We start from the raw sequence: 57,671 nt of genomic DNA, 5'->3' as shown, positions 1-57,671 counted from the left end.
GCGCAGGCGTCACGCAGGCGCCGGTCTATTACGATTACCAGGTCCTCCTCGAGACCGAGCCCACGCCCTCGGCGCGGCTCCGCCTCACGTTCTTCGGCTCCGACGACGCCCTCGAGCTGCTGCTCAGCGACCCGGCGCCCAACGAGCCGGCCCTCTCCGGCAACGTCGGGCTGCACACGGCGTTTCAGCGGCTTCAGCTCCGCTACGATCACGAGCTCACCGACAAGGACCGGCTCGACGGCGTGCTCGCGCTCGCGCGCGACGACGCCGATTTTGGGATCGGGCCGATCTACTTTCAGCTCGATCTCAAGACGATCTCCGGCCGCCTCGAGTACGCGCGGCGTATCTCGAAGGGCACGGTCTTCAACGCGGGGCTCGACGTCTTCGCCGGCCTCTACGCCGTCAACCTCCGCGCGCCCGGGCCGAACCGACCTGGCGAGCCGCCGAACCAGCCGTTCTCGACGCGCACCCTCCAGGAGGTCTCACGCGACGGCGACTTCTTCTACCCCGCGGCGTACGCCGAGCTCGAGCTCGCCCCGACCCCTCGGGCGAAGATCGTCCCGGGCCTGCGCGTCGACTACCAGGACCTGAACCAGCAGGTCACCGTGAGCCCGCGCGTGAACGGGCGCTTCGACGTCGTCCCCGGGTTCCCGCGGACCACGGTGAAGGGTGGCCTCGGGGTGTTCCATCAGCCGCCGCAGTTCCAGGAGGTGATCCCGCCGCTCGGCAACCCCAGCCTGAAGTCGACGCGAGCGCTGCACTACGCGGCCGGCGTCGAGCAGGAGCTGACCCGGCACATCGAGGCGTCGGCCGAGGGGTTCTACAAGCAGCTGGACGAGCTCGTCGTCGGCGTGAACCGACCCGGGTCGATCCAGCTCGACTACCAGAACGTCGGATCGGGCAGGGTCATCGGCGGCGAGTTCCTGCTCAAGTACAAGCCCGACGATCGCTTCTTCGGCTGGGCCGCCTACACGCTGTCCCGCAGCACGCGGGTGCCCGAGCCCGGCGAGCCGGAGCGGCTCGTCTCGTTCGATCAGACCCACATCCTGACGGTGCTCGGCAGCTACCGCCTGGGCGACGGCTGGGAGTTCGGCGCCCGGTTCCGCCTCGTCTCCGGCAACCTGGTCACGCCCAACGTGTGCAACGTCAACGAGCAGAGCTGCGACCCGTACCGCACCAACGCGCTCTTCTACGCGCCCACCGGGACCTATACCCCCATCCCGTTCTCCGGCCCGAACAGCGAGCGGCTCCCGGCGTTCCACCAGCTCGATCTGCGCCTGGACAAGACGTGGAGGTTCAAGACCTGGCGGCTCTCGGCCTACCTCGACGTGCAGAACGTCTACAACAACGCGAACAGCGAGGCGATTCAGTACAATTACAACTACACAGCCCGTCAATACGTCACGGGGTTGCCCATCCTGCCGAGCTTCGGCATGCGAGGAGAGTTCTGAGATGCGCGGGGCGCAGGCGATGGACGGCGCATCGAAGCGCGACGGCGCGGGGCGCGGGCGCCGGTGGCAGCGCGCGGTGCTGGGGACGCTCGCGCTCGCGGCGATCGCATCGCCGGCGATCGCGTCGGGGTGCGTCGCGGGCTTCGATCCGCCGAGCCTCGTGAGCGGGCTCCGCGTCCTCGCGGTGGTCGCCGACAAGTCTTACGCCAACCCAGGAGACCGGGTCACCTTCCGGATCCACTACCAGGACGGGCTGGGCGGCCCCGAGGACGGGTCGCGCCCGGTCTCGGTCTACTGGTTCGGCGGGTGCGAGAACCCCGTCGGGGACGACTACTACGGCTGCTACGCGCAGCTCGAAGGCATCACCTCGGAGATCGAGGCGTGGGTGGAGCAAGGTGACCCGACGGTCCCGCTGCCCGACCTCAACGGCGTGCGTCCCGGCTTCGGGGACACGTACACGATCACGATCAGCGACGACATCCTCGCCGGCCGCAAGGCGCCCACCACGGGGGGTCCGGCCTCCGGGAGCGCGTACGTCTTCTTCGTCGCCTGCACCGGGGAGCTCGGCCTCGTGGAGGACCAGGGCACCGGCCGCGCCGGGACGTTCCCCGTCGCCTGCTTCAAGGACGGGCGCCGGCTCGGTCCGGACAGCTTCGTGCCCGGCTACACGCAGATCTACGCCTTCGAGGGCGGTCGCGCGAACGCGAACCCGGAGATGCAGGGGCTCACGCTCGACGGCGAGCCCTTGCCAGAGGACTTCGCCGACATCCCCACCGTCTCGCGCTGCCGCGTGAGCGCGGAGGCGCGGCGCGAGGCCGGATGCAGCGCAGAGGATCCGTTCGTCGAGTGCGACGCCTACGAGCTCAACGCGCTCGTCGACCCCGACACGGTCGCGGAGGACGATCCCAGCGCGCAGCAGCAGGCGCTGAAGGAGATCGTCTGGGTCGACTACTTCGCCGATCTGGGCGACCTCGACGGGAGCATCAAGCTCGTGAGCGACGCGAACGAGGGGTACATCGGCGATCACGCCGTGAAGTGGATCCCGCCGGCCGAGCCGGGCGTCGCCACGATCACCGCGGTGCTGCGCGACGCGCGCGGCGGCTCGTCCGTGGTGCAGCGCCGCGTCCGCGTCGAGTGACAGCGACCCCCCGGTCGCCTGCGGCGGGGGCCGCCACGATCAGCCGCAGCCCGCTTCGATCTGCGAGAGCTGCTCGATGAGCTGCGCGGGGTCGCGGGCAGCGCACAGCGCGTCGGCGGCGCCGAGGCTTGCGAGCCTGGCCGCCTGGGCGAGCAGCTCGAGGTGCGCGCGGCCCCCCTCGCCGCAGACGAGGACGACGAACAGCCGGAGCGGGGCGCCGCCCGGCGTCGGCACCGCGAGCGGCTGGGCCAGCGTCGCGAACACGGCCGCCAGGCACGCGCCGGGGACGATCGCGTGCGGGACCGCGACGCCGTTGCCGAGCGCCGTGGGCGACTCGAGCTCGCGCCGCAGGATCTCCTGGGCGAGCGCGCTCGCCGCGAGCGCGCCGCCGGGGGGCGCGAGCCGGGACGCCGCGACGTCGATGACGTCCTCGATGTCCGCGCACGAGAGGTGCAGCACGACGCGCTCGGGCGTGAGCAGCTCGCTGAGCCGCCGCGCGGGCGCCCCCCCGAAGGCCGCGCTCGCCGGGAACTCGGCGTCGATGAACGCCTTGACGCGCGCGAGCTGCGGGCCGGTGAGGTTGCGCCGCGCGAGCTCCATGCAGAGCGCCTTCGCTGACGGGACGCGATCGAGGTAGCGCGAGACGAGCGGCTCGACCTGGTGGCCGAGCTCGAGGAGCACCGCCGGCGGGAGCTCGAGCGCGCCCGCGATCGCCGTGAGCCGGTCGGGCGTGGGGATGGCGTCGTGCCCATGCTCGACGCGGCTCAGGTAGGCGCTGGAGACGCCGATGCGCTGCGCGAGCGCCCGCAGGCTCAGGCCCGCCTCTACGCGGAGGAGCCGCAGCGCGGCCCCGAACTCGGCGACCGCGCGCGCGCGCGCGGCGCCGTCAGCATCGGACATCGCTGGCATAATCAGGTGCGATCGGGCTCGGCCGCGAGGGCGGTCGAGAGGATCTGCGGGGCGGGCGCCGTTGCCGGCGCGCGCGCGGTGGCGGGCTCATGGTGACGCACGACGAGCAGCGAGGTCGGGCACCCCTGGATGATGTGCTCGGCGCGGATGCCGAACCTGCGCTGCGCGAGGCCCCACTCGGGCCCGACGCCGACGAGGACGAGGTCGTAGCCGCGCGCCGCCTCTTCGAGCGCCGCGTCGGCGGGAGAGTCGTGCTCCACCACCTTGAGCAGCACCTTGGACTTCTGCAGGGCGCCGCCCTCCTCGCCCTCGAACACCTCGTCGACCGCCTGCTGCGCGCCGAGCGTGTCGTCGGACCTGCGCTTCGGCTTGACCACGTGGAGGATGGTGACATCCGCGCCAACCTGCTGCGCGAGCCGGCGGGCCAGCGAGAGCGCCGCCTTGTCGTGCAACGTGCCGTGGAACGGCACGAGCAGCTTGCGGACCGCGGCGAGCCCGCGATCGATGAGCACGCCGACGTCGGTGTGGGCGCCGCGCATGACCTCGTAGACGGTGCCGCCGAGCACGGTCTGGCTAAGGAGCGGCTTGTGCCAGCCGACCAGCACGAGGTCTGCCTGCTTCACGTCGGCGACGTTGCAGATGTCGTGGCTCGGCTTGGGCGAGACGAAGGAGAGCGGCCGGACCTCGGCGCCCAGCTCCTTGGCCCGCGACAGGAGCGGCGCGAGCGCGGCCGCCCCTTGCCGCTCGGGCCCCTGGTCGAGGTAGAACGAGCCGCGATCGGTCGGCGGGATGAGGCGCAGGGCGTAGAGGCGCCTCGCCTCGGGACCGGGGCCGGCGAGGGCGCTCGCGAGCGTCACCATGCCGGGGCCGGAGCGCTCGTAGGAGACGCACATGAGCACGGTGAACACCTCTGCTGCAGTGGGCAGAGGCGTCCGCTCCGGCACGTCGGCGAGCTCCTTGGCGAGCTCCTCCGGCGGGTAGATCCAGCGCAGGAGCGGCGAGGTCATGAAGGTGGTGACCAGCGCCATGAGCACCATCATCGTGAACAGCTTGGGCGAGATGATGCCCAGATCGAAGCCCAGGTTCAGGACGATCAGCTCCATCAGGCCGCGGGTGTTCATGAGGATGCCGACCGCGCTGGCCTCCCGCCAGCTCTGGCCAGTGAAGCGGGCGGCCACGGCGCTGCCGCCGAACTTGCCGAGGCAGGCGATCAGGATGATGAGGCCGCACATCATCCAGCCATCGGCCGAGTTGAGCAGCCCGATGTGCGTGCGCAGGCCGCTGTAGGCGAAGAACAGCGGGAGCATGAAGACCACCGCGAAGTCCTCGAGCTTCTCGGCGAGGCTCTGCGCGAAGCCGGTGCCCTTCGGCATGATCGCGCCGAGCATGAAGGCCCCGAACAGCGGGTGGATGCCGATCATCTCGGTCAGCCAGCTCGACACGATGAGCAGGAGGAGCGTGATCGCGACGAGGTCCTGCGAGAGCCCTTCCTTGCTGGAGCCGCGCTCGCCGAGCCGGACGAGGAAGGGGCGGACCAGGAACAGCATGCCGACGATGTAGACGACGGCGAAGACCGTGGTCCAGACGGCGCCCACGAGCCCCGTTGCGCGCGCGATCGAGACGACGAACGCGAGGATGCACCAGGCGGTCACGTCGTCGACGGCGGCGCAAGTGATGGTGAGAGCGCCGACCTTCGTGCCCAGCAGGCGCCGCTCGGTGAGGATGCGCGCGAGCACGGGGAACGCCGTGATGCTCATGGCCACGCCCATGAACAGCGTGAACGACGAGAACGGGACGGAGCTGTCGGAGAGCCGGGGGTACAGGTAGAGCGCGAGGAGCCCGCCCAGCGCGAACGGCACGACGATGCTCGTGTGGCTGATGATGACCGAGGCGTGGCCACGCCCGCGCAAGAGCTTCGGATCGAGCTCCAGCCCGATGAGGAACATGAAGACGATGAGGCCGACCTCGCTCACCAGCTTCAGGAGCGGCAGCGAATCCTTTGCGAACAGGACCGCCGACGTATCGGGAAAGAGCCAGCCGAACAGCGACGGGCCGAGCAGGATGCCCGCCGTGACCTCGGCGATGACCATCGGCTGCTCCATCCGGCGGGCCACCAGGCCCACGAGCCGCGAGCAGGCGATGATCAAGAACGCCTGGATGAGGAAGCGGGTCAGCGAGTTGTGGATCAGAATCTCCATTGGGAGCGCTCCCTCCTGGTGGTAAGTGTTAAGTTATCGCTTATCAGCGGGCTGTCTCGACTGTCAAGGCAGGGATGCGTAGCGTCAAGCGGCCTCAACAGGCCGTCGGAGGCGCGCAGACGGCGCGTCAGCCAGGCCGAGCGAGCGAGCGGAAGCCCCGGGCGAGCGGACGGGCGGATCCAGCTCGACCCATTCGTCGCTGAGCACCTCTCGCGGGCGGTTGTCGGGCGAAGGAGGAGCGGCGCCCTGGGCGGGCGGCGCCTACCAGTCGGTCGGCATGTAATCTTTGAAGAACTGGCCGGACGCGTGCTGGCCGCTGAGCAGCCCGAAGAAGATGGGGTCGCAGATGCGGGCGGCGCCGTCGACGATATCGAGCGGCGGGTGAAAGCCGTGCTCCTCGAGCTTGCGGGCGGCGAGCGCCGCGGGGTCCTCGTCGGTGACCCACCCGGTATCAACGCTGTTCATGAAGATGCCGTCCTTCGCATAATCGGGCGCGGACGTGCGCGTCATCATGTTGAGCGCGGCTTTCGCCATGTTGGTGTGAGGGTGCCTGTCCGTCTTGTAACGGCGGTAGAACTGCCCCTCCATCGCCGAGACGTTGACGATGTGCCTGTCGAACGTGGGCCGTCGCATCATGAGCGGCTTCAGCCGGGAGTTCAGGACGAAGGGGGCGACCGCGTTGACCAGCTGCACCTCGAGCATCTCGACGGTCGGGACCTCGGCGAGGGTGAGCCGCCAGCTGTTCAGCGTCCGGAGATCGACCTGCTGGAGATCGGCGTCGTAGCGCCCCTTGGGGAAGAGCAGCTCGCCGAGGCGCTCATCACCCGGAGCCGGGATCTGGGAGAGCAAGGCGGGCTCGCGCAGGCCCGCGGTGGGGTCGGCGCCGGCGACGAGGGGGAGTGTGCCGCACGCGCGGAGCGCGTCGTACTCGCGGAGCGGGGGCTGAGCCCCCTGCGGGAGGGCGTGGACTGGCGCGGTCTCACCCTCGATGAGGTGGCCGTAGAAGCCCGGCGGTCGCCGCACGGTCTGACAGGCGTTGTTGATGATGAAATCGAGCCGGTCGAGCGTGTGGAGGAGGTGGCGCGTGAAGAGCTCGACGCTCGGCGTGTGGCGGAGATCGAGGCCGTAGATCGCGAGCCGTGATCCCCAGGCGTCGAAGTCGCGCTCTGCCGAGAAGCGGCGAGCGGCGTCGTGCGGGAAGCGGGTCGTGACGATCACCCGCGCGCCGGCGCGGAGGAGCATGATCGCCGCCTGATAACCGATCTTGACGCGGGCGCCCGTCACGAGCGCGACGCGGCCGTCGAGCGGAGCGGTCTGGCTGCGTTTGCTGTAATTGAAGTCGCCGCACGCCGCGCACATCGCGTCGTAGAAGAAGTGGACTTTGCGGAACTCGGCCTTGCAGACGTAGCACTTGCGCGGCCGCGCGAGCTCCGGCGCGCCGGGCTCGGGCGGCGGCGCGGGCTCCTCGGTGGGCTCGGGCTGCGACGCGGGCTCCTCGGCGGGGTCGGTCCACGACAGCGGGGGCGCGACCGGGGCGAGCGCGTCCGGCGTGCGGAACACCGGCTCTCGGCGGGCGACGCGGATGCCGACCGCATCGAGCAGGGCGGCGTCGGCGGACTTCTGCGCGTGCCGGTCTCGCTTGCGGAACGCCCTGGCGAGCTCTCGCTGCTCGGCGCGCTCGGGGCGCGAGACGCGGCCGGCGGCCAGGAGAAGCCGGCGGCGGTCCTCCGAGCTGATGGAGGCGAGCTGCGCACGATCGAGGGCCAAGGCCTCCAGCACCTTGAGGCAAGCGTCGAGATCGGCGGCAGTGAACGGCCGGCCTGCGCCGGCGGCTTCGCGGTCGGGACTCATCGAAGCGTGCGTGCATAGCACGCGGGAGACCGCGCGCGAACCGCAGCGGCGCTTCGGGCCCTGCCGGCGCCACCCCTGGCCGCGCCGCGCGCTCCACCCCGCGCTCCGCCCCCGCGGACGAGTCGCGCGAGCCACGTCCTGTTCGCCAGCTAAGGATTGTACACTACGTCCGCGCGTCGTCCTGGGCCCTCGGAAACTCCAGCAGAGGATCTTATGCTCGAGTCGCCAAGCAATCTGTTCGCGACGGAATTCATGCCTCATGGCCATTGCTACTTCTGGCAGCCGGGCATGGTCTGGCTGCAGGTCATTACCAACCTGGCGATCGGCTTCGCCTATCTCTCGATCTCCCTGACCCTCGCCCATCTGGTCCGGCGCATCCGGGACATCCCCTTCCAGCGGGTGTACCTCGCGTTCGGCACCTTCATCGTTGCCTGTGGATTCACGCACTTCATGGATGTGTGGGTCATCTGGCAGCCATTGTACTGGCTGGACGGGGCCCTCCGGGCCATCACGGCGATCGCCTCCGTCGGCACCGCGATCCTGCTCTTTCCGCTGCTCCCCAAGGTGGTCGCGATGGCGGGCGCGGCGCGCGTCGCGCGCCAGCACGATCTCCGGAGGGATGAGCTGAACCGCCAGCTCTCGGCGCTCTACGAGAACACGCGGGAGACGCTCGCCGAGGCCATCCCCCAGCTGGTATGGACCGCGACGCCGGACGGAGAGCTCGACTACTTCAACCGGCGCTTCACGGAGTACCTCGGCGAGCGGCCGCCCAGCGGCGCAGCCTGGACGGCCGCCATCCACCCCGAGGACGTCGATCGGGTCGAGGCGCGCTGGAAAGAGAGCTTCGTCAGCGGAGACGCCTACGAGATCGAGTACCGCATACGGCGCAGCGACGGGGTCTACCGCTGGTTCCTCGTGCGCGGGTTGCCCCTGCACGACACGACCAGGCGGATCGTGAAGTGGTTCGGCACCTGCACCGATATCCAGGAGCAGAAGATCGCGGCCGAGGAGCGCGAGGCGATGCTCCAGCAGGCGCGAGAGGCCGTGAGGGCACGAGAGATCTTCCTCGCCGTCGCGGCCCATGAGCTCAAGACGCCGATCACGCCGCTACGCGCCGAGGTGGAGAGCGTGCTGCGCGCGGCGCGCGCCGCGCGAGCAGAGCGCCTCACGCCCGAGCGCCTGGTCATCAAGCTATCGGTCGTGGAGCGGCAGATCGATCGCCTGGAGCGGCTCGTCTCCGACCTTCTCGACGTCTCGCGCATCGCCGCTGGACGGATCGAGCTTCAGATACAGGAGGTCGACCTCGCGGAGGTCGTGTGCGACGTGGTCGAGCAGCACAAATACGACCTCGCCAGGAACTCGATGTCGCTCCAGCTCGCCGCCGACGCCACGGGCGGCTGGGATCGCAGGCGGCTCGACCAGGTGGTGAACAACCTCCTCACCAACGCGCTCAAGTACGGCCGCGGGCGTCCGATCACGATCACCGTGTGGTCAAACGATGTGCGCGCCTGGCTCACGGTCACGGACCAGGGCATCGGCATCGCGCCCCACCAGCAGGCCATCATCTTCAACCAGTTCGAGCGCGCGGTCTCGGAGCGGCACTACGGCGGGCTTGGCCTCGGACTATGGATCGTGCGGCAGGTCGTCGGGGCCATGGGTGGGACGGTGTCCGTCGCGAGTGAACCTGACGTCGGCTCGACCTTTACTGTGGAGTTGCCTCGACAACGTGGGAACCTCGATGACACCGAGATAAAATCTCCTTAAACTGGCATGATGAAGCACATCCTGCTGGTGGAGGACAACGAGGATATTCAGACCTCGCTCCGCGATGCGCTCGAGGAAGACGGTGCTTACAGCGTCATGACGGCCGGAAACGGAGCGGAGGCGCTCGCGCTGCTCGAGCGCGGCGAGCGGCCGAATATGATGCTCGTCGACCTGTTGATGCCCGTCATGGACGGTGTGGAGTTGATCGACCGGATGCGGCGCGACGCGCGGTTCGCAGGCATCCCGGTCGTTGTCCTGTCGGCCGCATCGATCACGTCCCCGCCGCCCGGAACACCGTTGCTCAGGAAGCCGATCCGCTACGAGGCGCTCCTTGGAGCGGTCCAGAAGGCGTGCGGGTGCTGAGCGCGGTGCGCTCGCGGCACAGAGAGCGCTACTTGCCGGCGGGCTCGTAGGGGCAGGAAGCGCCGCCTTCGCCGGTCTCGGCGATGGCGCCCGTCGAAGGATCGATGGTGAGTGTGGTCGGGAAAGGGTGAGCGCCCGGTCCCTGCGACCCTTCGGAGACCGAGAGCAGGAGCGTCCTGTCGGCGCGCTTGAACGCCCCCTTGCGATGGACGATGCCCGACCAGACGCACACCACATTCGGCGGGCAGGGAGAGACGCGATCCTCGGCGACGAAGCTGCCGTCTTTCGCGAGGGAGAGCCGGCGCTCGTACTTGCGCGGGGCGCACGCGGCGGAGCTCCACGTGCCGAACAGCGCTTCCTCGCCGGACGTGGTCCGCGCTGTCGTGGCCGGCGCTTGGGTCGTCGGGGCGACCGTGGCCGAAGCTTGCGGCGCGGGTGTGCCCGGCGCCGCGGTGGACAACGGCTCCGCGGGTGATGACGGCTCGGGCGCCGGCTCGCGCGGACCGTTGACGGTGCACGCAGCGAGCGGCGCCAGCAGCGCCGCGAGAGGGAGAATGAAGGTTCGCATCACACCCGCTCATCCCATGGCGGCTCAACGCGCGCAACGCGTGCGCCGCCAGAGGCCGCGGCGATGCGCCCGCCCCGCGGGCGACGACACGACGGGGAGCGCCTCGCGGAAGGCCGCGATCGATGTGCGCTACCCCAGCAGCGCGAGCAGATCCTCCCGCGTCAGCGAGGCCGCCCTGTCCGCCTCGCCCAGCGCGGCGCCCGCGATCGCGCGCTTCCGCTCCTGCAGCGCGAGGATCCCCTCCTCCACCGTGTCCTTCGCGACGAGCCGGTGGACCATCACCGGCCGGTGCTGTCCGATGCGGTGGGCCCGATCGGCCGCCTGATCTTCGACCGCCGGGTTCCACCAGGGATCGAGCAGGAAGACGTGATCCGCCGCGGTCAGGTTCAGGCCGGTGCCGCCCGCCTTGAGCGAGATGAGCATCACCGGCGGGCCACCCGGCGACTGGAACTCGTTGACCACCCCGGCGCGGTCGCGCGTCCCGCCGTCGAGGCGGCTCCACGGGATCCCCGCCGCGCCGAGGTGCGGCTCGACGAGGTCGAGCAGCGAGGTCCACTGCGAGAACACGAGCGCCTTGTGGCCGTCCGCGACGCACTCCTCGAGCGCCTCGATCAGCCGCGTCACCTTGGAGGAGGGCGCGGTCCGCGCCGCCGGCGCCGCGCCGCCGGCGCTTGATCCCGGGATCAGCGCCGGATGGCAGGCCGCCTGGCGCAGGCGGAGCAGCGCCTCCAGCGCCGCCATGACGCTCGCCCCCTCCGCGAGCTTCTCCACCACGTCCTTGCGGGTGGCCGCGCGCACCGCGTCGTAGAGCTCGCGCTCGGCCTCCTCGAGCTCGCAGTAGAGCACCATCTCCGACCGCGGCGGCAGCTCCGGCGCCACCTCGCCCTTCAGCCGCCGCAGCACGAAGGGGCGGATCTTCTGCCGCAGCTCGGCCGCGGCGCCCTGCACGCCCTCGGCGATCGGCCGGCCGTAGCGCTCCTGGAAGGCGCTCCGCCCGCCGAGCAGGCCGCGGTTCGCGAAGTGGAGCAGGCTCCAGAGCTCCTCGAGCCGGTTCTCGACCGGCGTGCCGCTCAGCGCCACGCGCAGCTCGGCGCGGAGCGCGAACGCCGCCCGCGCCGCCTGGCTGTCGGGGTTCTTGATCGCCTGCGCCTCGTCGAGCACCACCGCCTCCCAGGCCTGCGCCGCGAGCAGCTCGGCGTCGTTGCGGAGCACTGCGTACGTCGTCAGCGTGATGTCGGCCGCAGGATCGAGCGCGCGCCGCGTGCCGTGGTAGACCGCGAACCGGAGGCCCGGGCGGAAGCGCCGGATCTCGTCGGCCCAGTTGTGGACGACGCTGCGCGGGCACACGACGAGCGTCCGCCCGCGCAGCGCGCAGAGCGTCTGCAGCGTCTTGCCGAGCCCCATGTCGTCGGCGAGCACCGCGCCTAGGCCGGCGTCGCGCAGGAACGACAGCCAGTCGACGCCGCGCCGCTGGTAGGGGCGCAGCGTCGCGGTCAGGTCGGCGGGCAGCGGCGCCTCCGGGAGCGACGCGAAGCCGTCGAGCAGCGGCATGAGCTTGTCGAAGCCCGACGGGCGCGGGTACTCGATCTCGTCGCACAGCGCGGCCAGCGCCGGGAGCGCCGCGGGCGGCACCTCCTTGTCGTCGCGCCGCGCCGCGAGCAGATCGGCGACGCGCGCGCCGTATTTCTCGAGCCACGCCGAGGGCAGCGGCGCCCACCCGCCGCCGAGGAGCGGCACGAGCGGCAGGCCGTCCTGCCACGCCCGGATCACGGCCGTCGCGTCCGCGCGCTTCGGGGGCGCGCCGGCGCCGTCGCCTTCGTCGCCCGCGCCGTCGTCGCGCCCCGCCGAGAGCTCGAACTCGACGTCGAAGGCCCGGTCCTGGATGACGAAGCGCGGCACGAGCGCGGCCTTGCCAAAGATCTCGCCGCGCGCGTCGGCGAACGCGCGGGCGTCCCACGACTCGAGGCGCGAGGCGAAGCGGATCGCCTCGACGCCGTCGAAGTCGACACGGCGGCCCGGGATGAGGTGGAGCTCGTCGCGCAGCCGGATGAGCAACACGCGCTCCGCAGGCTCGTCGCGGACGGGCACGGCGCCGGACAGGTGCACGAGCCGGCCGTTCTCGATGCGCGCCTCCGGCGGGTCGCCGTACACGAGGCTGGGCACGACGGAGAGCGTGTGCTCCTTCTGGCTGAGCTCCAGGAGGATCCGCGGCCGGGACGCGCCCCCCGCGCGGGGCAAGCGCTGGCTCTGGACCGTAACCGGGACGCGCTTGGTCAGCTCCGGCAGGACGTCGGTCACCAGCTTGCCGAGGTCCCCCCGCGAGAACACCCGCCGGAGCGGCAGCCGATCGAGCTTCGGCCCCGTGAGGTCCATCTCCCGGAGCAGGTGCAGCGTGCCGCCGCACCGCACGACGCCCGACGCGATCACCTCGTCGATGCGCGGGTCCCGCTCCACGACAAGCGCCGCGCCGTCGTCGTGATCGCGCACCGTCGCGCGAGGGCCGATCGCCTCGCTGGAGACGCGCACGGGCGCGCCATCGAGCTCCACGTCCGCGACGCCTGCCAGCGCCGCGAAGAGCTCGGGCTGACGATCCGAGGGGAAGTAGCCGTGCTGCTTCGTGCCCACGAGGCGGTCGATCGCCAGGTCCTCGTGCGTCGGGTAGAGCTCGGGCAGCCTCGGCCCCGGCCGCTCCGGGCTCGCTGGAGCCCTCACGGCGCGGCCAGCGAGGCTGGCGAGCGAGACCCGGAGCGGCTCCTCGGCGCCGCTGGCGTGCACGACCATCCGCTCGAGCGCGAGCACGAGCCCCTTGCGCCGGAGCCGGTACCGCAGCCGCGCCGGCGGCGCAGCCGCGGCGATCGCGCCGCCTTGCGCGGCCGGCTGCCCCTGCGCCCGCGGCTGGCCCTGCGCCGCTGGCTGCCCCTGCGCCGCCGGCCGGCCCTGCGCCGCCGGCGGGTCCTGCGCCGCCAGCTGGCCTTGCGCCGCCGGCTGGCCCTGCGCGACCGGTTGCGAGAGCGACAGCGTCGCCGCGACAGCGTGCGCGCAGGGATCGATTTTTCCACCGCAGTCGCACGTCCACTCGGCGTCCGCTGGGTAGAGGGTGACGGTTGGTGCAACGGGCTGCCCGGCCGCCTTGATGCGGACCACGATGGCATCGCCGCGATCCTCCCGTCCGAAGGCAGCGCCCTCACGGGCGAGCTTGACGCCCTGGGACCAGAGGCCCGGAAGACAGGCTTTCCTGATGGCTTCGAGAAGACCCTGCACTGAGACTCCAGACACCGACGGCTGGCCGCCGTAGCTCGCGCGCTCTCCGAGGACCAGCGCCACTTCTTGGGATGTTCACAGAAAGACGAACATGACGGAAAGAGGTTCAGGCGTCTTTTTCCGCTGTCTCGCCTTCCAGATTCCGGGAGCTTGCCCGGCACGAGCGGGGCGCTGCTGTAGCAGGTATCCGCGCGGCATCACGCCGCGAGCTCTACCGACGCGTCAGGTGCTCGCGGTAGCGCGTCGTGAGCTCCATCCAGCGCAACGTGAGGATCGGCTCGCGCTCGAGCCGATCCTGCCAGCTGCGATCGACGGCCTTCCACAGGTCGCGGTCGGCGATGCCGTGGCGCAGGAGCGCCTGGTCGAACGACGAGGCCGCTCCGATCGACGACTCGGCGCAGAGGACCGCGTACTGCTGAAGGCTGAGCGAGGGCAGCGCGCTCCGCGCGCCCGGAAGGTCGCTCCGCGAAGCGGGCGCAGGGGCGGCGACGCTCGGCGGCGCCGGCGCAGACGCGGCCGGCCCGGCACCGCTCGCGTCGAGCTCGCCGGGCGGCCGCCGGAGGGTGACCCCCGACCGCGCGTTGCCGCCATCGAGCTCCAGCAGCTCGGCCTCGGGCGGGAGCTTGATCGAGGGCAGCGGCATGGCCCGCGGCACCTCGACGGTCTCGTCGGCCTCGCCCTCCGAGGGGAGGCGTTTTCCGCTCGCCATCGGGACGATCACAGACTGCGGCGGCGAGGCCGCGCGCCGCGGCGGCGCGGAGGAGGCGCTCTCCCGGCCGCCTCGCCGTGAGCCGGCGCGCTCGCCGTCGGGCGCCGCGAACGACAGCACTGGACCGGCGTCGGTGATCTCCATCTGCAGGATGATCTCACCGGTCCTTCCGCGGACGACGAGCCGATCGCCCGCCGACGTCACCTCCATCTCGTAGCGCCGCCCGGAGGAGAGCGAGATGGTCGCCGAGGGGACCGGCGCGCTGCTCGCCGCCCCCCGCGAGCCCATCTCTTCCTGAGGACGGAGCCCGGCCTGATGCAGCCCGCGCTCGGTATCGGGTGGATCCCCACTCATCAGGATCTGAGCCTAACGCAGCAAGCGTACGCCCCGCGAGCGCTTTCGACGCGCTCGACGCTCTCGACGCTCTCGACGCTCTCGACGCGTGATTCAAGCGTCGGAGCCCAGTCCCAGTACGCCGCCTGGGGACACGCGGCTCGCCTTCGCCTTTCTGCGATCGGGCGCGGGCGCATCCGAGGCCAACCGACCCCCTCGGACTGTGCGCTCGGTCGCCCTGGCTCGCGCCTGAGCGCCGCGGCCTGCGCTCGGTCGCGCACGGTTGCGCAGGAGCGCGCTCGGTCACGCAGGAGTTGGGTCGAGGGTGCACCCCGACACAGAGCGATTACGTGGCCCAGCGTGTCTTCATTTCACGAGGTGCGTCGCTGCGCTCAAGCCCGGGCTGCGCTGACAAAAATCGCCGAGGTCGGCGTTCTCTTGGAATTCGCCGGCGCTGATCGCAATGCGTCCAGATGGGTCATTCCTCGTGTGTCCCGGCCCATCTTCGCTTGAAACGGTCGCCTCTGTAGTAAAGCGGGCTGCAAGCTCTTCCCGACAGGAGGTCTATGAAGACTACCTTTCTCGCGCTTGCGCTGCTGTTCACCGCGTGCCTCCCAGGCTGCTCGTTCTACACCAGAGAGACCATCGAAACATGCGACACCGAGTGTGAGAACGTGCCCGACCAGGAGACGTGTCTGACGGAATGCAGGACGTGCGTGGATCAATGCCAAGGCGAGCCCTTCGGGCCCGACCGCTGGGATTGCATAGCGGAATGCCGGACGTGCGCGAAAGTGTGTAGAAACCAGCCCGACCGCAACGCGTGCATCTCGGCATGCGGGACGTGCAGCGGCGATCAGTGTGTCCAGCCGGCTCCGGAGGGCTTCTACGGCCCGGCGCTGCTCTGGGTCGGCAGGACGGTGGACGAGCCGCAGTGCCCCGGCAGCGCCCCGACCACGGTGTACAGGGGGTACGAGACCGCTGACTTCCCCTTCGCGTGCAGCCCATGTCGGTGCGGCGAGCCAGCCTGCGCCTTGCCCGACGATCTCAGGACGGCCGCCTCGCTGAAGTGCGGTGGCCCGGCGGTCTCGGTGCATGAGCCCCGGGACATCCTGAACGGCACCTGCGTGGTGCCCAGCGACGCCGTGGTGAACGATCACCAATCGCTCGTCCTCGGCGCGACCCGAGTGACGCCTTGCGAAGCCAGCATCGAGCCCCCCCCGGTGCCACAGTTCACCTTGCGGTGGTCTCGCTCCGGCGTGGCGTGCGGAGGCCTCGTCCAGGAACGCACGTGCGCCTCTCCGTCGAAGACGTGCGTGTCGCCCGAGCAGGAACACGGCTTCGCTCAGTGCATCATGTACCTCGGCAAGGGCGAGGTGACCTGCCCGGAAGATTACCCCGAGGACGTCGTCCTCTACGACGGCATGAGGGATGAGCGCCACTGCACGCGGTGTGAGTGCGGTCCTCCGACAGGCAGCGAGTGCTCCCTGATGCTCCTTTCCTTCCGGGACGGCGTGTGCAGCGAGCTGATCACCGCTGGCACCGCGTCGAGCCATGCCCCGGGCTGCGTCGCCGCCACGCCCGGAGAAACGCCCAAGAGCATGATGGCTGTCTGGCAGGTCAACCAGCCCGGAAGCTGCGAGCCGAGCGGCGGAGAGCTGCGAGGCGAGATCGTCCTCACCGGTCCGAGCACGTTTTGCTGCCAAACACGTCCAGGCGAGAACGGGTGACGGTCATGCGCCGCGAAGGGCGGCGCAGCGCCGCCCGAGCCGCACGACTCGGGCTTCTCCTGAACCACAGTCGGGCTTGACCAGAACCTGCGATGTCGGGCAAAGGCGTCAAAACCATGGATCCGTGGGCATGACGGAAAAATCTCTCGATAGGGAGAAATTGACGAGCCAAAACGCAATGCGACCCGCGCGCTCGAGAGCGCACACAAAAGCCTTTACGTGCGCTCCAAAGTCAGTATCTACAGGATCACGACGTGGGAGCGGCGACGTCGAGCCGCCTCCGTCACGCGGCAGAGGTGCACTGTCCTACGGGCGCCGGAGACGTTGAAGAGGGGGGCCACATGGCGGGGTGTTGCGGCCGGACGGGAGACAGCGGCGTGCATCGGGTCGAGGTGCCCACTCCGCTCCGTACCGCACCGATCCCGCCCTAGCCGGGACGCCGATGCGACGCGCCGGTTGTGCCGCCGTGCTCGTTGTCTTGGTGGCGACGACCCCGGTGCACGCGGATACGCCTCGGTCTGAATCGGGACGGGAGACTCAGGAGGACGACCACATGTTCCGCGGCGAGATCTCCGCGTCACCGCTGCTCGCGGTGGGCCTCCTGCCCGCGCTCGGCGGAGGGGCCTCTTTCGCCACGGCGTTCCGCTGGCCCAGCCTGTCGATCGGGGTCGAGGCGCGGATGTTCACCTCCCTGGCGGACACCTTCGCGGACGGCGTCCTGGTCCATGCGAGCCTGGCAATGCCGACGCTCGACATCTGCGGTCATCGCGGGGTCCTGTCGATGTGCGCCGTCTTCGACGCCGGCGAGCTGCGGATCACGAGCGACCCCGGCGTCAGCATTCAAGCGCGCCAGCCGTGGGTCAGCTCGCTCGGCCTGCGGGTCGCGGGCGACTGGCGCTTCTCCGAGCAGCTGCTCCTGCGCGGGTTCGCCGAGCTGCACACGAACCACAGCCGTCCGTCCCTCTGGGTGAACAACAGAGAGGTATGGCGGGTCCCTCCGCTCTCCGGCGTGGTCGGCGTGGGGCTCGTGCTCCCCGTGGATGCGTTCTAAGCGAGCCACCTGGGCCGCTCCCTGGACGGGAATGCGGCCGATGACACCTGGCCTGAACAAGCGGTCACCACGCCGCGATGAGCACCATGTCAGCAGCATCAGCAAGAGACACCGGGGCTGACGCGGCAGCGCAGGATCGACCGAGGGTCCGAGCGCCGTGGTGGCTCGTCGCTGCGGCCGCGGCCCTGCTGTGGCCCTGGCGCGCCGGCGCCACGCCGCCCCGCGCCGCCGTGCAGCTCGAGTACCGGCGCGCGCCAGGGGCCGAGCGCTGCCCTGGCGAGGGGCTCCTGCGCGACGAGATGGCCAGGCAGCTCGGCTATGACCCGGTGGAGCCCGAGGCGGCCGCGCAGGCCAAAGCCCTTGTCTTCCGCGGACCAGGGAGGGAGATACACGCCACCATGGATCTCTACGACGCGGATGGCTCCATCGCATGGTCACGGCACCTGGTCGTCTATCACGACGACTGCAAAGAGCTTGTCATGAACATGGCGCTCTCGCTCCGGGTCGCGCTGGATCCGAGCCTCCACGTGCCGCCCGCCCCGCCCCCACCGCCGCCCTCCCCTGCCCCGCCCCCACCTGACGCCGCTGCCGCCGCGCCCGCGCGGCGCGGGTGGCCCGACGTCAGGGTCGGCCTTGCGGGGTCCGCGGTGTTCGGAACCCTGCAGGAGACGACCGCCGGGACGGCGCTCCATGTCGCGCTCCGCTATCCATCCTTCTCCCTCGGCATAGAAGGCCACGTTCAATTGCCGGTCACGATTCAGCTCGATGAGGCGATGAGCATCTCGACCTGGCTCGCGGCGGCGAACGTGATGCCGTGTTCGCAGCGCCGCCACCTCTTCGCTTGTGCCGTCGCGTCGGTCGGGGTCGTGACCACCTCCAGCACCGACGCCAGGATCATCGACACCTCGTCGCTCTGGCTCGCCACAGGGCCGCGCGCCGGCATCGAGATGCCGATCTCCGATCGGCTCGCCCTCCAGTTCTATGGCGACATCGTGCTCCGCCTCTCGGAGTTCCGCGTCGAGAGCCAGGAACGTGTGCTCTGGAACCCGCCTGCTTACGGTGGGCTCGTGGGCCTCCGTCTGGACGTCAATCTCGATCCGCGGAGCGAGGCGCCCGCGCGGCGCGCTGCCCTCCCTCGGGGTGCCGAGGCAGCGCATTGACCAGCTTCGCGACGACGCCGTCGCCACGCTCGAGGGGGGAACAGAGATGGGGTCACAGTCACGCAAAAACACATCCGCAGAGCCTTCCCACGCCCGCATGGCGGAGATCGCCGACGAGCACTTCTCGTTCATCGCCCGCTACCTCGCTCGCCTCGGGGTTCGCGCGCAGGACATCGAGGACGTCGCCCAGGAGGTCCTCGCCGGCGCCTACCGTGCGCTGCCGCGGTTCGATCCCAGCCGGGGCACCGTGCGGTCGTGGCTCATGGGCATCGCGACCCACCAGGCGTCGAATCATTTCCGACGGGCCCACCGCCGCCATGAGCGCCTCCGGCCGTTCGACGATCTCGCGGCGCTGCCTGACGTCACCCCCGACTCCGAGCAGCACGCCATCGCGAGGGACCGGCGCTGCGTGCTCGACAAGCTGCTCCAGGAGATGCCCATGGAGCGCCGCTGCGTGTTCGTCGCCCATGAGCTCGAGGAGATCGAGATGGCCGAGATCGCCCAGCAGCTGTCGATCCCCCTGAGCACCGCGTGGAGCCGGCACCGGCTCGCCTGGGTCGACATCGAGGCGGCGATGCGTCGCTGGCAGGCGCGGCAGCGCGGCCGCGGGCTCGCGCTCATCCCCTTCAGCGCCGGCGCGCTCGTCCAGGAGGCGCGCACGGAAGGCGAGGGCGCGCCAACGCTGCTCGCGAGGCTGTACCGCCGCATCCGCGGGGTGTTCTCTCCGTGGCCGTGGAAGCTCCCGATCGAGGGCAGCGCGCCAACGCGGGCAGGCTCGCTCCACATCGCAGCGAGCATCGCAGTCCCGCTGGCGAGCGCCGCGGCCGTCATCGCGCTCACGCTGGGCGCGCTGCGCGCCGCCTCGACCCCTGCCGCCGCCGGAATGCGGGCCGCGACCGGTCTCCCCATGGCGGTCATCCGGACGCCGCCGCCCCCGGCCACGCTGCCAGCGCCGTCCCCGGCCGCGCTGCCAGCGCCGTCCCCGGCCACGTTACCGCTGCCATCCCCGGCCGCATTGCCGCCGCCGCCCCCGGCCGCATTGCCGCCGCCGCCCGGCGCAGCTGCAGCGGCGGACGCTCCCCAGGGCGGCCGGATCGCGGGCGCCGGGAACCCGCGAGCGACCAGCGCGGCGCTGCTCGCGCGGAAGGCCGCGCCCCGTCCGGCGGGCGGAGCAACCTTGCCCCCCGCGGGACCGTCTGGGGCGTCGAACGATCAGGAGATCGCCGCCGAGCGCACCCTCCTCGACGGCGCAATCACGGCGTTGTCGCGCGGTCGCTATGCGGAGGCGAAGCGCCGCCTGATCGAGCACCGAATGAGGTTCCCAGCTGGCCGCCTCACCGCCGAGAGGAACGCGGCGCTCCGCGCGCTCCGCGCGAGGACCGCAGCCGCCGCCCCCCCCCCGCTGCTCTAGAGCGACGGTCACCCGCTTCGGATACGGGCCCACCTCGACGTTTTCGGTGCTCAGCGCACCTGAGTGCGCTTGCGCGCCGAAAACGCCGATCTGGGCCCGTCTCCTGTGCGGGAGACCGCCGCTCTGCTCGGCATGGTGCAGAGGTGGGCGGAAACCGCTGTGGAGCACTGCTCGGATGGCAAGGCGCTGAACCGCCGAGGACGCCAAGAGACTGGAGCCCTGGCTCCTCTCGACCTCTCGCCCCCTCTTCTATCTGAGCCGCCGTAGCACCCGCAGCCGAGATCCGGTCGAGAGCGATTCCCCTGTTCAGCTCTCCGCGTCTGCAGTGCTGCTCTCCTGCACAGGATACAGGCATCAGCCCAGCCATCGCCGACAGCTGCTCTCCTGCACAGCAGACGCTCCATCCCACCCCCCGCCGACAGCTGCTCTCCCTCACAGAAGACGCTCATCCCACCCCCCGCCGACAGCTGCTCTCCCTCACAGAAGACGCTCATCCCACCCCCCGCCGACAGCTGCTCTCCCTCACAGAAGACGCTCATCCCACCCCCCGCCGACTACTGCTCTCCTGCACAGGAGACGCTCCATCCCAACCGCCGCCGAGCGCTGCTCTCCCGCACAGGAGACGGGCCCAGATCGACGTTTTCGGCGCGCAGGCGTGCTCCAGCACGCCGAGCACCGAAAACGCCGAGGTGGGCCCGTATCCGAAGCGGGAGAGCAGCGCTCCCGTCCGCGGCGCTTGGGGGTGGGGTGCGGGGGATCGCGCGCGCACAGAAGATCATTTTTCAGAGCCGATGGCTTTTTTTTGAGATGGGAGATCAGCTCCTCCTAATTAAGCGAGCATGGGACAACCGCATCGCACTCTCGCACCGTCGATGCCGCTGGATAGACAGCGGGCCTTCGTCCGGCTCTTTCGGGGGAAGACCTACGACTCCGTATGGAACTGGCTTAGGCGGCTCGGGGTCCCACGCCGCGATCGGCGAGACATTCTTCAGGATGTGTTCCTCGCCGGATACCAGAGCTTCCCTTCCTACGACCCGCTCCGCGCGCGACCGGAGCGGTGGCTCAACAGGATCACGGTCCACGTGGCCGCCCACTACCGCGACCGCGCGCACCACCGGCGCGAGGAGCTGTCCTCCGGCCACGCCCCGCGCCGCGTCGCCGACGAGCGCCCGAACGCCGAGGAGCAGATCGACGCAGAGCAGACGCGCTCCCTCATCCTCTCGCGGCTCAGGTCGCTGCAGACCGACGAGCAGCAGATCCTCATCCAGCACGACATCGAAGGCGTGCCGATGGCGACTGTCGCCGAACAACACGGGATCCCGCTGTCGACGGCGTACAAATGGCGCACGCGCGCGCTCGCGTCCCTGCGTGCGCTGCTCGAGGAGCCCCGCGCAGAGCGCAGGCAGCAACGACCGCAGCGACCGACGGCGAGCGACGTCGCCGAGGCGGCGGCGCGCTCGGCGAAGGCCACACGATCGACGAAGACCCCACGCCGGACGGCGCTGGCAGAGCGGCCCGTCCGCTCGACCACTGCGGGCACGAAGCGACCGGCGGCGCCCTGCAACACGCAGCCGAAGGGCGCCCCGTTCCTGCGGCGGCCGGGCGGGGAGCGGGCGCACTCGCCAGCACGCATAGCAGGATGACCGGCGGAGGCCGCCAGCGCGGTCGGGCCAGCGCCCGCGCGAACGCCAGCGTCACCCTGGATCCGACGGCCCCCGATGACCCGATAGCCCGCCCGCACCCGCGAGACAGATCTTCAGGCCGATCGCAAGCCGTACGGGAGTACGGGACGCCGTACAACGACCAGAAAGTGCCTCCGGGCCACGCGCGGGTAGTCGGGGCGTATGTCGTCGCGCTATGCTGGAGCCTCAACGATGTACTACTCGACCGACGACCTTCGTATTGCAGGGCTCAGGCCCTTGATCCCCCCGGCGATCCTTATCGAAGAGATCCCCGTCAGCCCCGCGGCCTCCGAGACCGTGGCCTTCACGCGCAAGGCCGCCGAGCGCGTGATCTCGGGCGACGACGACCGGATCATCGTGGTGGTGGGCCCCTGCTCCATCCACGACCCCAAGGCCGCCCTGGAGTACGCCGCGCAGCTCCGGGAGGCGCGCGACCGGCTGAGCGACGATCTGCTCGTGATCATGCGCGTGTACTTCGAGAAGCCGCGCACCACGGTCGGCTGGAAGGGGCTGATCAACGATCCCGACCTCGACGGGAGCTTCTCGATCAACAAGGGGCTCCGCGTCGCCCGCGGGCTGCTCCGCGACATCGCCGAGCTCGGGCTCGCGAGCGCGACCGAGTTCCTGGACACGATCTCGCCGCAGTTCATCGCTGATTTCATCTCCTGGGGCGCGATCGGCGCGCGCACGACCGAGAGCCAGATCCACCGCGAGCTGGCCTCCGGGCTCTCGTGCCCCGTGGGCTTCAAGAACAGCACCGAGGGCGACGTCCAGATCGCGGTCGACGCCGTGCGGGCCGCGCGCGAGGCGCACCATTTCCTTTCCGTGACGAAGCAGGGGATCTCGGCGATCGTGGCGACGCGCGGCAACGCGTCGTGCCACGTGATCCTGCGCGGCTCGCAGCGCGGGCCCAACTACGCGGCCGAGCACGTCCGCGAGGCGGCCGACCGCCTGACCAAGGCGGGCCTGCCGCGCCGGCTGATGGTCGACTGCAGCCACGGGAACAGCCAGAAGGATCCGGCGCGCCAGAGGATCGTGGCCGAGAGCCTGGCCGACCAGCTGCGCTCCGGCTCGCGGGACATCCTCGGCGTGATGATCGAGAGCCACCTCGTGGGAGGCCGGCAGGATCTCACGCCGGGCAAGCTGCCCATCTACGGCCAGAGCATCACCGACGCCTGCCTCGGCTGGAACGACACCGTTCCGGTGCTCGAGCTGCTCGCGCAGGCGGTGCGGGACCGGCGGGCCAGCAAGGCGGCGTGAGCCCTCCGCGCCGCGCCGGCGGCCGTGCGTGACGGCGCGGCGGTCACCGCGCGCGGCGACGCGCCGATCGCCGCGCGTGGCGGATCCCTTCAGAAAATTTCATCATAAACGCAATTCGCGACCCGCGGCACGCTGCAGCCACGGCCGCTAAGGTTTCGTGCACCGCGGGCCCGGTGTCGCTGCCGTGCGGGCGAGCGACACGCTATGCCTGCACCCGGGAAAAGCCGCGGAGGGAGCCGCCATTCTCTCGGAAATCCTCATCATCCTGGCCCTCGTGCTCGTGAACGGCGTCTTCTCGGGCGCCGAGATCGCGGTCGTCACGGTCCGCAAGACGCGGCTCGACCAGCTCGTGCAGTCGGGGAGCCGCCGGGCGCGCGCGGTGAAGCGTCTGCGGGGCAACCCGGAGCGCTTCCTCGCCACCGTGCAGATCGGCATCACCGTCGTCGGCGCGACAGCGAGCGCCTTCGGCGGGTCGACCCTCGCGAAGGACCTCGCGCCGGTGCTCCGCGCGGTGCCGTGGATCGGGGACGCGGCGGACGAGCTCGCGTTCGCCGCGGTGGTCGCGCTCGTCTCCTTCCTGTCGCTCGTCCTCGGCGAGCTCGTCCCGAAGTCGCTCGCGCTCCGCGCCTCCGAGCGGTACGCGATGCTCGTCGGCCCGCCGCTCCGCGGGCTGTCGTCGCTCGCCCGCCCGCTCGTCTGGCTGCTCACCGCCAGCTCCAACCTGGTGCTGAGGCTCTTCGGTGACCGCACGAACTTCGTCGAGGCGCGCCTCTCCCCCGAGGAGATCCAGCAGATCGTCGACGAGGCCGCCGAGGCGGGCTCGGTCGACAAGCGCGCCGGCGAGATCGCGTCCCGCGCCATCGATTTCGCCTGGCTCACCGCGCTCCAGGTGATGCTCCCCCGCGTCCGCGTCGTGGCCCTCCCGCGCGACGCGGACGCCCAGGAGGTCCAGCGCGCCGTGCTGGAGCACGGCCACACGCGGATGCCGGTCTACGTGGGGTCGAACGACAACGTGATCGGCTACGTCACGATGCCCGAGGTGCTCGCGCTCCTGTGGGGCGACGGGCAGTTCTCGCTGGAGAGCATCCTGCGCCCGGCGTACTTCGTGGTCGGGTCGATGCCGGCCGTCGATCTCCTCGCCGAGCTGAAGCGGCGCCGGCTCCAGCTCGCCGTCGTCGTGGACGAGCAGGGCGGCATGATCGGCATCGTGACGATGGAGGACCTCGTCGAGGAGCTCGTCGGCGAGATCTTCGCCGAGAACGAGGCGCACCCGCCTCGCGCAGACACGATCCGGCGCGAGCCGGACGGGTCGGCGCTCGTGCCCGGCGACATGCCGGTCCACGAGGTCAGCCGGCAGCTCGCGATCGCGCTGCCGGACGATGTCCGCTGGTCGACGGTCGCGGGGCTCTGCCTGGGGCTCGCCCGGCGCATCCCCGCGCCAGGCGACGTCGTGACGACCCCGGACGGGGCGGAGCTCCACATCGTCGACGCAAGCTCCCGGCAGATCCGCACGGTGCGGGTCCGCGTCCCGCCCGCGCAGGCGGGCGAACCCGAGGACGAGGAGCGCCGCGGCGAGGGCTGAGCCGGCGCGGCGCGTCAGGACGCAGGGACAGGCGCGCCCGCGGACCTCCGCTGGAAGTAGTCGACCACCACGTAGCGCCGCGCGAGGAGGCCGAAGACGACGGCCGCGATCAGGATGAGCCCCGCGAAGAAGAGGTATTGAAGCGCGCCCGTGAACACGTTGAGCGCCGCGACGCCGGCGGTGATCAGGTTGCCGACCGTCACGGTGAGGTTCCAGAAGCTCATGATGGTGCTCTTCATCTCCCGCGGCGCCTGGGAGTAGGCGAACTCGAGGCCCGTGGTGGACACGAGCACCTCGGCGAACGTGATGAGCAGGTACGGCCCGGCCTGCCAGAGCACGCTCGGGCGTTGACCCGAGGTCATGGCGAGCTCGATGGCGGCGACCGCCACGAACGAGAGCCCCGTGATCGCCATGCCGGCCGTCATGCGGCCGAGCGCCGTGAGGCGGACGCCGCGCCGCTCGAGGGCGGGGTAGAGGATCATCGTGTTGAAGGGGATGATCAGCATCACGAGCAGCGGGTTCAGCGCCATGAGCTGCGACGGAGCGAGCTTGTGGCCGAGGACCTCGAGATCCATGCGGGTCGCCTGGACGATCCAGGTCGACCCCTTCTGGTCGAACAGCGCCCAGAACACCGGGATGGGGGCGAAGATCGTCATCACCCGCAGGACGGCCTTGGCGCCGTCGATCGCGCCCTCCGGGTGCCTGCCGCGCGCCGCATCGAGGAAGTGCACGCGCGCGGTGCTGCCATGCGCGTCGCGCCCTACCCGGACGGCGTCCCAGAGGACGCGAAGGAACGAGTGCGGGTTCTTGCCGGTCGGCGGCACGTGCACATACCGGTCGCGCCCACTCCAGAACACGAGCGTCGCGATGAACATGAGCGCGCCCGGGATCCCGAACGCCACCCTCGGCCCCCACCACTCCAGCGTCTTCGGGATCAGCGCCGACGCGAAGAACGAGCCGAAGTTGATGATCCAGTAGAAGAGGGCGAACACGCTCTTGACGAGGTGCTTGTTCTCCTCGGAAAACTGGTCACCGACGTGCGCCGAGACGCAGGGCTTGATGCCGCCCGAGCCGAGGGCGATGAGCGCGAGCCCCACATAGAAGCCGGCCGGGCGGCTCTCGAAGATCGCGAGGCAGGCGTGCCCCGCGCAATAGACGAGCGAGAGCCAGAGGATCGTCCTGTACTTCCCGAGAAAGCGGTCGGACAGGAATCCACCGAGGAGCGGGAAGAAATAGCAGGCGCTCACGAACAGGTGGTAATTGGCCTTGGCCACATGCTCGTGGATCAACATGTAGTTGATCATGAAGAACGTTAAGATGTTCTTCATCCCGTAGAAGCTGAAGCGCTCGCACCCCTCGTTTCCGATGATGTACTTGATCTGAGGGGGGAATCGGTTGGTGCTCGGAGCAGTTTGCGTCATGGCGAGGCCCTCGCGCGCGCCATCCATCCGTAGACCGCCTCCCGCGCCAGGGCAATCCGCGCTGCCTCCCTCCCCTCCGGAGAGCGCCGGCGCGGCCGGCGGTCGAGCGCGGGGCGCCCGAGCTGCGCACCCTGTGGTCAAGGTGTACGACGGTGGCAAAACGGCGCGCGCGCGCGCGCCAACGACGCCGACGCGGACGCCGATCGACGATCTACGCGTGGGATTCAGGCTGCAAGCATTGACACCCTGGAAGGCCATCGTCGTATCCTCCCGGTAGCTCCGCGTTACGACCCCCGTCGTCGGCAACTCTGCCGAGGGAAGGTTCATGGAAAAGCTCAAATCGCGCTTCAGGCTCGCGCCGACGTATACCCTGCTCTGGCTCGCCGCGGCGGCCCTCTCCGCCGTGGCATCGTGTTCGGACGGCGGCCCCAGCACGAGCGCGTGCGTCGCGCCGGAGACGGAGTGCGACGGCATCTGTATCAACACGGGCACGAGCACGAGCCACTGCGGCGCGTGCGGCGTGGCGTGCGGCAGCGACCAGACCTGCCGCGACGGCGCGTGCGTGGCCGCGTGCGACGACGGCCTCGCAGCGTGCGGCGACAGCTGCGTCGACACCGAGAGCGACGAGGCGAACTGCGGCCGCTGTAACAACGCCTGCGAGGAGGGGCAGACCTGCGAGGCCGGCGAGTGCCAGGACGAGGGCGGCTGCCCCGCGGGGCGCACCGACTGCGGCGGCACGTGCGTCGACGTCGCGTCCGATCCGAGCAACTGCGGCGAGTGCGGCGCCGCGTGCACGGACGGCCAGACCTGCGAGTCCGGCGAGTGCCAGGACGGCGAGTGCTCGCAAGGGCTCACCGACTGCGACGGCGCCTGCGTCAACCTCCGGAACGACGCCGCGAATTGCGGCGAGTGCGGCATCACGTGCACGGAGGACCAGACGTGCGTCGCCGGCGTGTGCCAGGACGGCTGCGGCTCCGGGCTCACGGCCTGCGACGGCGTCGACGTCTGCGTCGACCTCCAGACCAACGCCGAGCATTGCGGCGAGTGCGGCACCGCGTGCAACGACACGCAGGTCTGCCAGGCCGGGGCGTGCGCGTGCACGGTGAGCCCGGGCACCGATCTCGGCAGCGCCGTGCCGCAGATCGTCAACGGCACGACCGCGGGCCAGGCGAACACCTATTCCCCGACGTGCTCCGCCACGAGCTCGGGCGAGCGCATCTACTCGTTCACCGCCGCGACCGCGGGCGTCTACTCGTTCGACAGCACGAACTCCGGCTACAGCGTCGTCCTCGCCCTCCTCGACGCGACGGGCTGCTCCGAGCTCGCGTGCAGCGCCGACCCGAGCGCGGTCATCACGGCCGACCTGGCCATGGGCCAGACCGTCTACATCGTGGTCGACGGCGCGGAGGGCCAGGCGGGCACCTTCGAGCTGAGCGTGACGCGCGCGAGCGCACCCAGCTGCCCGGCGGGGACCCTCGCCTCGTCGGTGCCGCAGACGATCACCGGCAGCACGGTCGGCCGGCCCAACAGCGTGCGGCCGACCGTGACGACGGCCTGCCGCGCATCGCTCAGCCCCGACGCGGGATACGCGTTCACGGCGCCCGTCGCCGGCGACTACACCTTCGATACGTTCGGATCGGCGTTCGACACGATGCTCCACGTGCACGACGCGGACTGCAGGGGGGCTCAGCTCGCGTGCAACGACGACACGGACGTCGAGCAGTCGGAGGTCACGGTGACGCTCGCGGCGGGTCAGACCGTCGTGGTCGTGGTGGACGGCTCCGCCGACACCAGCACTGGCGCGTTCACGCTCAACGTCAAGCGGGCCGTCCCGCCGCCGGTATGCGACGGCTCGGGCACCTGCGGCGACGGCGGCTCGGGCTGCACCCGGTGCGCGTTCGAGAGCAGCTGCGCCGACGAGCTCGCGGCGTGCACCGACAGCATCCCGTGCATGGAGTACGTGAGCTGCTTCCGCACGTGCGACACGGCCACCTGCAAGGAGGGGTGCAGGACGGCAGACCCGGCAAGCGCGGCCATCTACGACGCGATGCTCCAGTGCGCCCACTGCGAGGTGTGCCGGACCGATTGCAGCGGCTCGGAAGTCGTGTGTCGCTGAGCGGGCGGGTGAAATAGAAACGCTGCGTCACCCGTGTTACGAACGGGTTGATGCAGCGCATCCTCCACGGCCACTTCTGGACGGTCGCTCCCTGGCTCAAGCATCAGATTCGCGCCCCGCGGCTCCCCCCGTCTTCCCCCTTCGCGGTCCACGTCGATGAGACTCCTGCCGGGCCCGTCCGGGTGCTCGGCAGGATCCGCCACCGAGACGAGGCGGGCTCGATCCTCGTCGTCGTCCACGGGCTCGGCGGCACGAGCGAGAGTTATTATGTGCTCGAGGCCGCCCTGAGGGCCGAGCGCGCCGGGCTCGCCTGCCTGCGCATCAACCTGCGCGGCGCCGGGGGCGACGGAGACGACATCTACCACGCTGGCCTGTTCTCCGATCTCCACGCCGCCATCACCTCCCCCGAGCTCGACCGGTACGAGCGTGTGCTCGTCCTCGGCTACTCGCTGGGCGGGCATATCGCCCTCCGTTACGCGGCCTCGGGCTCGCTCGACGGGCGCGTCCACGCCGTGGCGGCGGTCTGCCCGCCGCTCGATCTGGAGCGAGCCGTCGCCGCCATCGATCAGCCCGAGCGGTGGGTGTACCGCAGGCACGTGATGTCCGGGCTGAAGGAGATGTACACCGCCGTCGCCTCGCGCCGCGCCGTGCCCGTGCCCCTCGACGAGGCGCTCGCCATTCGCACGATCCGCGAATGGGACCGTCGCATCATGACGCGACGCTTCGGCTACCAGAGCGCGGAGGCCTACTACGCGAGCGAGAGCGCCGCCCCGCGCCTCCGCGACGTCGCCGTCCCGTCGCTGATCGTCGCGACGGAGGCCGACCCGATGGTGCCGCTCGCCACGGTGCGGCCGGCGATCGAGGCGCACCCGCGCTCGCCGCTGCTCGACGTGCAGTGGCTCCGGCACGGCGGGCACGTGGGCTTCCCGCGGACGCTCAGCCTCGGGTTCGGGGCGGCGCCGGGCCTCGAATCCCAGGTCATCCACTGGCTCACGAGGCATTGACGCGCGGGCGCGGGCGCGGCCGTGCCCGCGGCGCTCTGGTTCGGGCTCCCCAGGGCATCGGGGCGCGGGAGCGCGATCCGATCACCGCGCGGCCGCGGCGACGTCACCCGCGCAGCGCGGACGGCGTCAGCGCATAGACGTCGACGTCCACGCCCGGGCTATAGAGCACGTGCGGCGCCCCCGTCGGTGCGGGCAGGCCGGCCGCGGCGACGACGCTCTCCTCGACGTGGGTCACCTCGGCCTGGTGGAGCGGATAAGGCGCGTGGTGCACCTGCCCGATCTTGAGCGCGTCGCCGCTCGAGGCGAACAGCAGGTAGCGCTCGGCCAGGAAGTGCTCGAAGGTCCCCGGCGCCGCGGCGCGGCCGTCGATCGCCGCGCCGACGCGATAGCGCGCCTCGAAGCGCGCAGGCACGGGGCCCGGCCAGCGCCGCGCGCTGCGGTAACGGACCTCCCCGTCCCTCGATTCGAGATCCATCGACGCGTAGTGATAGGGCAGGTGCCAGCCGACCCGGGCCGCGACGACCGCGATCGCCTTGGCCGCGTCCAGGCTGAAGAACCATACGCCTGGCGCTCGCCCCTCCTGGTGAACGTAGGTGCGGACGTTGAGCTCGTGGAAGTTCGAGATCCCCGGCACGCTCGGCGACCACCAGGGGCTGACGTCGCGCATGGTGAAGGCGACGACGCCGACGTACGCCCTGCCCTCGAAGGTGTCGAGTTCGAGCGCAGGCGGCACGACGGCGCGCAGCGCGGCGATCGGCGTCTCCCAGTGCAGGAAGAGCAGCTCTCTCCAGCGCTGGAAGCCCGCCGGGCGGCCAGGGGGGCGGAGTGTGGGGGCGATTCGGTCCACGGCGACCTCAGCATAGGACGGCGCGGTCAGAAGATCTCCTCTCGCGGCGGGCAATGGCATGGGGATATCCTGCGCGCGGGGCCGAACGGGCACGGAGCGGAGGCACGATGAAGAAGCTCATCAATGCGCCGGACGATCTCGTCGATGAGGCGCTCGAGGGTATGGCGGTCGCGCACGCCGAGCTCCTCCGGGTGAACGCCGCGCCGCGCTTCGTCACGCGCGCGGAGGCGAAGGGCAAAGGCAAGGTCGCGCTGCTGTCCGGCGGCGGCAGCGGGCACGAGCCGCTGCACGCCGGGTTCGTCGGGCGCGGCATGCTCGACGCCGCCTGCCCCGGCGCCGTGTTCACGAGCCCGACGCCCGACCAGATCTTCGAGGCGACGCGGGCCGTCGACGGCGACGCCGGCGTGCTCCACATCATCAAGAACTACACCGGCGATGTGATGAACTTCGAGATGGCCGCCGAGCTCGCGCGCGAGGCGGGAATCCCGGTGGAGGGCGTGCTCGTGAACGACGACGTGGCGGTCGAGGACAGCCTGTACACTGCCGGACGGCGCGGCGTGGGGACGACCGTCCTCGTCGAGAAGATCTGCGGCGGCGCCGCCGAGGCGGGCCGCCCGCTCGAGGAGGTGGCGGCGCTCGGTCGACGGGTCAACGCGCGCGGCCGCAGCATGGGGGTCGCGCTCTCCGCCTGCACGGTGCCGCACGCCGGCAAGCCGTCGTTCGAGCTCGGCCCGGGTGAGATGGAGGTCGGCATCGGCATCCACGGCGAGCCTGGCCGGCGGCGGGCCAAGCTGGAGCCGGCCGACCGGGTGGCCGAGATCCTGATGCAGCCGATCCTCGACGACCTGCCGTTCGAGCCGGGCGACGACGTGCTGCTGTTCGTCAACGGCATGGGCGGGACGCCGCTCCTCGAGCTCTACGTCGTGTACCGCAAGGCGTGCGCGATCGCGCAGGGCCGCGGCCTCAAGGTCGCGCGCAGCCTCGTGGGGTCGTACATCACGTCGCTCGAGATGGCCGGCGCGTCGGCGACCCTGCTCAAGCTCGACGACGAGATGGTCCGCTGGTGGGACGCGCCGGTGCACACGCCGGCGCTGCGCTGGGGGACCTGAGCCATGGACGCCTTGAACGGCGTGCACATCGCGGCGTGGCTCGAGCGCGCGGCCGACGTCATGGAGCGCGAGAAGGTGCTCCTGACCGAGCTCGACGCGGCGATCGGCGACAGCGACCACGGCGTCAACATGGCGCGCGGCTTCACGGCGGTGCGCGTCCGGCTCGGCGGCCTCGATCACGGCGACGTCGGCGCGCTGCTGAAGGGCGTCGGGATGATCTTGCTGTCGACCGTCGGCGGGGCGAGCGGCCCGCTCTACGGCACGCTGTTCCGCGACGCGGGCCAGCGGGCGGCCGGCGCCGCGGCGCTCGACCTCGCGGCCCTGGCCGGGTGCCTCGAGGCGGGCCTCGACGGCGTGAAGCGGCGAGGCAAGGCGTCGCCCGGTGACAAGACGATGGTCGACGCGCTCTCCCCTGCGGTCGACGCGCTCAAGGCCGCGCTGAGCGCGCCGGCGCCCGCGGGCGAGCCGGCGCGCTCCCCGCTCGTGGACGGGCTCGCTCGCGCCGCCGAGGCGGCGCAGGCCGGCGCCCTTGCGACCGTGCCGCTCATCGCTCGCAAGGGCCGGGCGAGCTACCTCGGTGAGCGCAGCGCTGGGCACCAGGACCCCGGCGCCACGTCGTGTTCGCTCTTGCTGCGGAGCCTGGCCGCGACGGCAGGCGTATGAGCGGGGCGGCGGGCCGCGTCGGGCTCGTCCTGGTCTCCCACAGCCGGGAGCTCGCCGGGGCCACCGAGGCGCTGGCCCGCCAGATGACCGGCGAGGCGGTCGCCATCGCGTGCGCGGCGGGCACGGGCGACGGCGGCGCAGAGCTCGGCACCGACGCGACCGCGATCGCCGCGGCGATCGAGCGCGTCTGCGGGCCGGCCGGCGCCATCGTGCTGATGGATATCGGCGGCGCGATCCTGAGCGCCGAGACGGCGCTCGAGCTCATCGATCCAGCCATCGCCGCGCGCACGCGCCTCACCGGCGGGCCGATCGTGGAAGGGGCGATCGCGGCCGCCGTGCGGGCGGCGGCGGGCGGCACGCTCGATCAGGTCGCCGCGGAGGCGCGGCAGGCGCTCGTGCCGAAGGCCGAGCAGCTCGGCGAGGCGGAGCGCCCCGCGGCGGCGGCGGTGGCCGCGACCGATGCGGCCGCGCCGGCCGCGATGGTCGAGCTCGCGATCGCCGATCCGGGCGGCCTGCACGCCCGCCCTGCGGCGCGGCTCATCACGCGCGCGGCGGCCTTCGACGCGGCGATCACCCTGGAGAACGTGACGGCCGCGCGCGGTCCGGTGCCGGCCTCGAGCCTGATCGCGCTCGCCTCCCTCGGGGCGCGCCGGGGCGACGTGCTGCGCTTGCGCGCGACCGGGCGGCAGGCGGGCGAGGCGGTCGAGGCGCTCGCTGCGCTCCTGCAGCGCGGCGCGCCAGCGGCCGCGCATACGGCGCCCCCCGCGTCGTGCCACGCGATCCCCGTCGCGCCCGGCGTCGCGCTCGGCCCCATGGTCCGGCTGGTGCGGTCGATCCCGGAGGTCCCCGAGACCACGGTCGACGATCCTGCGGCCGAGGCCGAGCGGCTGCGGCGGGCGCTCGATCTGGCAGCGCAGGACCTCGGCAGCGCGCTGCGCGGTACCGACATTCTCGACGCCCATCAGGCGCTGCTCTGCGACCCGGCGCTCGTCGACGAGGCGATCTCGCGCATCGAGCGGGAGCGCTGCAACGCCGCCTGGGCCTTCCGCCAGGCGATCGACGCCGCGGCCGCGATCTACCGGCAGCTCGAGGACCCGTACCTGCGGGCGCGCGAGGCCGACGTCCACGACGTGGGCGACGCCGTGGTGCGCGCCCTGCTCGGCGGCGCCGCGGCGGTGCTTCCCGACGGGCCGCCGGCCGTCGTCGTTGCCGAGGACCTCACGCCGTCGGAGGCCGCGCGGCTCGATACGGGGCGGGTGCTCGGCGTCATCGACCGGCGCGGCGGTCCCACCTCGCACGCCGCCATCCTGCTGCGGGGCGCCGGCATCCCCGCGGTCGCCGGGGCCGCGGCGCTGCTGCCGGACACGGGCGGCGCGCGCGCTGGCCTCGACGGCGCGACGGGCGAGGTGTGGCTCGACCCGGATCCCGAGACCACGATCGAGCTCGAGCGACGGCAGGCGGCCCTCCGCGCGTCACGGCGGCCGCCAGGCGCGCGGGACGGCCGGTTGCGCCTCGCCTGCGGCCGCGAGATCGAGCTCTGGGCAAACGTGGCTGGCCCCTCGGACGCGCGCGCCGCGCGCGAGGCGGGCGCCCTCGGGATCGGGCTCCTGCGCACCGAGATGCTGTTCCTGGACCGCGTGGACGAGCCCGGCGAGGACGAGCAGGCGGAGCTGCTCGCGGAGACCTTCGCGGCGTTCGCCGGCGCTCCGATCGTGGTCCGCACGCTCGACGCCGGCGGCGACAAATCGCTGCCGTACCTCGAGCTCGACGCTGAGGCGAACCCCAGCCTGGGCGTCCGCGGCGTCCGCCTCTCCCTCGCGCGGCCGGCGCTGCTCGAGGCGCAGCTCCGCGCGATCCTGGTCGCGGGGCGCGGCCATGACATCCGGGTGCTGGTCCCGATGGTCTCGACCGCCGCGGAGGTGAGCGCCGTGCGCGCCGCGCTGGAGCGCGCGCACGAGACGCTCGCGGCGACGGGCGCGGCGCACCGCTGGCCCGTGGCCACGGGCATCATGGTCGAGGTGCCGTCGGCGGCGCTCATGGCGGAGCGCCTCGCGCGCCAGGCCGACTTCTTCAGCATCGGGACCAACGATCTGACGCAGCACACGCTGGCGGCCGAGCGCGGTCACCCGCGGCTGCACGCGCTCGCGGATCCGGCGCACCCGGCCGTCCTGCGGCTCGTGCGCGGGGTGGTGGAGGCGGGGCACGCCGCGAAGCGGCCGGTCTCGGTGTGCGGCGAGGCCGCCGGCGATCCCGACGTCGCGCCGCTCCTCGTCGGCCTCGGGATCACGCGCCTCAGCATGAGCGCCTCCGCGTTCGACGCGGTGGAGGACGCGCTCGCCGGCGCCTCGTTCGCCGATCTCGCCGCCATCGCCGAGGAGGCGCTCGCGGTCGACGACGCGGCAGCGGCCCGCGCCGCGGCGCGGCGTCCGGGCTGACGTCGCTGCTGTGACCGAGCAGCCAGACGCCTGGCGACGGACCGCCAGACGTCTGGCCAGTCCGGCGCCCGATCTCCCGAGCGATCCGGCCGCGACCGTCGATGCGCCGCTCGCTACAGCGCCCCCGCCGGCGCGGCGCCCTCGCGCGCGGAGCGCGCGGTGGTGTCGCCCGAGGGCTGACTTGCCCGCACCGGGTGTCCCAGCATGCACGCGCCTTCTTCGGGCAGCTCCGTCGCCGCATCGCACGCCGCGAGCTCCCAGCCGGTCGCCTGTTCGGCGTCGCTCCCGGTGAGGTCGGCACCTCGGAGGTTGGCAGCGGTCAGATCGGCGGTGACGAAGGTCGACTCCATCAGCGCGGCGCCCGAGAGGTCCGCCCCGGCGAGGCGCGCGTTCCGGAAGCTGCTCTGGGTGAGATCGGCTCGGGAGAGATCGAGCCCCGACAGATCCAGCCCGTCGAAGCTGCGGTGACCGCTCCGCGCGAGGAGACGTACGGCGGCGGACCGTTGCGCGGCGTCGCCCGAGGCGAGCGTGGCGCGCAGCCGGAAGACCGCCAGGCGCGACGGATCGAGGCCGTAGACGAGCGTCGCGGCGAACGCGGCGAGCACGAGGCGGGCGCCCAGGGAGCGCGCGGCGTCGCGCTCGGTACCGAAAAGAGGCAGCGCGAAGGTCAAGAGCGCCGCGCCCAGCACGCTGCCGGCATGCGCTGCCACGAGGAGACCGCGCGGAGGGATCTTCGCCAGAGCGACGGCGGCCGCGAGGACGAGGAGCAACACGCCGCCGGCGAGCGCGAGGCGCAGCTCGGTCGGCCGCGTGAGCAGGGGCGCGTCCGGCGCCCTCCGAGGGCCACCGGACACGGCGGGGCGGCGGCCCGGCGGAGGCTCGCGCTCACCGGCAGCGCGGCGCGAGGCGCTGGCGGCCACGCCCTGGCGGGGCACGTCGGTCGCGAGGGGCATCCGCTGCGACTCGGGTGGCGCCGAAATCCGTTGCGATGACCACGCCGCCTCCATCCGCCGCGAGTCCGGCGCCGCCTCCAGCCGCCGCGAGTCCGGCGCCGCCTCCAGCCGCCGCGAGTCCGGCGCCGCCTCCAGCCGCCGCGAGTCCGGCGCCGCCTCCAGCCGCCGCGAGTCCGGCGCCGCCTCCAGCCGCCGCGAGTCCGGCGCTGCCTCCATCCGCCGCGAGTCCGGCGCCGCGGGGCGACGGCTCCGCTCCGCGCTCTCGGGGACCGCGTCGGCGCTCGCGAGGGCGTCGCGCAGCGGCGAAGGGAACGACGCGATGTCGTCGAACGACGCGCCCGCGCTCGCCAGCGCCAGGATGGCCTCCTCGTCGAAGCCGGAGCGCGTGCACGCCGAGGGATCGACGCGCGCGCCCACGAGCGAGCCCGCCGAGGAGAACGAGCGCGGGAGCTTGGCCCCGCGCAGGTCCGCGGCCGCGAGCAGCGCCCCGCCGAGCAGCGCCCCCGAGAGATCGGCCCAGCGCAGGTCGGCCCCGGTGAGGTCGGCGTTGACGAGCGACGCGGCGTCGAGCCGCGCCCCCCCGAGGTTCGCGCCGGTGAGCTTGGCCCCGTCGAGGCGCGCGCCTGCGAGGTTCGCGCCCTGGAGGTCGGCGCAGCGCAGGTGCGCAGCCGCGAGGTCCGCCCCCGGGAGCTCGATGGCGGTGCTCTCGCCGCCGCGGCGCGACGAGAGGGCACCGAAGAGCGTGTGGAGAGCTGCGGTGTCCATGGCGGCGCCGCCTACTCATCCGGGTCGATGGTGCCGATCGTGCTGGCGAACACCACCTGCCCGTCCTTCATGTAGCCGTCCAGCGCGAACCACGCGTGCGTATTGTCCCCGTCGAGGTCGCCTCGCGCATAGGCGGCCCACCTGCGATCCTCCGGCACGTCGTCCGGAAAATGGTTGACGGAGACGGGCATGGGAGAGCCGCCCAGTCGATATCGATACTGGTACGACTGAGGGTGGGTGACCGCGAACGCAAGGCACTTCCAGCCTACGGTCGGGCTGCCGGTGTTGTAGTCAACACCAGGGCTGGGGTCGGGCTGATATTTCTTCCCCTGGACACGAGAGAACCCGTTGGGCACCGTGACCGCATCGCTGCACAGCGGCTGGATCGCCGCGGTGCCCGACATCGCCTGAAGGCGTTCGGCCGAACTGACGACCGCCCTGGCGATGCCGCCGATCGTCTGCTTGGCCTCGGCCGATTTGGCGAACACGAGGTACTTGGACACCCCCTGGGTCGCCAAGGCGGCCAGGATCGTCACGACCCCGCCCGCGACCATCACCTCGACGAGCGAGAAACCTCGTTGACCTCGCCCTCGAGCTGCCCACTCCACGCCAGGTCGAAAATTTCTTGCCACGATACAACTATATACCGGGGCTGTTCATCGATAAACAAGCACAACCCAGAGCGCTCTGGCCCATGGAAGGCTGTTTGGTCGGGGGTTGTGGGGAGTTGGGTCGTGCGGGCGGCGCGACTCCCACGTAGGCCCCGGAAGAAGCGATGTGGCGGCGCGGTGAGCGCGCGTGGTGCATCGTGCGCTCGGCGTCGTGCCAGTCGCTCTGGTCGCTCCGGCCGCGCCCGTCGCTCCGGCACGGCGGCGAGCGCGGATGGGCGGTAGCTCAGGCGCGCGGGCCAGCGGTCTTGGGCGGCGGATCCCCGGCGAGGAACGCTTCCAGCGCATCGGCGATGCGCTCGCCGGTCTTGCCGTCCCATCCTTCAGGCACGGAGCCTCGCTTGGCGCGGCCGTCGAGGATCGCGTCGACCTCGCGCGCGATGAGCGCGGCGTCGAGCCCAACGACGATGTTCGTGCCCTGCGTCACGGTGATGGGCCGCTCGGTGCCCTGACGCATCGTGAGGCACGGGATCCCGAGCGCGGTCGTCTCTTCCTGGATGCCGCCGGAGTCGGTGGCGACGAGCAGCGCATTGCCCATCACGGTCACGAAATCGTCGTATCCGAGCGGCTCCATGATCCGGAGCCCCTTCGTCTCGCGGAGGCGCGCCGACAGCCCGAACGACTCGGCGCGGGCGACGGTGCGCGGGTGGACGGGGAACACGGTCGGCAGGCGCTGCGCGATCGCCTCGAGCGCGTCGAGCGTCTCGGCGAGCCGCTCGGCGCTGTCGACGTTGGCCGGGCGGTGGAGCGTCGCGATCGCGTACTTCTTCGGCTCGAGCCCGAAGCGCGAGAGCGCGTCCGTCTGGCGCTTGAGGGCGTAGTGGACCGAGTCGATCATCACGTTGCCGACAAACCGGATTCGCTCGGGCGGGATGCCCTCCGCGAGCAGGTTGGGGTGGGCGTCGTGAGAGGGGGTGAGCAGGAGATCGGAGAGCTGGTCGGTGAGGATGCGGTTGATCTCCTCGGGCATCGTCCAGTCCCGCGAGCGCAGCCCGGACTCCACGTGGACGACGGGAATGCCGAGCTTGGACGCCGCGAGCGCGCCTGCGAGGGTGCTCGTGACGTCCCCGACGACGACAACCACCTTGGGCCGGTGCTCGATCATGTCGGCCTCGGCGCCGACGAGGACCGCCGCGGTCTGCTGGGCGTGCGAGCCGCCGCCTGCCTTGAGCGTGTGATCCGGCGTCGGCAGGCCGAGGTCCCGGAAGAACACATCGCTCATCGTCGTGTCGAAGTGCTGCCCCGTGTGGAGCAGCCGCATCGGTAGACGGCGCGCCTTGAGGGCGCGGCAGATGGGGGCGAGCTTCATGAAGTTCGGGCGCGTCGCGGCGACGAGGTAGATCATCTCGACCGAGGATGATGCCGTGGTACTCGGCGCAGCACCAGCGTTTTGACGGAGCCGCGGGCGCGGCCGGCGCTCGATATCCTCACTGCTTCCTGGCTACTTCCCGGCTACTTCCTGACTACTTCCTCACTACTTACGATTACGATACCTAGGCGCCGCGGTTCGCCATCGCGCCCGCGACGCCGCCCACGTCGGACGGGTCGGACCTACGCTCGCGCTCCGCCGAGCGCCGCGCCCTGCGTGTGCGCCACCACCGCTCGACGCTCATCACCGGCAGGATCGACATCGCCACCAGCGTCGACTTCACCCACGCGTCGAGCGAGAGCGGCGCCGAGCCGAACAGCGTGTGCATGAACGGCGCATAGACGAAGCAGAGCTGCAGCGCGAGCAGCGCGCCGATCCCGACGTACACCCAGGGATTCGAGAACAGCCCGATCTTCAGCATCGAATCGCGCAGCGACCGGCAGTTGAGCACGTAGAAGATCTGGAACAGCACGACCGTCGTGACCGCCGCGGTCTGGGCCTCGCGGTAGGCGATCTCCGAGACGACGCCGCCGCGCACCTCCGTGAAGTACTCGTAAAAGAACAGCCCGATCGCCCCGGCCGTCATGAGGACCGCGACGATCGCCGTGCGCACGAGCACGAACCGGCTCAGGATCGGCTCGCCGGGATCCCGCGGCGGGCGGCTCATCACGTCCTTCTCCATCGCCTCGAACGCGAGCGGCAGGGAGAGCGCCACCGTGGCCACCAGGTTGACCCAGAGGATCTGGACGGCCGTGATCGGCATGAGCGGCGCGCCCCCGACGATCGGGAAGCTCATCACCGCCACGAGCAGGATCAGCGCTTCGCCCAGGTTCGTCGGCAGGACGAACGCGAGCGACTTGACCAGGTTGTCATAGACGCGGCGCCCCTCCTCGACCGCCGACCGGATGCTCGCAAAGTTGTCGTCCGTCAGGACGACGTCGGCGGACTCCTTCGACACCGCGGTCCCCGTGATCCCCATGGCCACGCCGATGTCCGCTTGCTTGAGCGCCGGCGCGTCGTTCACGCCGTCGCCGGTCATCGCGACGACCTTCCCCTCGGCCTGCAGCGCCTTCACCAGGCGGAGCTTGTGCTCCGGCGCGACGCGCGCGAACACGTGCGTGGACGTCGCCGCCGCGCGCAGCTCGTCCTCCGAGAGCCGCGAGAGCTCCGTGCCGTTCATCGCGCGCGCCCCGTCGCGCACGAGCCCGAGCTGCCCGCCGATCGCCCGCGCGGTCGCCAGGTGGTCGCCCGTGATCATCTTCACGGTGATCCCGGCCGCGTGGCACGCCTTGATCGCGTCGATCGCCTCGGGCCGCGGCGGGTCGATCATCCCCTCCAGGCCGAGGAGCTCGAACCCCTCCGGGAGGTGCTCCTCGTCGAGCGAGGCCGCGTCGCGGCCCGCCGGCCGCGACGCCACGGCGAGCACGCGCATGCCCTGCGCCGCCATCGCCTCGACCTGCGCCATCACCTGGGCCCGCCCCGCCTCGCCGATCGCGGCGCGGCCGAGCACCGCCTCGGGCGCCCCCTTCATGAAGATCACCCGGTCCCCGCCGGGGACCTCGTGGAGCGTCGCCATGAGCTGCCGCTCCGACGAGAACGGGACGACATCGACGCGGGGGTGCTCCCGCCGCGTCCCCTCGACGTCCACGCCGAGCTTCTGGGCCGCGACGACGAGCGCGCCCTCGGTCGGGTCGCCCTCGATGCCGCAGGCGTCCCCCTCGCGCGTCATGCGGGCGTCGTTGCAGAGCAGCCCCGCGCGGAGCAGCGCGCGCACCGCGTCGGGCACCTCGCCGACCGGCGCGCCATCGCGGCGGAGCTCGCCTTCGGGCGCGTAGCCGACGCCGGTCACCTCGAGCGCCGCTCCGGCCTGCTCGAACGCCGCCTCCCCTTGCGCGCCGGCGGCGGGCGTCCACAGGGCCCGGACCGTCATCTCGTTCCGCGTCAGCGTTCCGGTCTTGTCCGAGCAGATGACGCCCGTGCTGCCCAGCGTCTCGACCGCGGGCAGCTTCCGGATCACCGCGCGGCGCCGCGCCATCCGCTGCACGCCGATGGCGAGCGAGATGGTGATGATCGCGGGCAGCCCCTCCGGGATCGCGGCGACCGCGAGCGAGATCCCCGCGAGCATCGCGTCGACCGGCGGGTAGCCCCGGAGCAGCGCGACCCCGACGATGAGCAGCGCGACCGCGACGATCGCGATGGTCAGCACGCGGCCGACCTTGGCCATCGAGCGCGTGAGCGGCGTCTCGATCTCGGTCGCCTCGTGGAGCATCGAGGAGATGCGGCCGAGCTCGGTCGCGGCGCCCGTGGCGACGACCACCGCGGTGGCCGCGCCGCTGGTCACGAGCGTCCCGCCGAAGGCGAGGTTCTTGCGGTCGCCGACGCCGGCGTCCTCGGAGACCGCCGCGATATGTTTGTCCGATGGCACCGACTCCCCGGTGAGCGCCGACTCGTCCACGTGGAGGTTCTTCACCGAGAGCAGCCGGGCGTCGGCGGGGACCTTGTCGCCGGCGTCGAGCACCACCACGTCGCCGGGGACCACGTCGGCGGCGGGGATCACGCTCCGCTGGCCGCCGCGCACGACCGTGGCCGTCTGGGGCACCATGTCGACGAGCGCCTCGATCGCCTTGCCCGCGCGGAGCTCCTGGACGAAGCCGATCGCCGTGTTGAGCACCACGACCGCCAGCACGACCGCGCCGTCGATCGCCTCGCCCATGGCCATCGCGAGGGCCGCCGACGCGAGCAGCACGTAGATGAGCGGATCGTTGATCTGACGGAAGAGCAGCTTGAGCGGGCCGTCGCCCTTCGCGCGCTGGATCACGTTGGGCCCGACATCCTTGAGCCGCCGGGCGGCCTCGTCGCCCGCGAGGCCGGCCTCGGCGCTCTCGATCTTGAAGAGCACATCGGGGGCAGGCAGGCTGTGCCAGGCGATCGCGGCCGACGGGGTGAGGACGCGTTGGGACATGGAGTCATCTCCTGCGGTGGCAGCCGCGCTGTGCGCGCTGATCCGACCGGCTGTGGCTGCTCATCACGTGGTCTTCACGTGGCTGGCGCGCGGTTCCCCCGTCTTTCGGCACGTCTCATGCCAGACCGCGCCAGAGCGTAACCGGGCTGTTCAGCACCCTGGGCGGCTCGCGCGGGCAGGCTGTCGGCGGGACCTTTTCACCCCGGCGGGGAATTTTGCCCCATAACGCTCTCCCCGCCCGTCCGGCGACACGTCAGAGAGGGGCGCGGGCTCGCGGCGCTTGCTGGTGCCTGCCTACCCGCGCGCGTAGGCGAAGGTGCCGTCGATGTTGAGCAGCCGCGTCGCCTGGACGAGCTCGGCCACGGTCACGCCGAAGCGCTGCACGAGCCGGTCGGCGACGTCGCGCCGGAGGATGTCCCTGCGAACGATGTGCAGCGTGCGGGGGGCGAAATACCCCTCGAGCTCCGCGAACGTGAGGCGCTGGTAGTCGGCGGTGCCGGGGACGGGCCGCCGCGACACGAGATCGTAAAAGAAGAAGATGCCGCCCGGCCGGAGCAGGCGGAGCGCCTTGTCCATGAGGCCTCGCTTGAGCTCCGCGTTGGTCACCGACGACAGGACGGCGAACATCATCACCACATCGAACGGGCCCCCGACGTCGGCCGTCAGGAAGTCGCCCGCGACGAAGCGGATGCCAGCGAAGCGCGAGCGCGCCGCTTCGGTGCGCTGCGCGACGAGATCGATGCCGGTGAGGCGCGTCGGATCCGCGCCGAGCTCGACCAGCCAGGCCAGGTTGGATCCCGACCCGCAGCCCACGTCGAGCACCGACATCTCGCGCAGCGCCTCGGGCGTGCGCACGCCGCACGCGACGAGCGCCTCGCGCAGGCGGCGCTGCCGCTGCCGCGCGACGAGGTACGGGTGGGCGTTGAGCAGGCTCGCCCAGGGGTTCCCGGGCAGGAAGCGCTCGGTGTAGTGCCGGTTGATCGCCGCGAGATCCCGCTCGAAGCCGCCCTCTTCAGCCATCGGTCCGCCTCCCTCCCCTGCGCCGCCTGCCCGCGCTGTCACGGCTGCCCCACGGCCCACGCCGGCAGGCGCTGGACGCCCCAGCGCACCGCCTTGAGCAGCCCGAGCGCCACCGTTTGCTCCACCGTGAGCCGGCGATGCGGCTTCCGCCGCGCGAGGTACGCGTCGAGGTAGCGCAGGAACTCCGGGTCCGGCTCCATGCCGCCCACCTCGCGCCGGATGCGCCGGTACTTGCGCGTCTTCCAGATGAAGTTCTCCCAGCTGTCGAAGTAGTCGTGCCGCATCAGGAGATCGGGCACGTAGACGACCCGCAGATCGGGGAAGTCCTTGGCGATCCGGTAGACGAGGTAGACCCCCTCGGCGCCGTAGAACTGATCGGGAAAGCCCCCGGTCGAGAGGTAGATGCCGCGCCGGATCGCCATGTGCCCCTCGGTCGCGAGGACGTCGTCGACAACGTCGTCGCCGCGGTCGTAGTGCCCCGCGAGCGTGCAGAAATAGGGGTGCTCCTTGGGGATGATCCGGCCGCGCATCGCCGCGATGCGGGCGTCCTGGAAGACGCGGCAGACGACCTCGACGAACGTCGGCGCGATGAGCCCGTCGTCGTCGATGAAGGCGACGTACTCGCCCCGCGCCCAGGCGATGGCGGCGTTGCGCGCGGCGTTCAGCGGGATGCCGTCGGTGAGGCGCAGCTCGACGTCGACGAGCGGGGCCGAGCGCGGCCGCAGGTGCTCGATGCCGCCGCTGTCCGCGAGCAGGATCTCGAACGGCACGTCGAGCGCAGCCGTCTGGCCGCGCGCGTGCTGGAGGCACTCGATCAGGTAGTCCTTCGCCTTGTACGAGATGACGATCAGCGTGAGCTTCGGCGACTGGACCTCGCGCCGCACGATGAGCTCCTTCACCTCGGGCGCGTACTTCGCGCGCCACGCCTCCTGAAGGGCGCGCTCGGCCTCGGGGAGCCCCGCTCGATCCTGGAGAAGATGGTCAGGCATCGCGGGCTCGCATGCCACGGGGGCCGCCGCGCAGGCAAGGATGTCGAGCGGGCGCCGCCCGGGGAGCGGCGTCGGCGCGCGCGCCGGGCGCGGCGTCAGCCCCCGCGGCTCGCCGCGACGTGCTCGAAGAGGCGCGCCAGCACCCCCGCGCTGGCGCGCGCGCTCAGCGCGGAGAGCGCCGCGGGATCGGGCTCGACGAGCGGCCGACCGGCCGCGCGCGCGTCGAGCGCGTCCTCGATGCGGCGCTCGATCGCCGCGGCGTCGCCGGCCGCGTGCGTCCAGCCGAGGCGGGTCGCGTCGAGGATGCGCGCGACCTCGGGGGACGGCGAGACCGCGAGGATGGGCGCGCGCGCGAGGAGGTAGTCGTAGAGCTTGCCCGGCAAGAGGTGGGGCTCGTCGCCGAAGCCGGTGAGCAGCGCCAGGTCGGCGCCCGCGACGAGGCCGAGCCCCTCGGCGTACGGGAGCACCGTGCGGTGCTCGAAGAGCCGCGACACCCCGAGCTCCTCGGCGAGGCGGAGGTCGCTCTTCGCGACGCGCCCCAGGTTGAGCAGCCGGATCGCGCCCGGGCCGAGCGACCTTCGGCGCGCGACGGCCGCGAGCGCCCGGACGAACGGCGCGAGGGTGCGCTCGCTGTAGCAGTTGCCGAAGTGCACGAGCGTCACCACCTCGCCGCGCTGGGAGGCGACCGCCGCGTCCGGATCGAAGCCCGTCCGGATGCACTCGACGCGGCGCGCGATCCCCCGCTCGGCGTAGGCGTCGCGGGTCATCTCAGACGTCACCGTGAAGGCCGCGGCGGCGCCCACCACGGCCCGCTCGACGAGCGCCGCGGCCGCGCGGCTCCACGCGGGCCGCGTCGCCATCACCGGGCCGAACGACCACGGATCGCGGAAGTCGACGACGACGGGTCGGCCGATGGCCCTCCCGGCCAGCACGCCCGCGAGCACGGTCTCCCACGGCGCCCCGCTCGCGAAGATCACCTCGGCGCCGACCTCGCGGGCGAGGCGCGCGATGCGGACCGCCAGGGCCGGGACGCGCCCCGTGTTCGGTCCGATCACCGGGACGTAACGGACCTCGGCGGCGAGGCGCGCGAGGCCTCTGCGGCGCGCGATCGGCGGCGCGGCCTCGGTCGGCGCCTCCTGGGTGCCGTCCGAGCCGAGCACCCGGCGCGGCATACGCGCAAGCTCGGCCTCGGAGAGGTAATCGCGGCGCACGTCGCCCGCAGGCAGCGAGCCCTCCGCGAACGACGGATCCAGCCGCTCCCCTGGGGGCGGCCTCGCGGTCAACACCGTCGCTGCCCAGCCATGCTCGGGTAGAAATTTTGCGAAGCGGTACGCGCGCTTACCGCCGACGCTGAACCGCGGTGGAAAGTAGTAGCTCACGAGGAGCGCGCGCCTCATGGCCGCGCCTATATCACGGCCGACCCAGGCGCCGCGCGCTCGCCTCGGGAGGCCGCTCCTGCCCGCGCATGTGCTACCGAGCCGCCATGCAGGACGAGCAGCCCGCCCCGGTCGAGCCGAGCGCGCCCTCACGGGCCCCGGAGGTCGCGCCGGCTGCCAGGGAAGCGCCGCGCCCGGGCGAGGCGCAGAGCACGTCGCTGGCCGACCGGATCGGGATGATCGTCGGCGGGCAGTTCGTGAACACGCTGATCGTCCTCGTGCAGGGCGTCGTCGTGGTGCGGCTGCTCGGCAAGGCCGAGTACGGCGTGCTCGCGTTCGCGACGATGCTGTTCATGACGGGGCGCGATCTCGCGCAGCTCTACCTCCCGGAGTCGTTCCTTTATTTCGCGCCCAAGGTCACCCGCGCCGAGCTCCGCGGGCTGGTGCGCCAGAGCATGCTGCTCCTGGTCGGCCTCGGGGCGCTCTCCGCGCTGGCCTTCTCGGTGTTCGCCCTGGTCCCCAGCGTCTTCCTCGATGGCCGCGAGGGCGTCACGCAGCTCCTCCTGCTCATCGGCCTCATGAGCGTGATCTCCTACCCGGCGAGCGTGTTCGGCCCGCTCTTCATCGCGACGAACAACCACCGCAAGTCGGCGGGGGTCGCGCTGATCGTCACGCTCTCGAGCGCCGCGGGCGCGATCGTCCCCGCGGCGCTCGGGTGCTCGATCGCCTGGATCGTGGCCGCCCAGTGCGCGGCGCAGGCCCTCCGGCTCGGGCTCTCGTACCGGCTCTACGCGCGGCTGTTCCAGGACGTCGCCGCGGCCCCGTTCCCCGGCGGCGTCAGGGCGCAGCTCGCTTACGCGCTCCCGCTCTCGGTGACGCGCTTCGCCGGCCTCTTCAACCAGAAGCTCGACAAGTTCGTCATCGGCCTGTTCTTCAGCGCCGGCCTGTACGCCGAGTTCTCCGTCGGCTCGCAGGAGCTCCCGCTCGTAGGCGTCCTCGCCTACTCCGTCGCATCGACGATGCTCCCCGACCTCGTCGCCCGCGTCGAGAACGGGCGGACGCCCGCGGAGGGCGCGAGGGCGGCGATCGAGCTGTGGCACTCGGGCGTCCGCAAGACGACGCTGATCATGCTCCCGGTCGCGGCGTTCCTCCTCCTCTTCGCCGAGCCGCTCATGCGCACCATCTACGGCGACGCCTACGCCGGCGCCGCCGTGCCGTTCCGCATCTACTCCGCGCTCCTGCCGCTGCGCGTGACCGCGTACGCGATCATGCTGATGGCGTTCGGGAAGACGTCGTTCATCCTGCGGATCCAGGTGCTATCGATGGTGTTCAACGCCGCGGCAAACCTGGTCCTCCTGCCCACGATCGGCATGGTTGGCGCGCCGCTCTCGGCCGTCCTGACCCAGGTGCTCGTGATCACCGCGACGGTGGCCTGCATCGCTCGCTTCTCGGGCGTCGGTCTCCGCGGCGTCTTCCCGTGGAGCCATTACGGGCGCGTCGCGGCCACCGCGATCGTGGCCGCGGCGCCGCTCGCCGCGTTCCTTCTCACCGGCGCGACCGACAGGCGCCCCGCGCTCTGCCTCGCGCTCTGCGCCCCGCTCTACGCGGGGCTCTACCTCGTGGCCGCGCGGGTCACCGGCGTGCTCGCTCCCGAGGACCGGGCGTTCGTGGCGCGCTGGCTGCGCCTCGAACCGCTGCGCAGCCGGCACGGCTGACGCATCCGCGCGCGTCGCACCCTCGCTGTCTCGGGCGGCGAACGAGGGCTGCCGGCGTGGAATCCGCGCGCGCTGCTTCAAAGGGCCCTCGCCTGGAAGGCGGAAAAGATTGACAGTCGTCCGGTCGTCGCCAACGTGGCGCCCGCCTTCGGGTGGATTTCCCGCCGATCGGTGTTCTAGGCTTACTTGCCGGCCTCATCGGCGCCTTGTGCGATGGAGACGACCATGAGCGAAGACCAGGAAGCAGGGCTCGTCCTCCGGGTCATCTCGGGCCCCCTGGCCGGGCAGACGGCGCGTATCCCTGGCGACCGTCCGCTGCTCGTCGGCCGCGCGCCTGAGTCGGATCTCTCGATCACGAGCGACGGTGAGCTCTCTGCGCTGCATTTCTCGGTGGAGCAGATCGACGGCAGCTACCTCCTCCGCGACCTGGGGAGCCGCAACGGGACGCAGGTCAACCGAGAGCGGGCGCGCGAGGTGTCGCTCCGGGACGGCGACGAGATCCGCGCGGGGGGGACCCTCTTCGCGGTGGTGCGCCGCGAGCTGAACCGCCGCTACGCGCCGACCGAGCCCGCGCCGCCCTCGCGCCGCGCGCGCAGGACCGCGGCGCTCGCGACCGGGGCGCCGTTCGCCGCGTCGGCGCGGGCGCGGCTCCGGCAGGAGCGCTCGCCCCTCTTCGCGGTGGTCGACGCCGCCCGCGACCCGCGCATCCGGCTGCTGCTCGGCGAAGCAGGCGAGCAGACCGCCTCGCTCTACACCGGCTTCCAGGGCGAGATCCTCGCGGACGTCGGCCCCACGCTCGTGCACCTCCCGCACGGGTCCAGGCTGCTCGACGCGCTGGTCAACGGAGGCTGGGGCGACTGCTGGGGCGTCTTCCTGACGAGCGATCGCCCGTTCGGCGACGTGCGGAAGCACCTCCGCCGATTTCTCCTGGTCGAGAGTGGGACAGGCAAGCAGCAGTATTTCCGGTTCTACGACCCACGCGTGCTCCGCGGCTTCTTGCCCACGTGCGGACCTCGAAAGATCGAGGCGCTGTTCGAGGAGGTCGAGGCCTTCGCCATGGAAGCTGAGGATCCGGGGAAGCTGCTCCGCTTCACCGCCCGGGGCGGCAAGGCGCTGCGCGAGGAGTCGGCGCTGGAACGCGAAGGCTGAAGGCGCGCGCCGGCCCCGCGGGCCGGCGTGGATCAGCGCAGCGGCGCGCCCGCGGCGCTGCCTGGGTCCTGGGCCGGCAGATCCCAGGCGATGATGCGCAGGAGCTCTGCCACGCTGAAGGCCTGCGCGAAGCTGCCACCAGGGTGGTGCGGCGGCTCGCCGGAGGCGACCTCGGGCACCTGGCCGAGCGCGATCTCGTTCGCGGCCGCGGAGGCCGCGAGCCGATGCAGCAGCGGGATCACGTGCTCGCCGAGCGTGGAGAAGCGCCGGGCGGCGCGCGCGTAGAACCCGAGCAGGAACGGCCAGGCCGTGCCCTGGTGGTAGGCGCTGTCGCGCGCCTCCGGGCTCCCCTGGTACCGGGGCGTGTAGGCCGGATCGGCCGGCGAGAGCGTGCGCACGCCGGCGGGGGTCACGAGCTCCAGGCGGACCCGATCCAGCAGCGACGCGGCCCGCTCCGGCGTGAAGCAGGCGGGATCCACGGCGACGGCGATCAGCGCGTTGGGGCGGATCGACGCGTCGCGGAACGCGCCCTCCCCCTCCGCGTGCTCCGAGATGACGTCGTACGGGTAGCCGGTCTCCTCGCACCAGAAGCGGGCGGCGAAGCCCTGGCGCGCCGCGCTCGCGGCCGCCTCCGCCCGCCGCGCGAGGCGGTCGTCGCCGGCGGCCCGCGCGAGGCGCGCGAGCGTCTCCGAGCCCTTCGCCCACAGCGCCGTGAGCTCCACCGGGCAACCGGCGCGCGGGGTCACCGCGCGGCCCGCGACGCGCGCGTCCATCCACGTGAGCCCGTCGATGGCGCCCTCGCCGAGGCGCCCGGCGGCGAAGAGGCCGTCGGCCGTGACGTGGATCCCGTTCCGGGTCCCGCGCACGGCGGCCTCGAAGGCATCGCGGAGCGCGCCGAGCAGCTCGCCCGTCACGAACGGGTGCGTGTCGCCGACCGCGTCCGCGAGCAGGCGAGCCGCCTCGAACAGCCAGAGGGTCGCGTCGGCCGCGTGGAAGTCCGCGGCCTCGCCCGCGTCGGGGAGCCGGTTCGGCACGAGGCCGTCCTGCATGGCGTCGATCATCGCGCGGAGGACGCGGATCGCGGCCTCGGTCTTGCGCGGCACGAGGTAGAGGCCGGGCAGGGAGATGAGCGCGTCGCGGCCCCACACCTCGAACCAGGGGTAGCCCGCGATGACGCCGGGCCGCGCGGCCGCGTCGGCGCGGAACGCCTCGGCCGCGATGGAGAGCTTCCGCTCCAGGAGCGGGCGCCGGGGCCCGGGGTCCTCGGCGCGGATCGCCGCGCTCGCCGCCGCGAGGAGGTTCTCCGGCTCGTCGTCCGGCAGCGCGCCCACCGCGACGAGCAAGTGAACGGGCTCGGGGCCGATCACCGTCTCGAAATGGCCCGGCGTCCAGAGATCCTCGAGGAAGTCGAGGCCCCGATCCTGCTCGCCGAGGTACTCGAAGCGTCGCCACCAGTCCTGCGAGCCGACGAACGTGCCCTGGTAGCGGAAGCAGATCCTCGGCAGCGCGCGGTTCGGCTGCACCCGGACCTCGCCCATCACGGGGCGGTCCCGCCCCGAGCCGGGCTCGCCGCGCGCCGCCCCTGCGCGCAGCTCGACCTTCTGGGAGATCCCGCCGTTCTCGCGGAGCAGCTGGTGAATGTGGCGGGCGGCGAGGAGCGGGCGCAGCGTCAGCATCACCGGATCCGCCCCGCTCCAGGAATAACGGAGGACGGCGGCGTTCTCGCCGCGCACGAGGCCGAGCGTCACCTCGAGCTCGCCGCCTGGGACGGCGTACGCCCAGCGCGGGAGCGGATCCTGATCGAAGCGCTCGAGGTAGAACGAGCTGCTCTCCGGATCGATGCCCGGGAACTGGTGCTTGGCGAGGTCCCAGCGCGGCCACAAGGTGCGGCGCTCGGACGGCGCGCCCTGCTGCCGGACCGGGCGGACGCAGACGTCGACGTGCGAGAGCATGACGTGCCGGCGCCGCGGAGGGTCGAGGGCCGCGACGAGCAGGCCGTGGTAGCGGCGGGTGTGCATGCCGGCGATCGTCGAGCTCGCGTAGGCCCCCGCGCCGTTCGTGTGCAGCCACTCCTTGCGCGCGATCGAGAACTGGCCCCGCACGTCGACGTGCGGCCACGGCGAGGCGTGCTCCAGCGCGGCGCCCTGGCCGCGGGGCGCCGCGGGCGTGGACGACAGCGCGTCGTGGGTCGGGGAATTCCGCCGGGATCCGTCCGAACTCATCGACCGCCGGTTGCCTTCCTGAGCGAATCCTCGGCGGCGGCGCGCATCACCTCGACCGGCGCCGGGAGGCCGGTCCAGAGCGTGAAGGACTGCGCCGCCTGGCCGACCAGCATCCCGAGCCCGCCTGCGGCGCGGAGCCCTCTCTCGCGCGCCACCCGGAGGAAGGGCGTCACCGGGGGGTTGTAGACGAGGTCGTAGAGGCACACGCTCGGCGAGAGCGCGTCCCACGGGATGATGCTCGTGACCTCCTCCCCGGGCGGTCCCCCGAGCATGCCGGCGCTCGTGGCCTGGATGATCAGGTCGGCGGCGACGGTGAACTCGCTCCAGTTGAGCCGCAGCGCCACGGAGGACTTGCTGCTGATCGACCTGTCGGTCGGGATCGGCCAGGGCGCGGTGAGCGCGCCGAGCTCGGACGCGCGCTGCCCCGCGGGCGACTCGAGCATCTCCTCGGTGCTGGTCCACGAGCGGGTGGTCACGCTGATGAGGTGATAGCCGAGCATCTTGCACGCGGCGATCGCCGCGAACGCCGCGCCGCCCGCGCCGATGATCACCGCGCGCTGGCGCGGGCTCGAGCGCGCGCCGTACGGCCCCTCCGGATCGTCCCCGCGGGGCGGGGCGGATCCCAGGAGCAGCGCGAGCTCGTCGCGGAGCGCGACCACGTCGGTGTTGTACGCCGTGACGCGCCGCGACTCGGTCGCGCAGAGGACGTTCGCGACGCCGACGTCGGCCGCGCTCGCGTCCACGTCGTCGACCATCGACATGATCGCGCGCTTGTGCGGGATCGTGACGTTCGCGCCGGCGATAAGGCCGCTCCGGATGTCGCTGACGAAGCGCGCGAGCTCCGCGCCGGTGGGCACGTCGAAAGCGCTGTAGATGTGCGGCAGGTGGTGCGCCCGAAACGCGGCCGAGTGCATCGCCGGCGAGACCGAGTGGCCCACCGGGTGCCCCACAAGACCGAACATTCGCCGCTCAGCGTTCGACATGGTGCCTCTCCTCAGGGCCGGCCTCCGCGCCGCCCTGCCCCACCGAGACCTGGCCGACTGCGCCCGCGTGACCGAGGGTCGGGGCATGCTCGTCGGCCGCGAAGCCGAGCCCGAGCTGCTCGCACGCGGGAGCGCCGGGCTGCGTCCTCTTGCGCCTCGGCGCGCGGCCGGACGCGGCGCGCGGGCCGCCGCCCTGACGCGCAGGCGGCGCAGGCGCCGCCGCGGCCGACGCAGCCGCCGCGGCCGGCGCGGGCGCGTGGCCCTCGACGAGCGGCTCGTCCGGACCTGCGGTGACGACGACCCGCGCGAGCAGCGCGCCGTGGTGCACGCGCACCGCGATCGGATCTCCCGGCGCGACCTCGCGGTGATCGCGGACCGCGCGACCCGACGCGTCCGTCGCGATGGCGTAGCCGCGCGCGAGCACGCGGAGCGGCGACATCGCCTCGAGCCGGGCCACGTCGCCCGCGAAGCCCTCCCGCAGGAGGGCGACGTGGCGGTGCGCGGCGGCGGCGAGGCGCACCGACAGCGGCCTGAGCGCCCCGCGGGCGCCCGCGAGCACCGCGCGCGGGTGGCGCGCGGCGAGCCTCCGCTCGAGGCGCTGGAGCCCGGCGCGGTCCTCGACGAGGATGCGTTCCATGCGGCGCCTCAGCCTCGCCATGGCGTCGTCGATCCGCTGCTGCGGCTCCGCCAGGATCTGCGCGGGCGAGCCGAGCCGGGCGCGCTGCCGGTCGAGATCGGCCCGAGCGCCCCGGAGCCGGTGGGCGATCGCGCGGCGCATGCGGGCCTCGAGGTGCTCCAGCGCCGCGCGCCGCGCGGCCGCGTCCGCGACGAGCATCTCTGCAGCCTGCGAGGGCGTCGCGGCGCGCGCGTCGGCGGCGAGGTCGGTCAGCGCGACGTCGATCTCGTGCCCGACGGCGCTCACGATCGGCACGCGCGCGGCCGCGACCTTCCGGACGACGATCTCCTCGTTGAACGCGCTGAGGTCGTCGGCCGAGCCGCCCCCGCGCCCCACGATGATCACCTCGATGCCCGGAAACTCCTCGAGCAGCGCGATCGCGCGCACGATCCGCTGCCCTGCGCCGGCGCCCTGCACCGGCGTGCGCGCGAGGATCAGCCGTGCGCCGCCGCGGCGGAACGCGACGGTCACGATGTCGTGGATCGCCGCGCCGTCGCCGCTCGTGACGACGCCGATGATCTGCGGATCGACGGGCAGCTTGCGCTTGCGCTCCGGCGCGAACAGCCCCTCGGCGGCGAGCTTCTCCTTGAGTCGGAAGAGCGCCTCGAGGAGCGCGCCGCGGCCGGCGAGGCGCGCGTCGTCCGCGGAGAACTGGAGCCGGCCCCGAGGCACGTAGACCGTGGCGCGGCCGGTGAGCACGACGCGCGCGCCGTCGGCGAGCAGCTTCCGCGCGCGCGGCGCCGCGGTCCTGTACATCACGCAGTCGATGGCCGCCTCTTCGCTCTCGTCCTTGAGCGTGAAGTAGGCGTGGCCGCTGCCCACGACGCGCAGGCCCGAGATCTCGCCCTCGACGCGTACGTCCGCGGTCGACCCCTCGAGGATCCGCTTCAGCCGGCGATCCAGCTCCGCGACCGAGACCACCTCCGGCTCGGCGCCCCGCTGGCGACGCGAGGGCGGCGGGCTCGTGAGCTCGCGAGGCTCGGCGACGGGAAGGGCCGCGAACGAGAGCTCGGGCGGGATATCGCGGCGCTGCACAGGGCAGACGTACCCTTTTGCTCGGCCTGTGGAAAGACTCTCGCGGGCCTGATCCCGCGTCAGGCGAGCCCGCCGTCGGGCGCGCGGCGAGGCTCGGCGCGGAGCGGCGGAGCGACGTGCCGTTCGCGGAGGTGATTTCGTGTGAGAGGGCCGGCCCGTGATCCGCAAGGTCCTCCTCCCGAACCGCGGCGAGATCGCTGTCCAAGTCCTGCGATCGCTGCATGAGGCCGGCCTCCAGGGCATCGCCGTCTGCAGCGACGCGAACAGCGACAACCTCCATGTCCCCCTCGCGAGCGCGTCGTACGCCATCGGCCCCGCGCCTACGGCAGAGGGCTACCTCCGCTTCGACCGGATCCGCCATGTCACCAGGCGTTCCGCGGCGGGCGCTATCCATCTCGGGTACGGAAAACCGCGAGTTCGAGGAAGCATGCGAGCGGACCTCGTCGGGTTCCTCGTTGCCGAGGAGGGATCGCCGTTGATGCCCTCGCAGGAGCCAGCCGCCCTCACCAGGGCGCCCCTTGCTGCAGCCGCGCCCATGGGAGGGCGATCACTGGCATGCGCGTTCTGCAACGCGGCGTGACACGTCGCAGCGCACACCATCCACGACCCGCCGGGGACGTCCTCGGCAGGTCGTAACCGGTCGTAACCGGTCGTAACAGATCGGGTCATCAACAACGCGCAACCCCCTACGCAGCGCGTTGTCCCAAAGTCCCCTCGCTCCGGCCTCGGTCAATGCTATTCTACCGCCAACTTTCGATCGGGGTGGAGGTGCGATGGGACGCGAGGCGAAGGGCCAGAAGGACCCGCTTGGGTCCGTCGCGATGCTCCCGCCGATCGAGGTCCGAGCCCACGAGCCGCCCTCTGCGACAGGCAGGCCGGCGACGCAGCGCGCGGGCGAGCCGGCGAGCGACGCCGCCGTGACGCCTTCCCCACGGGCCCGGTGGTTCGACGCGACCGCTCCCGACGTGACGCCGGCGGGGGGCACGGACACTCGGCGGCGCTGGGCGATCCCGCTCTTCCTGGCCGCGCTCGTGCTGGTCGTGACCGCGCGCGGCCTGATGCTCCGTGCGCTGTTGCCGGTCGCCCTCGTGACGGCGGCGGTCGCGCTGCTCGCGCGGGGACGGCGGCAGTTCCCGCCCCCTCCGCAGGTGAGCCGGCGCGGGCTGAGCCTCGAGGGCGATCAGCTGCTCCTTCGAGGCCAAGGCAGCGCTGCGCAGCACGTGCTGCTCACCACCCGCGAGCGGTTCGGCGTCACGCTCCTCGCGACGCCGCGCCGGGATCGCATCGTCGCCCTGCTCAGCTCCAGCGCCGGGATGTCCTCCATCGGGGCCGGCTTCGACGGCCCCTCGCGGCGCACCTTCGCCGCGCTCCTCGACCACGCGTCCGTCGTGGGCTCCGACGAGGTCGGGCTCGAGGCGATCGGCCCGGACGGCGAGCCGATCTCGCTCAGCCCCGCGGCGCTCGCCGCGCTCCTCGAGGAGCTCACGCTGCGCTCTCCTGGGTGCCTGGAGCGCTTCGTCCTGACGGACGCGCGCGGCGCCGCCCTCGGCCTCGACAGCCGGGAGCTCCGCGCTGGCGGCCGCGTCTTCGATCTGACGGCGCCGCTCGAGTGGCGCGCGTTCGTGTTCCAGGAGGCGCTCGGGCAGGCGATCGCCGTGTACCAGGGAACGTGGGTACGCCAGGGTACCAACGAGCTCTCCCTCGTCTGCCTGCTCCCCGCGATGACGCCGGCGCTCGACGGGCTGGGGGCATCGCTCGGCCCGCTCGATCGCGGCGCGCTCCGTGACCTGCGGCTGATGCAGGGCATACCGGAGAGCCCGCCGCCCGCCGATCAGCGCGTCGCCATCGATCGCCTGCTGATGGTCCCGATCCGATCCGCGCTGGACAAGGCGCCCCGGCCCGCCGCGCAGGCGCCGCGCGCGCGCGCATGACGCATCCACCGTGAACCCAACCACAGGGTTGGCCTGATGGGTCGACGAGACAGCGCGCCAGGGTTGGCCTGACGGAGCGACGAGCCCGCGCGCGGGCATCGTGCTTCGCTTGACTCCCGCGCGCTGGCACGGGTAAACCGCGCTCGGTACCAGGCGATTTCGAGTCACCACGTCCCACACGACATCCGGAGGCGATCCATGGCCGTCGATATCCAGAAACTGTTCAACGAGGAGCTGCCCGCTGCGCTGGCGAAGCACACCGACGCGGCCAAGCAGATCGGCGGGAAGTACCAGATCAACGTGACGGGCGAGGGCGGCGGCGAGTGGCTGATCGACCTGTCCGACAGCGGGCCCAAGCTCTCCTCGGGCAACCCTGGCAACGCGGATGTCACGATCTCGCTCACCAGCGAGGATTTCCAGAAGCTGCACGAGAACCCGCAGGCCAACTCGATGCAGCTCTTCTTCGCGGGCAAGCTGAAGGTCACCGGCAACCAGATGCTGGCGATGAAGCTCCCGAAGCTGTTCCAGCTCAACGCGGGCTGATCCGGCGCCGGCGGAGATCCGGCGAGCCCACCTGCGCCGCGGCGCGCGGCGCGCGCAGCGCGCGCAGACGAACGGCTCGCTGGTGGATCGCAGCCCTTGCGTCCGCCCCAGCCAACCTCGGGTGCCTTCTGCGCGCGGCGCCCCCTTCGCTCAATCATTCCTCGATCGCTCGATCCCTCGACGGATCTCGCGCAACGACAGGAAAGCCGCCGTGCGCCCGCTCACCGACACGCGCATCCTCGATCTATCGAGGCTCTTGCCAGGCCCCTTCGCGACCCTCGTGCTCGCGGATCTCGGCGCGACGGTGGACAGGATCGAGGACGTCGCCGGCGGGGACTTCCTGCGTCAGCTCCCCCCGCAGATCGCCGGAGAATCCGCGGCGTTCCAGCTCTTGAACCGCGGCAAGCGAAGCGCCCTGCTCGACCTGAAGACGCCTGAGGGTCGCGACGCCTTCCGCCGGCTCGTCGCCAGCTACGACGTGCTCTTCGACCAGTTCCGCCCGGGGGTGCTCGATCGGCTCGGGCTCGGTCACGCGGCGCTGCGCGCGGACAACCCGCGGCTCATCGTCTGCGCGCTGACCGGCTACGGTCAGACGGGCGCCCTGGCGGCGCGCGCGGGGCACGATCTGAACTACGTCGCGCGCGCGGGGATCCTCGGCGCGCAGGGGCCCGCCGAGGGGCCGCCGCAGGTACCGGGCTTCCAGGTGGCCGACATGAGCGGCGGGATGTGGTGCGTGATCGCCATCCTCGCTGCGCTGCGCGAGCGGGAGCGGACCGGGCAGGGCGCGGTGCTCGACATCGCCATGACCGACGGCGTGCTCGGCTTCGCCCTTCCCACGCTCGCCGCCGCGCTCGCGAGCGGCGGAGAAGCCGCCGGGGAGACGGCGCGCCCGGCGGGCGGCGAGCCGCTCACCGGCGGGCTCGCGCCGTACAACACCTACCTCTCGAAGGACGGGCACGCGATGGCCCTCGCCGCGCTGGAACCGAAGTTCTGGGCCTCGTTCTGCGAGGGCGCCGGGCTCGATCCCGACCCGAGCGCGCTCGTCCCCGGGCCCCACCAGGCCGAGCTCAAGCGCAAGCTGGCCGCCGTCGTTCGGGAGAGGACGCGCGCCGAGTGGGAAACCCTCGCCGCCGAGCGCGACTGCTGCCTGGAGCCGGTCCTCGATCCGCGGAGCGCCGCGGCGGATCCCCACCTCGCCTCGCGCGATCTCCTGTTCGAGATCGCCTCGCCGCGCGGCCGGATCCCCCAGCTCAGGACGCCGGTCACGCCGGCGGGCGTCGCGTTCGCGCCGGCGCCTCGCGCCGGCGAGCACACGCGCGCCGTGCTCCGCGACGCGGGCTTCTCGGAAGCGGACATCGATGCGCTGATCCGCGCTGGCGCGGCGCGGGAGGCGCGCTGACGGCCGCCGTTCGCGAGCGCGCCGCGCGCCGTACCGAAGGATGCGCGCGGCGCGCTCGCGAACGGCGGCCGACGCTCCTGCTTCGCGTCAGATCTTCTTCAGCTCGTCGACGAACTCCCAGTCGGCGATGAGGTGCTTCTTGAGCATCAGCGACAGGAGCGCGGCGAACATCGCCTCCCAGCGCACGTTGTTGCCGAGGATCTCGCTCGCGTCGGCGCCGTGAGACACCGCGCGCAGCGCGGAGACGAGATCGCGCGCAGTGAGGCCCGAATCATCCGCCGTGGGAGGAGGAGGCAGCTCCGACTGCGAGGTGGCGCGGGGGGACGGGGCTTCTTTCCGCTGCTGCTGCTGCTGCTGGGATTTGGACCCGCGCGCGGGGAGCGTGAGCGTCGTCCCGTCGAGGAGCGTGAGCGAGACCATCCGTCGGCGACCGCGGCCTTGCGGCGCGGGGATGTTGCGCACCTCGCGCTCGCTCGGGGGCTCGTCGCCGTAGTCGGGCACGCTCTCCGGGACGGTGCGCGCCGCAGCGCTGGCGCGTCCGAGCACGGCGCCGAGGAGGGCCGCGGCCGGCGTGCTCGACGTCGGTGCCCCGTCCATGGTCGGCGCCGCGTCGCCGGCGGACACCGCGACGGGCCCCGGCGCGGTGCTCGGGCGCAGCGTCTTCCGGCGCTCCGGCTGCGCCGCCTGCGAGGACGGCGCCTGCGCTGCCTGCGAGGACGGCGCCTGCGCTGCCTGCGCAGCTTGCGCGGGCTGCGCGGATCGCGCTGCCTGCGCCGCCGCGAGCAGCTCGGGCGTCGGCGCGACCTTCAACGTCGGCCGCGAGCGCTCGTCCGGGCGGCCGCGGATCTGCCGCTCCTCCGGGGAGCTGCGGACTTCTCTGGCCGCGGGGCGAGGCGGTTCCCACGCCAGCTCGTCATCCATGACACCCACGTCGGAGGGGTCGACGTCGGAGGTCTCGATCGCCGGCCCCGAATCCTCGACCAGCCGCGCCCCGGATCGCACTGCGGGCCTGGTGAGCAGCAAGGGCTCCGGCGTCGATGGCGTCAGCGGCGTATCCTCCGCGTGGCGCGCGGTCTCGGGTGCTGCGGAGAGCTCGGACGAAGGCGGCGGGTCGGCGGGGCGCGCCCGCGACTGCGGCTGCGGCTCGCTCACCTGGGCCTGCTTCGCGGGCGCGGGCGGCGGCGCCGAGCGGGCGCGCGCTCCGTAATAGACCCGGATCGCGTTCCGGATGTCGCTCGGCGGAGCGATCATCGCGCGCACGGGCAGGCCGGAGAACGCCATGCACTCCTTCATGCCGTCCTCGTTCGTCGGATCGTCCATCGCGACGTACAGCGTCTCGCCCTGGTTGCGGACGTGGCGAACGTAGATCGGGACGAGGCAGTAACGCTCGGCCACGTCGTGCGGGACGAGGTTGAGCAGCTGCCGCGAGAACTCGATGTGCAGGAGCGACACCCAGGGAACAGCGAGCTGGTGCGACAGGATCTGCGTCAGCTGGGTTTCGTTGATGAGCCCTTGCTCGACAAGGAGCGTCCCCAGCCGCCGGCCATCCGTGCGCTGCTGCTCCAGGGTCCTCTCGAGGGCGTCCTGGGTGATCATCCGCGCGTCGACCAGGAGCTGACCGAGACGTAGGCGAGGCGTAACCATCGCGCCCGAGGTTACCCCAAGAAGGATCCAGGACCTAACAGACGGCTGGACGAGCCCCCCCGCCCCCTCCAGACGGCGCTCCCGCGGGCCGTAGGGAGACCTCGACTCCAATCGCTATCCCGAACGTGGTAAGGTCCCGCGCGTGTCCACAGTGGTCTGCCCGCAATGCGCGAATCCGTGCGAGCAGGCGCACAAATTCTGCCCGGTGTGCGGCTTCCCGATCTCGGAGTTCAACCGGACGTCCGATGATCCGCTGATC

Annotated in this window: 42 protein-coding genes (2 of these 42 only partly in view); 23 read left to right on the top strand and 19 right to left on the bottom strand. The window is 72.1% G+C overall.

Features of this window, described 5'->3' with window-relative positions:
* Window positions 1-1,451, top strand: partial view of a TonB-dependent receptor domain-containing protein gene (locus WME79_RS14165; protein ID WP_437535359.1) — the 3' portion only. The gene continues 1,375 nt to the left of window position 1, outside the view; only the last 1,451 of its 2,826 coding nucleotides appear in the window; the start codon falls outside the window, past its left edge; it ends in the stop codon at window positions 1,449-1,451.
* A gap of 1 nt (window position 1,452) precedes the next feature.
* The gene (locus WME79_RS14160) at window positions 1,453-2,589 is read left to right on the top strand and encodes a hypothetical protein (RefSeq protein ID WP_437535358.1); all 1,137 of its coding nucleotides are present in this window, start codon (window positions 1,453-1,455) and stop codon (window positions 2,587-2,589) included.
* Between the two features lie 39 nt (window positions 2,590-2,628).
* On the opposite strand, the gene WME79_RS14155 is transcribed toward WME79_RS14160, so the two are convergent.
* The 3 genes from WME79_RS14155 to WME79_RS14145 all read right to left on the bottom strand — a co-directional run bounded on the left by WME79_RS14155 (window position 2,629) and on the right by WME79_RS14145 (window position 7,547).
* A complete protein-coding gene (locus WME79_RS14155; RefSeq protein WP_437535357.1) occupies window positions 2,629-3,498 on the bottom strand; it encodes a PTS sugar transporter subunit IIA in 870 nt (289 codons plus the stop codon).
* A 2-nt stretch (window positions 3,499-3,500) separates the two neighbouring features.
* Window positions 3,501-5,696 (bottom strand): cation:proton antiporter domain-containing protein, encoded by a 2,196-nt coding sequence (locus WME79_RS14150; RefSeq protein WP_437535356.1) that lies wholly within the window; start codon window positions 5,694-5,696, stop codon window positions 3,501-3,503.
* Between the two features lie 261 nt (window positions 5,697-5,957).
* Complete coding sequence (locus tag WME79_RS14145) at window positions 5,958-7,547, bottom strand: SDR family NAD(P)-dependent oxidoreductase (protein ID WP_437535355.1); 1,590 nt, start codon at window positions 7,545-7,547, stop codon at window positions 5,958-5,960.
* Window positions 7,548-7,799: 252 nt separating this feature from the next.
* On the opposite strand from WME79_RS14145, the gene WME79_RS14140 reads away from it, so the two are divergent.
* Both WME79_RS14140 and WME79_RS14135 read left to right on the top strand, forming a co-directional pair.
* The gene (locus WME79_RS14140) at window positions 7,800-9,311 is read left to right on the top strand and encodes a PAS domain-containing sensor histidine kinase (protein WP_437535354.1); all 1,512 of its coding nucleotides are present in this window, start codon (window positions 7,800-7,802) and stop codon (window positions 9,309-9,311) included.
* A gap of 6 nt (window positions 9,312-9,317) precedes the next feature.
* The gene (locus WME79_RS14135) at window positions 9,318-9,674 is read left to right on the top strand and encodes a response regulator (RefSeq protein WP_437535353.1); all 357 of its coding nucleotides are present in this window, start codon (window positions 9,318-9,320) and stop codon (window positions 9,672-9,674) included.
* Between the two features lie 28 nt (window positions 9,675-9,702).
* On the opposite strand, the gene WME79_RS14130 is transcribed toward WME79_RS14135, so the two are convergent.
* From WME79_RS14130 to WME79_RS14120, 3 genes are all read right to left on the bottom strand, one after another.
* Window positions 9,703-10,242, bottom strand: coding sequence for a hypothetical protein (locus tag WME79_RS14130; protein ID WP_437535352.1), 540 nt, complete (start codon window positions 10,240-10,242; stop codon window positions 9,703-9,705).
* A gap of 129 nt (window positions 10,243-10,371) precedes the next feature.
* Complete coding sequence (locus tag WME79_RS14125) at window positions 10,372-13,503, bottom strand: SNF2-related protein (RefSeq protein WP_437535351.1); 3,132 nt, start codon at window positions 13,501-13,503, stop codon at window positions 10,372-10,374.
* Between the two features lie 211 nt (window positions 13,504-13,714).
* The gene (locus tag WME79_RS14120) at window positions 13,715-14,566 is read right to left on the bottom strand and encodes a hypothetical protein (RefSeq protein ID WP_437535350.1); all 852 of its coding nucleotides are present in this window, start codon (window positions 14,564-14,566) and stop codon (window positions 13,715-13,717) included.
* A gap of 770 nt (window positions 14,567-15,336) precedes the next feature.
* Here WME79_RS14120 and WME79_RS14115 point away from each other — a divergent pair.
* The 7 genes from WME79_RS14115 to WME79_RS14085 all read left to right on the top strand — a co-directional run bounded on the left by WME79_RS14115 (window position 15,337) and on the right by WME79_RS14085 (window position 24,418).
* Complete coding sequence (locus WME79_RS14115; protein WP_437535349.1) at window positions 15,337-16,272, top strand: hypothetical protein; 936 nt, start codon at window positions 15,337-15,339, stop codon at window positions 16,270-16,272.
* A 553-nt stretch (window positions 16,273-16,825) separates the two neighbouring features.
* Window positions 16,826-17,323 carry a hypothetical protein gene (locus tag WME79_RS14110; RefSeq protein ID WP_437535348.1) on the top strand — a complete coding sequence of 166 codons (498 nt, stop codon included), beginning with the start codon at window positions 16,826-16,828 and terminating at the stop codon, window positions 17,321-17,323.
* A gap of 86 nt (window positions 17,324-17,409) precedes the next feature.
* Window positions 17,410-18,483: a hypothetical protein gene (locus tag WME79_RS14105; RefSeq protein WP_437535347.1), complete on the top strand. Its 1,074-nt coding sequence runs from the start codon at window positions 17,410-17,412 to the stop codon at window positions 18,481-18,483.
* Window positions 18,484-18,580: 97 nt separating this feature from the next.
* Complete coding sequence (locus tag WME79_RS14100; protein ID WP_437535346.1) at window positions 18,581-19,894, top strand: RNA polymerase sigma factor; 1,314 nt, start codon at window positions 18,581-18,583, stop codon at window positions 19,892-19,894.
* An 839-nt stretch (window positions 19,895-20,733) separates the two neighbouring features.
* Window positions 20,734-21,537 carry an RNA polymerase sigma factor gene (locus tag WME79_RS14095; protein ID WP_437535345.1) on the top strand — a complete coding sequence of 268 codons (804 nt, stop codon included), beginning with the start codon at window positions 20,734-20,736 and terminating at the stop codon, window positions 21,535-21,537.
* Window positions 21,538-21,768: 231 nt separating this feature from the next.
* Window positions 21,769-22,836, top strand: a complete 1,068-nt coding sequence (locus tag WME79_RS14090; protein WP_437535344.1) for a 3-deoxy-7-phosphoheptulonate synthase — start codon at window positions 21,769-21,771, stop codon at window positions 22,834-22,836.
* Window positions 22,837-23,110: 274 nt separating this feature from the next.
* The gene (locus tag WME79_RS14085; RefSeq protein WP_437539847.1) at window positions 23,111-24,418 is read left to right on the top strand and encodes a hemolysin family protein; all 1,308 of its coding nucleotides are present in this window, start codon (window positions 23,111-23,113) and stop codon (window positions 24,416-24,418) included.
* A 14-nt stretch (window positions 24,419-24,432) separates the two neighbouring features.
* Here the strand turns inward: WME79_RS14085 and WME79_RS14080 are convergent, their stop codons facing one another.
* Window positions 24,433-25,839, bottom strand: coding sequence for a POT family MFS transporter (locus WME79_RS14080; RefSeq protein ID WP_437535343.1), 1,407 nt, complete (start codon window positions 25,837-25,839; stop codon window positions 24,433-24,435).
* Window positions 25,840-26,164: 325 nt separating this feature from the next.
* Here WME79_RS14080 and WME79_RS14075 point away from each other — a divergent pair, with 325 nt between their 5' ends.
* Both WME79_RS14075 and WME79_RS14070 read left to right on the top strand, forming a co-directional pair.
* A complete protein-coding gene (locus WME79_RS14075) occupies window positions 26,165-27,955 on the top strand; it encodes an MXAN_6577-like cysteine-rich protein (protein WP_437535342.1) in 1,791 nt (596 codons plus the stop codon).
* A gap of 50 nt (window positions 27,956-28,005) precedes the next feature.
* The gene (locus WME79_RS14070) at window positions 28,006-28,959 is read left to right on the top strand and encodes an alpha/beta fold hydrolase (RefSeq protein WP_437535341.1); all 954 of its coding nucleotides are present in this window, start codon (window positions 28,006-28,008) and stop codon (window positions 28,957-28,959) included.
* A 103-nt stretch (window positions 28,960-29,062) separates the two neighbouring features.
* Here WME79_RS14070 and WME79_RS14065 read toward each other — a convergent pair whose 3' ends face one another.
* Entirely contained in the window at window positions 29,063-29,806 is a 744-nt protein-coding gene (locus WME79_RS14065; protein WP_437535340.1) for a YqjF family protein, read from the bottom strand.
* A 107-nt stretch (window positions 29,807-29,913) separates the two neighbouring features.
* Here WME79_RS14065 and dhaK point away from each other — a divergent pair, with 107 nt between their 5' ends.
* Genes dhaK through ptsP form a run of 3 tightly spaced genes read left to right on the top strand, consistent with a single transcriptional unit; the run spans window position 29,914 to window position 34,013 of the window.
* On the top strand, window positions 29,914-30,915 hold the full coding sequence (dhaK, locus tag WME79_RS14060) for a dihydroxyacetone kinase subunit DhaK (RefSeq protein WP_437535339.1): 1,002 nt from the start codon (window positions 29,914-29,916) through the stop codon (window positions 30,913-30,915).
* Window positions 30,916-30,918: 3 nt separating this feature from the next.
* Window positions 30,919-31,578 carry a dihydroxyacetone kinase subunit DhaL gene (gene dhaL / locus WME79_RS14055; RefSeq protein ID WP_437535338.1) on the top strand — a complete coding sequence of 220 codons (660 nt, stop codon included), beginning with the start codon at window positions 30,919-30,921 and terminating at the stop codon, window positions 31,576-31,578.
* Entirely contained in the window at window positions 31,575-34,013 is a 2,439-nt protein-coding gene (ptsP, locus tag WME79_RS14050) for a phosphoenolpyruvate--protein phosphotransferase (RefSeq protein ID WP_437535337.1), read from the top strand. Before dhaL ends, ptsP begins: the two co-directional genes overlap by 4 nt.
* A gap of 113 nt (window positions 34,014-34,126) precedes the next feature.
* Here ptsP and WME79_RS14045 read toward each other — a convergent pair whose 3' ends face one another.
* From WME79_RS14045 to WME79_RS14015, 7 genes are all read right to left on the bottom strand, one after another.
* Window positions 34,127-35,731, bottom strand: a complete 1,605-nt coding sequence (locus WME79_RS14045; protein WP_437535336.1) for a pentapeptide repeat-containing protein — start codon at window positions 35,729-35,731, stop codon at window positions 34,127-34,129.
* 11 nt (window positions 35,732-35,742) lie between these two features.
* Window positions 35,743-36,339, bottom strand: coding sequence for a pilin (locus WME79_RS14040; protein ID WP_437535335.1), 597 nt, complete (start codon window positions 36,337-36,339; stop codon window positions 35,743-35,745).
* A gap of 286 nt (window positions 36,340-36,625) precedes the next feature.
* Window positions 36,626-37,744 carry a non-hydrolyzing UDP-N-acetylglucosamine 2-epimerase gene (wecB, locus tag WME79_RS14035; RefSeq protein ID WP_437535334.1) on the bottom strand — a complete coding sequence of 373 codons (1,119 nt, stop codon included), beginning with the start codon at window positions 37,742-37,744 and terminating at the stop codon, window positions 36,626-36,628.
* Between the two features lie 148 nt (window positions 37,745-37,892).
* On the bottom strand, window positions 37,893-40,730 hold the full coding sequence (locus WME79_RS14030) for a cation-translocating P-type ATPase (RefSeq protein ID WP_437535333.1): 2,838 nt from the start codon (window positions 40,728-40,730) through the stop codon (window positions 37,893-37,895).
* Between the two features lie 294 nt (window positions 40,731-41,024).
* Window positions 41,025-41,750 (bottom strand): class I SAM-dependent methyltransferase, encoded by a 726-nt coding sequence (locus tag WME79_RS14025; RefSeq protein ID WP_437535332.1) that lies wholly within the window; start codon window positions 41,748-41,750, stop codon window positions 41,025-41,027.
* 38 nt (window positions 41,751-41,788) lie between these two features.
* Window positions 41,789-42,739 (bottom strand): glycosyltransferase family 2 protein, encoded by a 951-nt coding sequence (locus WME79_RS14020; protein ID WP_437535331.1) that lies wholly within the window; start codon window positions 42,737-42,739, stop codon window positions 41,789-41,791.
* Between the two features lie 95 nt (window positions 42,740-42,834).
* Complete coding sequence (locus tag WME79_RS14015; protein WP_437535330.1) at window positions 42,835-44,136, bottom strand: glycosyltransferase; 1,302 nt, start codon at window positions 44,134-44,136, stop codon at window positions 42,835-42,837.
* An 86-nt stretch (window positions 44,137-44,222) separates the two neighbouring features.
* Between WME79_RS14015 and WME79_RS14010 the strand changes: the two genes are divergently transcribed.
* A complete protein-coding gene (locus WME79_RS14010; protein WP_437535329.1) occupies window positions 44,223-45,830 on the top strand; it encodes an oligosaccharide flippase family protein in 1,608 nt (535 codons plus the stop codon).
* 225 nt (window positions 45,831-46,055) lie between these two features.
* Window positions 46,056-46,979 carry a DUF4123 domain-containing protein gene (locus WME79_RS14005; RefSeq protein WP_437535328.1) on the top strand — a complete coding sequence of 308 codons (924 nt, stop codon included), beginning with the start codon at window positions 46,056-46,058 and terminating at the stop codon, window positions 46,977-46,979.
* 32 nt (window positions 46,980-47,011) lie between these two features.
* On the opposite strand, the gene WME79_RS14000 is transcribed toward WME79_RS14005, so the two are convergent.
* From WME79_RS14000 to xseA, 3 genes are read right to left on the bottom strand one after another with little or no spacing between them, the layout of a single operon-like run.
* Window positions 47,012-49,201, bottom strand: a complete 2,190-nt coding sequence (locus WME79_RS14000; RefSeq protein WP_437535327.1) for an amylo-alpha-1,6-glucosidase — start codon at window positions 49,199-49,201, stop codon at window positions 47,012-47,014.
* The gene (locus WME79_RS13995; RefSeq protein ID WP_437535326.1) at window positions 49,198-50,184 is read right to left on the bottom strand and encodes a shikimate dehydrogenase family protein; all 987 of its coding nucleotides are present in this window, start codon (window positions 50,182-50,184) and stop codon (window positions 49,198-49,200) included. Before WME79_RS13995 ends, WME79_RS14000 begins: the two co-directional genes overlap by 4 nt.
* Window positions 50,171-51,895 (bottom strand): exodeoxyribonuclease VII large subunit, encoded by a 1,725-nt coding sequence (gene xseA / locus WME79_RS13990; protein ID WP_437535325.1) that lies wholly within the window; start codon window positions 51,893-51,895, stop codon window positions 50,171-50,173. The genes WME79_RS13995 and xseA overlap by 14 nt, the downstream gene beginning before the upstream one ends.
* Window positions 51,896-52,052: 157 nt before the next feature.
* Here xseA and WME79_RS13985 point away from each other — a divergent pair, with 157 nt between their 5' ends.
* The 4 genes from WME79_RS13985 (at window position 52,053) to WME79_RS13970 (ending at window position 55,768) form a co-directional block, all read left to right on the top strand.
* Window positions 52,053-52,475, top strand: coding sequence for a biotin carboxylase N-terminal domain-containing protein (locus WME79_RS13985; protein ID WP_437535324.1), 423 nt, complete (start codon window positions 52,053-52,055; stop codon window positions 52,473-52,475).
* A gap of 193 nt (window positions 52,476-52,668) precedes the next feature.
* Window positions 52,669-53,826 carry an IMP dehydrogenase gene (locus WME79_RS13980; RefSeq protein ID WP_437535323.1) on the top strand — a complete coding sequence of 386 codons (1,158 nt, stop codon included), beginning with the start codon at window positions 52,669-52,671 and terminating at the stop codon, window positions 53,824-53,826.
* 198 nt (window positions 53,827-54,024) lie between these two features.
* Window positions 54,025-54,369: an SCP2 sterol-binding domain-containing protein gene (locus tag WME79_RS13975; protein WP_272103323.1), complete on the top strand. Its 345-nt coding sequence runs from the start codon at window positions 54,025-54,027 to the stop codon at window positions 54,367-54,369.
* 211 nt (window positions 54,370-54,580) lie between these two features.
* Entirely contained in the window at window positions 54,581-55,768 is a 1,188-nt protein-coding gene (locus WME79_RS13970) for a CaiB/BaiF CoA transferase family protein (RefSeq protein WP_437535322.1), read from the top strand.
* 87 nt (window positions 55,769-55,855) lie between these two features.
* Here WME79_RS13970 and WME79_RS13965 read toward each other — a convergent pair whose 3' ends face one another.
* On the bottom strand, window positions 55,856-57,412 hold the full coding sequence (locus WME79_RS13965; RefSeq protein WP_437535321.1) for a hypothetical protein: 1,557 nt from the start codon (window positions 57,410-57,412) through the stop codon (window positions 55,856-55,858).
* A 142-nt stretch (window positions 57,413-57,554) separates the two neighbouring features.
* Between WME79_RS13965 and WME79_RS13960 the strand changes: the two genes are divergently transcribed.
* Window positions 57,555-57,671, top strand: partial view of a serine/threonine-protein kinase gene (locus WME79_RS13960; RefSeq protein ID WP_437535320.1) — the beginning only. Its footprint extends 2,721 nt past the window's final position; the window shows 117 of its 2,838 coding nt (coding positions 1-117); the start codon lies at window positions 57,555-57,557; its stop codon lies beyond the right edge, outside the window.

It is taken from the genome of Sorangium sp. So ce726, from assembly GCF_051521405.1.
In the GTDB taxonomy this organism is placed as follows: Bacteria; Myxococcota_A; Polyangia; order Polyangiales; family Polyangiaceae; genus Sorangium.
The sequence above is the reverse complement of the archived record's forward strand: the minus strand, read 5'-3'. Positions and strand labels throughout refer to the sequence as shown.

Excerpts from the sequence above, each read along its gene's own strand:
- WME79_RS14160 (WP_437535358.1), top strand. The coding sequence starts at position 1,453 with ATGCGCGGGGCGCAGGCGATGGACGGCGCATCGAAGCGCGACGGCGCG.
- WME79_RS14155 (WP_437535357.1), bottom strand. The coding sequence starts at position 3,498 with ATGCCAGCGATGTCCGATGCTGACGGCGCCGCGCGCGCGCGCGCGGTC.
- WME79_RS14150 (WP_437535356.1), bottom strand. The coding sequence starts at position 5,696 with ATGGAGATTCTGATCCACAACTCGCTGACCCGCTTCCTCATCCAGGCG.
- WME79_RS14145 (WP_437535355.1), bottom strand. The coding sequence starts at position 7,547 with ATGAGTCCCGACCGCGAAGCCGCCGGCGCAGGCCGGCCGTTCACTGCC.
- WME79_RS14140 (WP_437535354.1), top strand. The coding sequence starts at position 7,800 with ATGCCTCATGGCCATTGCTACTTCTGGCAGCCGGGCATGGTCTGGCTG.
- WME79_RS14135 (WP_437535353.1), top strand. The coding sequence starts at position 9,318 with ATGATGAAGCACATCCTGCTGGTGGAGGACAACGAGGATATTCAGACC.
- WME79_RS14130 (WP_437535352.1), bottom strand. The coding sequence starts at position 10,242 with ATGCGAACCTTCATTCTCCCTCTCGCGGCGCTGCTGGCGCCGCTCGCT.
- WME79_RS14120 (WP_437535350.1), bottom strand. The coding sequence starts at position 14,566 with ATGAGTGGGGATCCACCCGATACCGAGCGCGGGCTGCATCAGGCCGGG.
- WME79_RS14110 (WP_437535348.1), top strand. The coding sequence starts at position 16,826 with ATGTTCCGCGGCGAGATCTCCGCGTCACCGCTGCTCGCGGTGGGCCTC.
- WME79_RS14105 (WP_437535347.1), top strand. The coding sequence starts at position 17,410 with ATGTCAGCAGCATCAGCAAGAGACACCGGGGCTGACGCGGCAGCGCAG.
- WME79_RS14100 (WP_437535346.1), top strand. The coding sequence starts at position 18,581 with ATGGCGGAGATCGCCGACGAGCACTTCTCGTTCATCGCCCGCTACCTC.
- WME79_RS14095 (WP_437535345.1), top strand. The coding sequence starts at position 20,734 with ATGGGACAACCGCATCGCACTCTCGCACCGTCGATGCCGCTGGATAGA.
- WME79_RS14090 (WP_437535344.1), top strand. The coding sequence starts at position 21,769 with ATGTACTACTCGACCGACGACCTTCGTATTGCAGGGCTCAGGCCCTTG.
- WME79_RS14080 (WP_437535343.1), bottom strand. The coding sequence starts at position 25,839 with ATGACGCAAACTGCTCCGAGCACCAACCGATTCCCCCCTCAGATCAAG.
- WME79_RS14075 (WP_437535342.1), top strand. The coding sequence starts at position 26,165 with ATGGAAAAGCTCAAATCGCGCTTCAGGCTCGCGCCGACGTATACCCTG.
- WME79_RS14070 (WP_437535341.1), top strand. The coding sequence starts at position 28,006 with ATGCAGCGCATCCTCCACGGCCACTTCTGGACGGTCGCTCCCTGGCTC.
- dhaK (WP_437535339.1), top strand. The coding sequence starts at position 29,914 with ATGAAGAAGCTCATCAATGCGCCGGACGATCTCGTCGATGAGGCGCTC.
- dhaL (WP_437535338.1), top strand. The coding sequence starts at position 30,919 with ATGGACGCCTTGAACGGCGTGCACATCGCGGCGTGGCTCGAGCGCGCG.
- ptsP (WP_437535337.1), top strand. The coding sequence starts at position 31,575 with ATGAGCGGGGCGGCGGGCCGCGTCGGGCTCGTCCTGGTCTCCCACAGC.
- WME79_RS14045 (WP_437535336.1), bottom strand. The coding sequence starts at position 35,731 with ATGGACACCGCAGCTCTCCACACGCTCTTCGGTGCCCTCTCGTCGCGC.
- wecB (WP_437535334.1), bottom strand. The coding sequence starts at position 37,744 with ATGATCTACCTCGTCGCCGCGACGCGCCCGAACTTCATGAAGCTCGCC.
- WME79_RS14030 (WP_437535333.1), bottom strand. The coding sequence starts at position 40,730 with ATGTCCCAACGCGTCCTCACCCCGTCGGCCGCGATCGCCTGGCACAGC.
- WME79_RS14025 (WP_437535332.1), bottom strand. The coding sequence starts at position 41,750 with ATGGCTGAAGAGGGCGGCTTCGAGCGGGATCTCGCGGCGATCAACCGG.
- WME79_RS14020 (WP_437535331.1), bottom strand. The coding sequence starts at position 42,739 with ATGCCTGACCATCTTCTCCAGGATCGAGCGGGGCTCCCCGAGGCCGAG.
- WME79_RS14015 (WP_437535330.1), bottom strand. The coding sequence starts at position 44,136 with ATGAGGCGCGCGCTCCTCGTGAGCTACTACTTTCCACCGCGGTTCAGC.
- WME79_RS14010 (WP_437535329.1), top strand. The coding sequence starts at position 44,223 with ATGCAGGACGAGCAGCCCGCCCCGGTCGAGCCGAGCGCGCCCTCACGG.
- WME79_RS14005 (WP_437535328.1), top strand. The coding sequence starts at position 46,056 with ATGAGCGAAGACCAGGAAGCAGGGCTCGTCCTCCGGGTCATCTCGGGC.
- WME79_RS14000 (WP_437535327.1), bottom strand. The coding sequence starts at position 49,201 with ATGAGTTCGGACGGATCCCGGCGGAATTCCCCGACCCACGACGCGCTG.
- WME79_RS13995 (WP_437535326.1), bottom strand. The coding sequence starts at position 50,184 with ATGTCGAACGCTGAGCGGCGAATGTTCGGTCTTGTGGGGCACCCGGTG.
- WME79_RS13980 (WP_437535323.1), top strand. The coding sequence starts at position 52,669 with ATGGGACGCGAGGCGAAGGGCCAGAAGGACCCGCTTGGGTCCGTCGCG.
- WME79_RS13975 (WP_272103323.1), top strand. The coding sequence starts at position 54,025 with ATGGCCGTCGATATCCAGAAACTGTTCAACGAGGAGCTGCCCGCTGCG.
- WME79_RS13965 (WP_437535321.1), bottom strand. The coding sequence starts at position 57,412 with ATGGTTACGCCTCGCCTACGTCTCGGTCAGCTCCTGGTCGACGCGCGG.